Source organism: Ferrovibrio sp., from assembly GCF_046297895.1.
GTDB lineage: Bacteria > Pseudomonadota > Alphaproteobacteria > Ferrovibrionales > Ferrovibrionaceae > Ferrovibrio.
In genome coordinates this window covers 223,078-277,950 of sequence record NZ_JBKBHC010000005.1, presented here as the reverse complement: position 1 = coordinate 277,950, position 54,873 = coordinate 223,078, and the positions used below count along the sequence as shown (strand labels likewise).

At 65.0% G+C, this 54,873-nt stretch carries 58 protein-coding genes, 3 tRNA genes and 1 riboswitch (2 of these 62 cut by a window edge); of the genes, 39 read left to right on the top strand and 22 right to left on the bottom strand.

Going from position 1 to position 54,873, the window contains the following annotated elements:
• From ACK4FK_RS10545 to ACK4FK_RS10530, 4 genes are all read left to right on the top strand, one after another.
• Positions 1–2,583, top strand: partial view of a valine--tRNA ligase gene (locus tag ACK4FK_RS10545; protein ID WP_409744872.1) — the 3' portion only. 63 nt of this gene lie to the left of the window's left edge; the window shows 2,583 of its 2,646 coding nt (coding positions 64–2,646); the start codon falls outside the window, past its left edge; its stop codon occupies positions 2,581–2,583.
• A gap of 2 nt (positions 2,584–2,585) precedes the next feature.
• A complete protein-coding gene (locus tag ACK4FK_RS10540; protein WP_409744870.1) occupies positions 2,586–3,020 on the top strand; it encodes a cytidine deaminase in 435 nt (144 codons plus the stop codon).
• A gap of 86 nt (positions 3,021–3,106) precedes the next feature.
• The gene (locus ACK4FK_RS10535; protein WP_409744868.1) at positions 3,107–3,490 is read left to right on the top strand and encodes a nuclear transport factor 2 family protein; all 384 of its coding nucleotides are present in this window, start codon (positions 3,107–3,109) and stop codon (positions 3,488–3,490) included.
• A 17-nt stretch (positions 3,491–3,507) separates the two neighbouring features.
• Complete coding sequence (locus ACK4FK_RS10530; protein ID WP_409744867.1) at positions 3,508–3,642, top strand: hypothetical protein; 135 nt, start codon at positions 3,508–3,510, stop codon at positions 3,640–3,642.
• A 135-nt stretch (positions 3,643–3,777) separates the two neighbouring features.
• On the opposite strand, the gene ACK4FK_RS10525 is transcribed toward ACK4FK_RS10530, so the two are convergent.
• Positions 3,778–5,016: an MFS transporter gene (locus ACK4FK_RS10525; protein WP_409744865.1), complete on the bottom strand. Its 1,239-nt coding sequence runs from the start codon at positions 5,014–5,016 to the stop codon at positions 3,778–3,780.
• A gap of 185 nt (positions 5,017–5,201) precedes the next feature.
• On the opposite strand from ACK4FK_RS10525, the gene ACK4FK_RS10520 reads away from it, so the two are divergent.
• Positions 5,202–5,936, top strand: coding sequence for a hypothetical protein (locus ACK4FK_RS10520; RefSeq protein WP_409744863.1), 735 nt, complete (start codon positions 5,202–5,204; stop codon positions 5,934–5,936).
• Here the strand turns inward: ACK4FK_RS10520 and ruvX are convergent.
• Positions 5,933–6,400, bottom strand: coding sequence for a Holliday junction resolvase RuvX (gene ruvX / locus ACK4FK_RS10515; protein ID WP_409744861.1), 468 nt, complete (start codon positions 6,398–6,400; stop codon positions 5,933–5,935). The genes ACK4FK_RS10520 and ruvX overlap by 4 nt on opposite strands.
• A gap of 108 nt (positions 6,401–6,508) precedes the next feature.
• On the opposite strand from ruvX, the gene gatC reads away from it, so the two are divergent.
• The 8 genes from gatC (at position 6,509) to ACK4FK_RS10475 (ending at position 15,176) form a co-directional block, all read left to right on the top strand.
• Positions 6,509–6,796 carry an Asp-tRNA(Asn)/Glu-tRNA(Gln) amidotransferase subunit GatC gene (gene gatC / locus ACK4FK_RS10510; RefSeq protein ID WP_409744860.1) on the top strand — a complete coding sequence of 96 codons (288 nt, stop codon included), beginning with the start codon at positions 6,509–6,511 and terminating at the stop codon, positions 6,794–6,796.
• Positions 6,796–8,274: an Asp-tRNA(Asn)/Glu-tRNA(Gln) amidotransferase subunit GatA gene (gatA, locus tag ACK4FK_RS10505; RefSeq protein ID WP_409744858.1), complete on the top strand. Its 1,479-nt coding sequence runs from the start codon at positions 6,796–6,798 to the stop codon at positions 8,272–8,274. The genes gatC and gatA overlap by 1 nt, the downstream gene beginning before the upstream one ends.
• A gap of 1 nt (position 8,275) precedes the next feature.
• A complete protein-coding gene (gene gatB, locus ACK4FK_RS10500; protein WP_409744855.1) occupies positions 8,276–9,736 on the top strand; it encodes an Asp-tRNA(Asn)/Glu-tRNA(Gln) amidotransferase subunit GatB in 1,461 nt (486 codons plus the stop codon).
• A 101-nt stretch (positions 9,737–9,837) separates the two neighbouring features.
• Positions 9,838–10,443 carry a DUF6655 family protein gene (locus ACK4FK_RS10495; RefSeq protein ID WP_409744853.1) on the top strand — a complete coding sequence of 202 codons (606 nt, stop codon included), beginning with the start codon at positions 9,838–9,840 and terminating at the stop codon, positions 10,441–10,443.
• Positions 10,444–10,573: 130 nt separating this feature from the next.
• Positions 10,574–12,040 (top strand): hypothetical protein, encoded by a 1,467-nt coding sequence (locus tag ACK4FK_RS10490; protein WP_409744851.1) that lies wholly within the window; start codon positions 10,574–10,576, stop codon positions 12,038–12,040.
• Positions 12,041–12,208: 168 nt separating this feature from the next.
• On the top strand, positions 12,209–13,663 hold the full coding sequence (locus ACK4FK_RS10485; protein WP_409744849.1) for a hypothetical protein: 1,455 nt from the start codon (positions 12,209–12,211) through the stop codon (positions 13,661–13,663).
• Positions 13,664–13,728: 65 nt separating this feature from the next.
• The gene (locus ACK4FK_RS10480; protein WP_409744847.1) at positions 13,729–14,709 is read left to right on the top strand and encodes an NADPH:quinone reductase; all 981 of its coding nucleotides are present in this window, start codon (positions 13,729–13,731) and stop codon (positions 14,707–14,709) included.
• Positions 14,710–14,795: 86 nt separating this feature from the next.
• On the top strand, positions 14,796–15,176 hold the full coding sequence (locus ACK4FK_RS10475) for a nuclear transport factor 2 family protein (RefSeq protein ID WP_409744845.1): 381 nt from the start codon (positions 14,796–14,798) through the stop codon (positions 15,174–15,176).
• A gap of 6 nt (positions 15,177–15,182) precedes the next feature.
• Here ACK4FK_RS10475 and ACK4FK_RS10470 read toward each other — a convergent pair whose 3' ends face one another.
• The 7 genes from ACK4FK_RS10470 to ACK4FK_RS10440 all read right to left on the bottom strand — a co-directional run bounded on the left by ACK4FK_RS10470 (position 15,183) and on the right by ACK4FK_RS10440 (position 19,857).
• Positions 15,183–15,566, bottom strand: coding sequence for a c-type cytochrome (locus ACK4FK_RS10470; protein WP_409744843.1), 384 nt, complete (start codon positions 15,564–15,566; stop codon positions 15,183–15,185).
• A gap of 1 nt (position 15,567) precedes the next feature.
• Positions 15,568–15,870, bottom strand: coding sequence for a copper-binding protein (locus ACK4FK_RS10465; protein ID WP_409744841.1), 303 nt, complete (start codon positions 15,868–15,870; stop codon positions 15,568–15,570).
• Between the two features lie 11 nt (positions 15,871–15,881).
• Positions 15,882–16,376: a plastocyanin/azurin family copper-binding protein gene (locus ACK4FK_RS10460; RefSeq protein ID WP_409744839.1), complete on the bottom strand. Its 495-nt coding sequence runs from the start codon at positions 16,374–16,376 to the stop codon at positions 15,882–15,884.
• Between the two features lie 4 nt (positions 16,377–16,380).
• Positions 16,381–17,658 carry a multicopper oxidase family protein gene (locus ACK4FK_RS10455; protein WP_409744837.1) on the bottom strand — a complete coding sequence of 426 codons (1,278 nt, stop codon included), beginning with the start codon at positions 17,656–17,658 and terminating at the stop codon, positions 16,381–16,383.
• A gap of 5 nt (positions 17,659–17,663) precedes the next feature.
• Positions 17,664–19,013 (bottom strand): TolC family protein, encoded by a 1,350-nt coding sequence (locus tag ACK4FK_RS10450; protein ID WP_409744836.1) that lies wholly within the window; start codon positions 19,011–19,013, stop codon positions 17,664–17,666.
• Between the two features lie 8 nt (positions 19,014–19,021).
• The gene (locus ACK4FK_RS10445; protein ID WP_409744834.1) at positions 19,022–19,324 is read right to left on the bottom strand and encodes a hypothetical protein; all 303 of its coding nucleotides are present in this window, start codon (positions 19,322–19,324) and stop codon (positions 19,022–19,024) included.
• Positions 19,325–19,401: 77 nt separating this feature from the next.
• Positions 19,402–19,857 (bottom strand): hypothetical protein, encoded by a 456-nt coding sequence (locus ACK4FK_RS10440; RefSeq protein ID WP_409744832.1) that lies wholly within the window; start codon positions 19,855–19,857, stop codon positions 19,402–19,404.
• A gap of 89 nt (positions 19,858–19,946) precedes the next feature.
• Between ACK4FK_RS10440 and ACK4FK_RS10435 the strand changes: the two genes are divergently transcribed.
• Entirely contained in the window at positions 19,947–20,321 is a 375-nt protein-coding gene (locus ACK4FK_RS10435; RefSeq protein ID WP_409744830.1) for a hypothetical protein, read from the top strand.
• Between the two features lie 14 nt (positions 20,322–20,335).
• On the opposite strand, the gene ACK4FK_RS10430 is transcribed toward ACK4FK_RS10435, so the two are convergent.
• Positions 20,336–21,649 carry a flagellar hook protein FlgE gene (locus ACK4FK_RS10430; protein WP_409744828.1) on the bottom strand — a complete coding sequence of 438 codons (1,314 nt, stop codon included), beginning with the start codon at positions 21,647–21,649 and terminating at the stop codon, positions 20,336–20,338.
• 199 nt (positions 21,650–21,848) lie between these two features.
• Between ACK4FK_RS10430 and ACK4FK_RS10425 the strand changes: the two genes are divergently transcribed.
• Genes ACK4FK_RS10425 through ACK4FK_RS10410 form a run of 4 tightly spaced genes read left to right on the top strand, consistent with a single transcriptional unit; the run spans position 21,849 to position 27,406 of the window.
• Positions 21,849–24,104: an ATP-binding protein gene (locus ACK4FK_RS10425; RefSeq protein ID WP_409744826.1), complete on the top strand. Its 2,256-nt coding sequence runs from the start codon at positions 21,849–21,851 to the stop codon at positions 24,102–24,104.
• 27 nt (positions 24,105–24,131) lie between these two features.
• Entirely contained in the window at positions 24,132–25,001 is an 870-nt protein-coding gene (locus ACK4FK_RS10420) for a sulfite oxidase heme-binding subunit YedZ (RefSeq protein ID WP_409744824.1), read from the top strand.
• A gap of 45 nt (positions 25,002–25,046) precedes the next feature.
• Positions 25,047–25,955, top strand: coding sequence for an NAD(P)-dependent oxidoreductase (locus tag ACK4FK_RS10415; protein ID WP_409744822.1), 909 nt, complete (start codon positions 25,047–25,049; stop codon positions 25,953–25,955).
• Positions 25,952–27,406 (top strand): N-acyl-D-amino-acid deacylase family protein, encoded by a 1,455-nt coding sequence (locus ACK4FK_RS10410; protein ID WP_409744820.1) that lies wholly within the window; start codon positions 25,952–25,954, stop codon positions 27,404–27,406. The genes ACK4FK_RS10415 and ACK4FK_RS10410 overlap by 4 nt, the downstream gene beginning before the upstream one ends.
• A 1-nt stretch (position 27,407) precedes the next feature.
• On the opposite strand, the gene ACK4FK_RS10405 is transcribed toward ACK4FK_RS10410, so the two are convergent.
• Positions 27,408–29,738, bottom strand: coding sequence for a tetratricopeptide repeat protein (locus ACK4FK_RS10405; protein WP_409744818.1), 2,331 nt, complete (start codon positions 29,736–29,738; stop codon positions 27,408–27,410).
• A gap of 43 nt (positions 29,739–29,781) precedes the next feature.
• A complete protein-coding gene (locus ACK4FK_RS10400) occupies positions 29,782–30,468 on the bottom strand; it encodes a glutathione S-transferase family protein (RefSeq protein WP_409744817.1) in 687 nt (228 codons plus the stop codon).
• Positions 30,469–30,670: 202 nt separating this feature from the next.
• Between ACK4FK_RS10400 and ACK4FK_RS10395 the strand changes: the two genes are divergently transcribed.
• The 12 genes from ACK4FK_RS10395 to ACK4FK_RS10340 all read left to right on the top strand — a co-directional run bounded on the left by ACK4FK_RS10395 (position 30,671) and on the right by ACK4FK_RS10340 (position 39,944).
• Positions 30,671–31,375: a glutathione binding-like protein gene (locus ACK4FK_RS10395; RefSeq protein ID WP_409744815.1), complete on the top strand. Its 705-nt coding sequence runs from the start codon at positions 30,671–30,673 to the stop codon at positions 31,373–31,375.
• Positions 31,376–31,381: 6 nt separating this feature from the next.
• Positions 31,382–31,819 carry a GNAT family N-acetyltransferase gene (locus ACK4FK_RS10390; protein WP_409744813.1) on the top strand — a complete coding sequence of 146 codons (438 nt, stop codon included), beginning with the start codon at positions 31,382–31,384 and terminating at the stop codon, positions 31,817–31,819.
• A 10-nt stretch (positions 31,820–31,829) separates the two neighbouring features.
• On the top strand, positions 31,830–32,456 hold the full coding sequence (locus tag ACK4FK_RS10385; RefSeq protein ID WP_409744811.1) for a glutathione binding-like protein: 627 nt from the start codon (positions 31,830–31,832) through the stop codon (positions 32,454–32,456).
• Positions 32,453–32,959, top strand: a complete 507-nt coding sequence (locus ACK4FK_RS10380; RefSeq protein ID WP_409744809.1) for a YbaK/EbsC family protein — start codon at positions 32,453–32,455, stop codon at positions 32,957–32,959. Before ACK4FK_RS10385 ends, ACK4FK_RS10380 begins: the two co-directional genes overlap by 4 nt.
• Positions 32,960–33,031: 72 nt before the next feature.
• Positions 33,032–33,124, top strand: a tRNA-Ser gene (locus ACK4FK_RS10375).
• Positions 33,125–33,185: 61 nt separating this feature from the next.
• Positions 33,186–34,613 carry a multicopper oxidase family protein gene (locus tag ACK4FK_RS10370; protein ID WP_409744807.1) on the top strand — a complete coding sequence of 476 codons (1,428 nt, stop codon included), beginning with the start codon at positions 33,186–33,188 and terminating at the stop codon, positions 34,611–34,613.
• Positions 34,614–34,712: 99 nt separating this feature from the next.
• The gene (locus ACK4FK_RS10365) at positions 34,713–36,188 is read left to right on the top strand and encodes a DegQ family serine endoprotease (RefSeq protein ID WP_409744806.1); all 1,476 of its coding nucleotides are present in this window, start codon (positions 34,713–34,715) and stop codon (positions 36,186–36,188) included.
• A gap of 5 nt (positions 36,189–36,193) precedes the next feature.
• A complete protein-coding gene (locus tag ACK4FK_RS10360) occupies positions 36,194–36,874 on the top strand; it encodes a response regulator transcription factor (protein WP_409744804.1) in 681 nt (226 codons plus the stop codon).
• A gap of 1 nt (position 36,875) precedes the next feature.
• Positions 36,876–38,252, top strand: coding sequence for a sensor histidine kinase (locus tag ACK4FK_RS10355; protein ID WP_409744802.1), 1,377 nt, complete (start codon positions 36,876–36,878; stop codon positions 38,250–38,252).
• Positions 38,253–38,261: 9 nt separating this feature from the next.
• Positions 38,262–38,909, top strand: a complete 648-nt coding sequence (nthA, locus tag ACK4FK_RS10350) for a nitrile hydratase subunit alpha (protein WP_409744800.1) — start codon at positions 38,262–38,264, stop codon at positions 38,907–38,909.
• 25 nt (positions 38,910–38,934) lie between these two features.
• The gene (gene nthB, locus ACK4FK_RS10345; protein WP_409744798.1) at positions 38,935–39,594 is read left to right on the top strand and encodes a nitrile hydratase subunit beta; all 660 of its coding nucleotides are present in this window, start codon (positions 38,935–38,937) and stop codon (positions 39,592–39,594) included.
• Positions 39,591–39,944 (top strand): nitrile hydratase accessory protein, encoded by a 354-nt coding sequence (locus ACK4FK_RS10340; protein ID WP_409744796.1) that lies wholly within the window; start codon positions 39,591–39,593, stop codon positions 39,942–39,944. Before nthB ends, ACK4FK_RS10340 begins: the two co-directional genes overlap by 4 nt.
• Here the strand turns inward: ACK4FK_RS10340 and ACK4FK_RS10335 are convergent.
• The gene (locus ACK4FK_RS10335; RefSeq protein WP_409744794.1) at positions 39,928–40,554 is read right to left on the bottom strand and encodes a TetR/AcrR family transcriptional regulator; all 627 of its coding nucleotides are present in this window, start codon (positions 40,552–40,554) and stop codon (positions 39,928–39,930) included. The two genes, ACK4FK_RS10340 and ACK4FK_RS10335, sit on opposite strands and share 17 nt — an antisense overlap.
• Before the next feature lie 59 nt (positions 40,555–40,613).
• On the opposite strand from ACK4FK_RS10335, the gene ACK4FK_RS10330 reads away from it, so the two are divergent.
• Together ACK4FK_RS10330 and ACK4FK_RS10325 are read left to right on the top strand one after the other, a co-directional pair.
• The gene (locus ACK4FK_RS10330; RefSeq protein ID WP_409744792.1) at positions 40,614–41,444 is read left to right on the top strand and encodes an NAD(P)-dependent oxidoreductase; all 831 of its coding nucleotides are present in this window, start codon (positions 40,614–40,616) and stop codon (positions 41,442–41,444) included.
• A 29-nt stretch (positions 41,445–41,473) separates the two neighbouring features.
• A complete protein-coding gene (locus ACK4FK_RS10325) occupies positions 41,474–42,361 on the top strand; it encodes a c-type cytochrome (protein ID WP_409744790.1) in 888 nt (295 codons plus the stop codon).
• 58 nt (positions 42,362–42,419) lie between these two features.
• On the opposite strand, the gene ACK4FK_RS10320 is transcribed toward ACK4FK_RS10325, so the two are convergent.
• The 4 genes from ACK4FK_RS10320 to ACK4FK_RS10305 form a co-directional block, all read right to left on the bottom strand.
• Entirely contained in the window at positions 42,420–43,217 is a 798-nt protein-coding gene (locus tag ACK4FK_RS10320; protein ID WP_409744788.1) for an FAD binding domain-containing protein, read from the bottom strand.
• Between the two features lie 19 nt (positions 43,218–43,236).
• A complete protein-coding gene (locus ACK4FK_RS10315) occupies positions 43,237–45,609 on the bottom strand; it encodes a xanthine dehydrogenase family protein molybdopterin-binding subunit (protein WP_409744786.1) in 2,373 nt (790 codons plus the stop codon).
• Between the two features lie 5 nt (positions 45,610–45,614).
• A complete protein-coding gene (locus tag ACK4FK_RS10310; RefSeq protein ID WP_409744784.1) occupies positions 45,615–46,085 on the bottom strand; it encodes a (2Fe-2S)-binding protein in 471 nt (156 codons plus the stop codon).
• A 126-nt stretch (positions 46,086–46,211) separates the two neighbouring features.
• Positions 46,212–46,853 carry an SRPBCC family protein gene (locus tag ACK4FK_RS10305; protein WP_409744782.1) on the bottom strand — a complete coding sequence of 214 codons (642 nt, stop codon included), beginning with the start codon at positions 46,851–46,853 and terminating at the stop codon, positions 46,212–46,214.
• Positions 46,854–46,982: 129 nt separating this feature from the next.
• Between ACK4FK_RS10305 and ACK4FK_RS10300 the strand changes: the two genes are divergently transcribed.
• Positions 46,983–47,741 carry a hypothetical protein gene (locus ACK4FK_RS10300; protein WP_409744780.1) on the top strand — a complete coding sequence of 253 codons (759 nt, stop codon included), beginning with the start codon at positions 46,983–46,985 and terminating at the stop codon, positions 47,739–47,741.
• Between the two features lie 109 nt (positions 47,742–47,850).
• Positions 47,851–48,516 (top strand): cold-shock protein, encoded by a 666-nt coding sequence (locus ACK4FK_RS10295; protein ID WP_409744778.1) that lies wholly within the window; start codon positions 47,851–47,853, stop codon positions 48,514–48,516.
• A 40-nt stretch (positions 48,517–48,556) separates the two neighbouring features.
• On the opposite strand, the gene ACK4FK_RS10290 is transcribed toward ACK4FK_RS10295, so the two are convergent.
• The 4 genes from ACK4FK_RS10290 to ACK4FK_RS10275 all read right to left on the bottom strand — a co-directional run bounded on the left by ACK4FK_RS10290 (position 48,557) and on the right by ACK4FK_RS10275 (position 51,648).
• Entirely contained in the window at positions 48,557–49,093 is a 537-nt protein-coding gene (locus ACK4FK_RS10290; protein ID WP_409744776.1) for a PAS domain-containing protein, read from the bottom strand.
• A 103-nt stretch (positions 49,094–49,196) separates the two neighbouring features.
• Entirely contained in the window at positions 49,197–50,147 is a 951-nt protein-coding gene (locus tag ACK4FK_RS10285) for an ABC transporter substrate-binding protein (protein ID WP_409744774.1), read from the bottom strand.
• An 11-nt stretch (positions 50,148–50,158) separates the two neighbouring features.
• The gene (locus ACK4FK_RS10280) at positions 50,159–50,917 is read right to left on the bottom strand and encodes an ABC transporter permease (protein ID WP_409744772.1); all 759 of its coding nucleotides are present in this window, start codon (positions 50,915–50,917) and stop codon (positions 50,159–50,161) included.
• Positions 50,914–51,648 (bottom strand): ABC transporter ATP-binding protein, encoded by a 735-nt coding sequence (locus ACK4FK_RS10275; protein WP_409744770.1) that lies wholly within the window; start codon positions 51,646–51,648, stop codon positions 50,914–50,916. Before ACK4FK_RS10275 ends, ACK4FK_RS10280 begins: the two co-directional genes overlap by 4 nt.
• Positions 51,640–51,747, bottom strand: a riboswitch (TPP riboswitch). It overlaps the preceding gene by 9 nt.
• Positions 51,748–51,859: 112 nt before the next feature.
• Between ACK4FK_RS10275 and ACK4FK_RS10270 the strand changes: the two genes are divergently transcribed.
• From ACK4FK_RS10270 to ACK4FK_RS10250, 5 genes are all read left to right on the top strand, one after another.
• Positions 51,860–52,975, top strand: a complete 1,116-nt coding sequence (locus ACK4FK_RS10270) for an acetoin utilization protein AcuC (RefSeq protein WP_409744768.1) — start codon at positions 51,860–51,862, stop codon at positions 52,973–52,975.
• A complete protein-coding gene (locus tag ACK4FK_RS10265; protein ID WP_409744767.1) occupies positions 52,972–53,445 on the top strand; it encodes a DUF192 domain-containing protein in 474 nt (157 codons plus the stop codon). The genes ACK4FK_RS10270 and ACK4FK_RS10265 overlap by 4 nt, the downstream gene beginning before the upstream one ends.
• Before the next feature lie 115 nt (positions 53,446–53,560).
• A tRNA-Pro gene (locus ACK4FK_RS10260) sits at positions 53,561–53,637 on the top strand.
• Between the two features lie 45 nt (positions 53,638–53,682).
• The gene (locus ACK4FK_RS10255; RefSeq protein WP_409744765.1) at positions 53,683–53,979 is read left to right on the top strand and encodes an ETC complex I subunit; all 297 of its coding nucleotides are present in this window, start codon (positions 53,683–53,685) and stop codon (positions 53,977–53,979) included.
• Between the two features lie 65 nt (positions 53,980–54,044).
• Positions 54,045–54,121: transfer RNA gene (locus ACK4FK_RS10250), tRNA-Arg, on the top strand.
• Positions 54,122–54,153: 32 nt separating this feature from the next.
• Here the strand turns inward: ACK4FK_RS10250 and pcl are convergent.
• Positions 54,154–54,873, bottom strand: the 3' portion of a protein-coding gene (gene pcl, locus ACK4FK_RS10245) for a 4-coumarate--CoA ligase (RefSeq protein WP_409745020.1). The gene runs 477 nt beyond the window's last position; only the last 720 of its 1,197 coding nucleotides appear in the window; its start codon lies off the right edge, out of view; its stop codon occupies positions 54,154–54,156.

Below are 54,873 nucleotides of genomic sequence, written 5' to 3'. Positions count from 1 at the left end.
AGCGGTGCGTTCAAGCATGGCGTGAAGTCGGGCAAGCCCTACACGATTGCCCTGCCGCCGCCGAACGTGACCGGCAGCCTGCATATGGGCCATGCGCTGAACCACACCCTGCAGGACGTGCTGATCCGCTGGCAGCGCATGCGCGGCCGCGACGCGCTGTGGCAGCCGGGCACCGACCATGCCGGCATCGCCACCCAGATGGTGGTGGAGCGCCAGCTGGCCGAAAAGCAGATGAACCGTCACCAGATGGGGCGCGACGCCTTCGTGCGGCGCGTCTGGGACTGGAAGGCGGAATCCGGCGGCATGATCACCGGCCAGCAGCGTCGCCTGGGCGAAAGCTGCGACTGGAGCCGCGAACGCTTCACCATGGACGACGGTCTGTCGGCCGCCGTGCGCAAGGTGTTCGTCGAACTCTACCGCGAAGGCCTGATCTACAAGGACCAGCGCCTGGTGAACTGGGACCCCAAGCTGCTGACCGCGATCTCGGACCTTGAGGTCGAGCAGCATGAGGTGAAGTCGCATCTGTGGTATTTCCGCTATTCCATCGAGGGCATGGCCGACACCTTCATCACGGTGGCGACCACGCGGCCCGAGACGATGCTGGGCGATACCGGCATCGCGGTGCATCCAGAAGACGAGCGCTACAAGAACCTGGTCGGCAAGTTCGCGATCCTGCCGCTGGTCGGCCGCCGCATTCCCATCGTGGCGGACGAATATTCCGATCCCGAAAAGGGCTCGGGCGCGGTGAAGATCACGCCGGCGCATGACTTCAACGACTTCGAGGTGGGCAAACGCCATAACCTCGAAATGATCAACATCTTCGACAAGCACGCCCATCTGAACGAGAACGTGCCGGAGAAGTACCGCGGGCTGGAGCGGTTCAAGGCGCGCAAGCAGATCGTCGCCGAGCTCGAGGAACTGGGTCTGGTCGAGAAGATCGAACCCAATACCCACATGGTGCCGCATGGCGACCGTTCGCAGGTGGTGATCGAGCCGTGGCTGACCGAACAGTGGTATGTCAACGCCGCCGTGCTGGCGAAACCGGCCATCGAAGCAGTGGAGAAGGGCGACATCCAGTTCGTGCCGAAGAACTGGGAAAAGACCTATTTCGAATGGATGCGCAACATCCAGCCCTGGTGCATCTCGCGCCAGCTCTGGTGGGGGCATCAGATTCCGGCCTGGTACGGGCCGGATGGCAAGGTCTTCGTCGCCCATGACGAGGCCGAGGCGCAGGCCGAGGCCGACAGGCATTACGGCAAGGCGGTGACGCTGACGCGCGACGAGGACGTGCTCGACACCTGGTTCTCGTCGGCGCTGTGGCCGTTCTCCACGCTGGGCTGGCCCGAGCAGACGCCGGTGCTGAAGTCGCATTACCCGACCGACGTGCTGGTCACCGGCTTCGACATCATCTTCTTCTGGGTCGCCCGCATGATCATGATGGGGCTGCACTTCACAAAGAAAGCGCCGTTCCACACGGTCTACATCCATGCCCTGGTCCGCGACGAGAAGGGCCAGAAGATGTCGAAGTCGAAGGGCAACGTGATGGACCCGCTCGACATCATCGACAAATACGGCGCCGATGCCCTCCGCTTCACGCTTTCCATCTTCGCCGCCCAGGGCCGCGACGTGAAGATGTCGGAACAGCGCGTCGAGGGCTACCGCAACTTCGCCACCAAGCTGTGGAACGCAGCCCGCTTTGCCGAGATGAACGGCTGTGCGCTGCCCGACAATTTCGATCCGAAAGCGGCGCAGGGCACGGTCAACAAGTGGATTCTCGGCCGGCTGGGCCAGGTGGTGCGCGACGTGGACGCCGCGCTGGAGGCCTACAAGTTCAACGAGGCCGCAGGTGCGCTGTATCACTTCACCTGGGGCACCTTCTGCGACTGGTATCTTGAGCTGATCAAGCCGGCGCTGACCGGCGAGGACGATGCCCTCAAGGCCGAGACGCAGGCCACCTGCGCCTATGTTCTGCGCCAGCTCATTCATCTTCTGCACCCCTTCATGCCCTTCGTGACGGAAGAGCTCTGGGAGAAGCTGTACGGCGCACCCGGTGGCTTCCTGATGCTGCGCGACTGGCCGACCGACGGCGCCCGCGCGGAAGACAAGGCGGCCTCGGTCGAGATCGACTGGCTGATCCGTCTGATCGAAGCGGTGCGCGGCGCACGTTCGGCGCTGAACGTACCGGCCGGTGCCAAGATCGCCATGCAGGGCGTGGGCGACGATCCCGAGCTGATCCGCCGCCTGCTGCGACACAGCGACCCGATCAAGCGTCTGGCCCGCATCGAAACCATCACCATGGAGCAGGCGGCTCCCGTGGGTGGCGGCTGCGCGCGCATCGTGGTGGACGGCACCACCTTCGTGCTGCCGCTGGCCGATGTGATCGACATCGCCAAGGAAAAAGCGCGGCTCGCCAAGGAGCGCGACAAGGCCCTGGCCGAGATCGCCAAGATCGACGCCAAGCTGGGCGATGCCGCCTTTGTGGCGCGTGCACCGGAAGCCGTGGTCGAGGAACAGCGCGAGCGCCGCGCCGGCCATGGCGCCATGGCCGAAAAGCTGGCCGAAGCGCTGGCCCAGCTCGGCTGACCATGACGGCCGCGATCGCATCCGAAGACCAGGCCCTGATCGACGCCGCCACGGCGCTGATCAAGCGGCGTTATGCGGTCGGCCGGCATCACATCGCGGCGGCTTTGCGCACGCGCTCGGGCAAAATCGTCACCGGCCTGCATCTGGATACCTATGTCGGCCGCGCTTCGGTCTGTGCCGAGGCCGTGGCGGTGGGGCAGGCCATGGCCGACGGGGCAGGAGCCGGCGATCCGATCACTGCCATCGTATCGGTGCGTCATCCGCGTCCGACCGAACAGAACCAGGCGATCCAGATCGTGGCGCCCTGCGGTATCTGCCGCGAGATGCTGCGCGATTTCGCGCCCGAGGCCCGCGTGCTGCTGGCCGATCCGGAACAGGGCCTGCGTGCCTATCACCCCTCCGACCTGCTGCCGCTGAAATACCACCGGCTGCCTTGACCTCGCGGGCCATTGTCGGGGTGCATTGCCGTACTTGACCGCACGGGACGGCGCTGCTTTCCTCGCGCATAGACAGGGAGGCATTCATGAACAATCCGCAGGTCAATGACATCCTGGCCACCGTGCAGACCTATCTTGACGGCCTGCACGAGGGCGATACGGCCAAGATCCGGCAGGCCTTCCATCCGGCCTCAAGCCTGTTCGCCGCCATCGACGGCAAGCTGGTGAACGTGCCGCGCGAGGAATGGTGCAAGCTGATCGAAAGCCGGCCTTCGCCCAAGGCCAAGGGGCAGACCCGCGAGCATGACCGCGTGCTGTCGGTCGACATCACCGGGCCGGATACGGCGATGGTGAAGGTGAACTGCGCCATCCTTCCCCGCTTCTTCACCGACTATCTGAGTCTGGTTCGACTTGACGGCCGCTGGCAGGTGATCAACAAGACTTACACGTTCGAGACGCTGCCGGGGTGACTTTTTCGGGTGATGCCATGCGCGCGCTGACGATTTTCTCGCTGCTGTTCATGCTATCCGCCTGTGCCGACCCGGCGACCATGTTTGCCGGCGGTCTGCGCGGCTGGTGCAAGACATCATCCGAGAACTGTACCGTTCACGATGCAAACTGAGCGTCATGCCTGATCTCCGGCAGGGCGTGATCGTTTCCGCGATCTCACCATCCGTGCCTTCGAGCGGAGCAGCCATGCTCCATTCCTGGAAGAAGCGGCAGTGTTCGATGCCGAACTGCTCTGCTGGCTGAACCGCTAGGCGGTTTCGGGTTTTCGCGCCGAGGTCTGCCTGATCGCCACGGCGGTCAGTGTGGTCAGACCCAGCATCGCGGCCACGAACCACAGCACGCGGTCGGCCTGGCCGTGATCCAGCAGCAGGCCGATGGCTAGCGGCGCCAGGGCCGATCCGGCATCCAGACCGGAATAGACGAAGCCGAACACCCGGCCGGAGGCCCCCTTGGGGGCGGCACCGCGTACGATCAGGTCGCGCGAGGGCGTAGTCATGCCCTGCAGGAATCCGGCGACGGTGATCGCGGCCACCAGCATGATCTCGGGCAGGTCGATATTGGCCACCAGCAGGATCAGCGCGGCCGCGCCCAGCAGGCCGGTGATCACGATAGCCTCCAGGCGCACACCGCGGTCGGCAATCCAGCCGCCCACCATCACCCCGGCCGAGGCACCCAGCAGAAAGCCGGTGAGTGCGGTGGTGGCCAGCGTAAGGGGCGTGCCATAGAGCGCCGCCAGGGTGGCGGGCAGGAAATTCTGCGTGCCGATCAGCGCAAACGACAGCAGCAGGAAATAGCCGAAGCACATGACCACCGGCAGGCTGAGCAGCGGACCGAGTGGCGCGGCTTTTTCACCCGCCTTTGCGGCCGCGCGGCGGGCGGCGCCGGCATCTTCCTTCAGCAGATCGCGGTTCATCAGCAGGGCGGCCAGGATCGCATACCCGATCAGGGCGGCGATGATCGGCGCCGCCCGCCAGCCCAGCAGGGCCGCACCGCCGGCCATCAATACCGGTGCCAGTCCCCAGCCCAGGTTGCCGCCCAGAGTATGCGTGCCATAGGCGCGGCCAAGACGTTTCTGGTCCACCGACGCGTTCAGGATCGAGAAATCGGCCGGATGGAACACGCTGTTGCCGATGCCGGCCAGGATCGCCACCGGCACCAGCATCCAGAAACTGGGCACCAGGCCATAAAGCAGAATGCCGGTGCAGAAGATTGCCAGGCCGCCGATCAGCACATTGCGCGCCCCCACGCGGTCGACCAGGAAGCCGGCCGGCGTCTGCAGCACGCCGGAGGTGACGTAGAACAGCGTCATCACCAGGCCCAGCTCGGTGTAGCTGACGCTGAATTCGGTTTTCAGGAACGGGAACAGGGGCGGCAGCACAAGTTGGAAGAAATGGCTGCAGCCATGGGCGATGCCGATCAGGGCCATCACCTTGAGGTCGCGGTTGGCCGTGGGCTGGCGGCCGGCGGGAAGGGCAAGGTCGGTCATGATGCCTGCGGGACGGGACTGTGGCGTTTCTCCGGCTGTACCGCCGGTTGGTTTGAGACTAACAGATATTCCCCTGCCGCCCAGTGGAAACTCCCGGCCCGGACGATCTTTCCCGCCGCGTCGGCGGCCGTTACAGTATCCATGCGGAAACTGCCGCGCGGCGGCACATGGCATGCGAGGGACAAATGGGGTTCGTCTTTGCCGGCCTGACGGCCGTTCTGGCCGTGATGATCTATGTGGCCGTGCAGCGCCTGGGCGCAAAGGGCTGGATGGCCGAGTTCAAGGCGGTCTCGCCGGTCACGCTCACGCCGCTCTCCGTGCTCAACGGCTTCCTGCTTGCCTTCATCGCCGCGAATGTCTGGAGCAACTGGGATCGCGCCAGCGGCTTCGTCGCCCACGAGGCCGCGGCCCTGCGCCATGCCGAGGTGTTGGCCGCCACCATCTCGCCCGAGGTGGCGCAGGACATCAAGACGATCATCCGCGCCCATATCGACCGCGCCGTGAGCGAGGAATGGCCCGCCATGGCGAAAGGCGAACTGCATATGGGCCTGCGCCAGCCGGCATTGCTCGATGCCGTGCAGCGCCTTCTGGCGGTGCAGCCGCAGGGCTTTGGCCAGCAGCAGGCCGTGCAGCACAGCCTGGCGGCGATTGAATCCGCGATGTCGGCGCGGCGCGAGCGCATCATGCTGAGCGAGGCCGGCCGCGTCGATCTGGCGAAATGGCTGGCGCTGTTTGCGCTGGCCGCCGGCCTGCAGGCAACGATCGCCATGGTGCATGTCGATCGCCCGCGCGCCAAGCAGGTTGCGCTGGCGATTTTCACGGCTGCGGCGATGCTGTGCTTCGTGGTGATCGGGCTCTACGACCGGCCGTTCCACAACGGCGTGCCGCCCACCGCACTGCTGGAAATCCGGCCCGGCTAGGCCGGCTGCTGCGCCAGCCAGTCCAGGTAGGATTGCAGGATGTAGCCAGCCGCCAGCTTGTCGACCAGTTCGGCGCGGCGGGCGCGGCTCAAATCCGCTTCCTCGGTCATCATGCGCTGCACGGCCACGGTGCTCAGGCGCTCGTCCCACAGTGCGACGGGCAGGGGGATGAGCTGAGCAAGGTTGCGGGCAAAGGCGCGCGTGGCCTGGCAGCGCGGGCCTTCCGTGCCGTCCATGTTCACCGGCAGGCCCAGCACCAGGGCGCCGACAGCTTCCTTCGTCACGATCTTCTGCAGTTCGGCCGCATCCTGGCTGAATTTCCGGCGCGGCAGGGTCTGGTAGGGGCTGGCGATCCGGTGTCCGGCATCGGAGAGCGCGAGTCCGATGGTTTTGCTGCCCAGATCGAAGCCCAGATAGCGCCGGCCGACATCGAGCCGGATCGGGCCTTCTGCTGGACGGAACAAGGACTTAACGGGCTGGGGAGCGGGGTTGCCGGGGCCGGTCACGAGTGATACTTTCCGCCGCAATTTCAAAGGGATTCTCCCCAGTTTTTACCACGGAACGGACAGCGCATGTCACTGGATAGAACGGCGGTGGCGAAAATCGCCAAGCTGGCCCGGCTGAAGATGGAGCCGGAGCGGCTGGACGCCATGACCGCGGAACTGAACAGCATCCTCACCTTCGTCGAGGAACTGCAGGCGGTGAATACCGACAATATCCCGCCGATGACCTCGGTGACGCCGATGAAGCTGCGCCAGCGCGAGGACGAAGTGACCGACGGCGGCAAGCCGGAGGCCGTGCTGAAGAACGCTCCCCAGCGCCAGGGCGATTTCTACACCGTGCCGAAGGTGGTGGAATAATGGCCATCGACCCGAGCACGCTCACCATCGCCGGCGCCCTGGAGGGGCTGGCGAAGAAGGACTTCACCTCAGTCGAGCTGACCCAGGCCAGCATCGCGGCCATGCAGGCGGCCAGGCCGCTGAACGCCATGATCACCGAGACGCCGGAGAAGGCGCTGGAGATGGCGAAGGCGTCCGATGCCCGCCGTGCCGCCGGCAAGGCCGGCCTGCTGGAAGGCATTCCGCTCGCCATCAAGGACCTGTTCTGCACTGAAGGTGTTCTGACCACGGCCGCCAGTCACATCCTCGACGGCTTCCACCCGACGTATGAAAGTACGGCCACCGCCAATCTGTGGCAGGCCGGCGCGGTGATGCTGGGCAAGCTGAACCTCGACGAATTCGCCATGGGCTCGTCGAACGAGACCAGCTATTACGGCCCCGCCATCAATCCCTGGCGCGCGCCGGACGGCACAAGGCTGGTGCCCGGCGGTTCGTCGGGCGGTTCGGCCGCCGCCGTCGCCGCCGGCTTTGCCCTGGGCGCCACCGGCACCGATACCGGCGGCTCGATCCGCCAGCCGGCCTCGCTCTGCGGCATCACCGGCATCAAGCCCACCTATGGGCGCGTGTCGCGCTGGGGCATCGTAGCGTTTGCTTCCTCGCTCGACCAGGCCGGACCGATGACCCGCACCGTGCGCGATTCCGCGCTGATGCTGCAGGCCATGGCCGGCTTCGATCCGAAGGACAGCACCTCGGTCGATACCCCGGTGCCCGATTACACCGCCAATCTGGAAGCGGGCGTGAAGGGCCTGCGCATCGGCATTCCGCGCGAATACCGCATGGATGGCATGAACCCTGAGATCCTGGCGCTATGGGAGCAGGGCAAGGCCTGGCTGAAGGATGCTGGCGCCGAGATCGTCGATATCCACCTGCCGCACACCCATTACGCGCTGGCGGCCTACTACATCGTGGCGCCGGCCGAGGCGTCCTCGAACCTGGCCCGCTACGATGGCGTGCGCTACGGCCTGCGTGTGCCGGGTAAGGACCTGATCGAGATGTACGAGAATACCCGCGGCGAAGGCTTTGGCCGCGAGGTGCAGCGTCGCATCATGATCGGCACGTATGTGCTGTCGGCCGGTTATTACGATGCCTATTACACCAAGGCACAGCGCGTGCGCACGCTGATCAAGAAGGACTTCGAGCAGGCCTTCCAGCGCGTCGACGCCATCCTGACTCCGACCGCGCCGAACACGGCCTTCCCGCTGGGTGCCAAGACCGACGACCCGATCACCATGTATCTGAACGACGTGTTCACGGTGCCGGTGAATCTGGCTGGCCTGCCCGGCATGTCGGTACCCGCCGGCCTGAGCGCCGACGGCCTGCCCTGGGGCCTGCAGCTGATCGGCCGCCCGTTCGATGAGGCGACCCTGCTGCGCGTCGGCCGCACGGTCGAGAAGGCCGCGAATTTCACCGCCAAACCCACCGCCTGGTGGAGGTCGTAACATGGCTGAGAAAGATTACATCCAGGGCGCCACGGGTCCGTGGGAAGTCGTCATCGGCATGGAGGTCCATGCCCAGGTGCTGTCGAAGGCCAAGCTGTTCTCCGGCGCGGCCACGGCCTTCGGCGCAGAGCCGAACCACCAGGTCAGCCTGGTCGATGCCGCCATGCCCGGCATGCTGCCAGTGATCAACCGCTATTGCATCGAGCAGGCGGTGCGCACGGGGCTGGGCCTCAAGGCGCAGATCAATCTGCATTCGGTGTTCGATCGCAAGAACTACTTCTACGCCGACCTGCCGCAGGGGTATCAGATCAGCCAGTACAAGCAGCCCATCGTGGGTGAAGGCAGGCTGCTGCTCGACATGCCCGATGGCAGCACCCGCGAGATCGGCATCACACGCCTGCATCTGGAGCAGGATGCGGGCAAGAGCCTGCATGACCAGAGCCCACGCGAAAGCTTCATCGACCTCAACCGTTCCGGCGTGGCGCTGATGGAGATCGTCTCCGAGCCCGACATGCGGAACTCGGAAGAGGCGGGGCTGTACCTGAAGAAGCTGCGTACCATCCTGCGCTATCTCGGCACCTGCGATGGCAACATGGACGAAGGCTCCATGCGCGCCGACGTCAACGTGTCGGTGCGTCGGCCGGGCGAGGGCCTGGGCACGCGCTGCGAGATCAAGAACGTCAATTCCGTGCGCTTCGTGCAGCAGGCCATCGAATACGAAGCCCGCCGCCAGATCGAGATTCTGGAAGACGGCGGCCAGATCGACCAGGAAACCCGCCTGTTCGACACGGCCAAGGGCGTGACGCGCAGCATGCGCTCGAAGGAAGAGGCGCATGACTACCGCTACTTCCCCGATCCCGACCTTCTGCCGCTGGAACTCGACGGCGAGTGGGTGAACGAAATCGCCCGCAGCCTGCCGGAACTGCCCGACGAGAAGAAGGCGCGCTTCATCGAGAAGCTGGGCCTCAGCCCCTATGACGCCTCCGTGCTGGTGGCCGAGAAGGAGTCGGCCGATTTCTACGAGAAGGTGGCCAAGGGCCGCGACGGCAAGCTGGCCGCCAACTGGGTGATCACCGAGTATTTCGGCGTGCTGAACAAGTCCGGCCAGTCGATGGAAGAGTTCACCATCACGGCCGAGAAGCTGGGCGGCCTGATCGACCTGATCAGCGACAACACGATCTCCAACCGCCTGGCCAAGGATGTCTTCGCCCTGATGGTGGAAACCGGCAAGGATGCCGCCACCATTGTGGAAGAAAAGGGCATGAAGCAGGTCACCGATACCGGCGCGATCGAGAAAGTGATCGACGAGGTGATGGCGGCCAATGCCGACAAGGTGGCCGAGTATCGCTCGGGCAAGGACAAGCTGTTCGGCTTCTTCGTCGGCCAGACGATGAAGGCCTCGGGCGGCAAGGCCAATCCGGCGGCGGTGAATGAGCTGCTGAAGAAAAAGCTGTCGGGCTGAACGCCGCGACATGCGCATGATGAAGGCCGGGGCCGAAATCCCGGCCTTTTTTCTGCCGTTTTTCTGCGGCAGACAGGAACATCCCAGATCAAGGATGTCCGATGCTCCGCAGCCTCTTCCTGCCTGCCGCTCTTTGCATTTTGCTTGCTGCCTGCTCCACGCAACGCACCACCGAGCCGGGCCGCACCGCCACCGAGCAGCTGCTGTTCTCCACCGCTGCCGAACGCGCGGCCGACAGGCTGGCCTTCAGCCTGCCGGCAGGCCGCAAGGTGTTTGTTGATCCGGCCTATGCCGAAGGCACCGACAGCAAATACCTGCTGGGCACCATCCGCGACCGTATCCTGCGCCAGGGCAGTGATCTGGTCGACGACAAGGGCAAGGCCGACATCGTGATCGAACCGCGCATCGGCGCCATCTCGGTCGACCGCGACAAGACGCTGTTCGGCATTCCCGATTTCGGCGTGCCGATCCCGCTGGCCGGGCAGGTGCAGATGCCCGAGATCGCGCTGTTCAAACGCGATACCCAGCAGGGTGTGATCAAGGTGGCGGCCACGGCCTATGACGCCAAGTCAGGCCTGCTGATCCAGTCGCTCGACCCGGTCTATGGCTTCGCGCACAAGAAGGAATGGGCTGCGCTGATCTTCTTCTCGTGGGACACCAACGACCTGGTGCCAGAGCCGGCGCGGGAAGAATGGGTGGGGCGATAGCCGCCGCTACAATCTCTCGTTACAGCGCTGTAATGCAAGGCGTCTTCCGACAGCGGTAACGTTATTGACTTTAAAGGTGCTGATTGATTTCGGCTATGCGAATGCAGGGGTGTGCAATCAGGACATCCCCATGCGTGATCAGGACAGCTATTGCCTTTCTGAAGCAGATCTCTTCTCAAACGGTGCACGGGATCTGATCTTCCGGTTTGCCCGTCCCTACCTTGAGCAGGAGGGCGTCACTGCGACCGAGCTCTGCTTCAGTCGCGTTCGGCAACGCAGTCTGGCCGACGATGGTAATCGCCTGGCCGACATGATCGAGCGTGTCTCGGCCATGCAGGTACAGCAAACCCGTCAACCGGTGCTGGATCGTCGCCGCGAGCTCACGGGTATGGTCAATCAGGCCATGCGCCTGGTGGACAGCCTGACGCGGCAGACGCCGTCTGATTTCGTACTCACCGGTGCCGCGCTCAGCCAGCTGGCGGCGGAGAGTCCACGCCATGGTGAAATTCGGGTCGGGATCATCATCGCGGCCCAGCTTTCCGAGACAACGGACTGGACTGGCCGTGCCATGCTGTGCCTCGATCTGATTGAAAGCGGCGCCGAGGCCGGCGTTCGAGCCTTGCTGGAGCAAACCCTGGCTGAGATGCTGCGGCTGGATACGGCAGGCCCGGCTTTTGGCTTTGGCGAGACATCCTGCCATGTCATCGATGGCTGTCTGGTCATGATTGATCCAGATGCATCGGCAGAACGGCCATTGCAAAAGCGTGTGAAGGCTCTGCTGACCAGCGGCGATACACCGATCCTGACCGAGGCGGTATCCGACCGGATCGCGACTGCATTGAACCAGATTGGGCCGCTTTCCGATGCGCCCGGTTTTTCGGAATGGGCCTATCTGCAGCATCTGAAACAGCGCCTGCAGACGAACGCGGCCCTGTCGGCCGATCCGCTCCTGCAGCAGGCGCTGGGGAACAGGTTCTTCCGCTTGGCACAGGCCGAGCCCCTGCGTCTGGCCCTCAACAACATCCCGGCTTTTTGCAACAAGGCACTTTACCTGGCCCGTCTCTATCCAGAAGTTCTGGATGGCACGGCGCGGCGCGATCTGCTCGCGGCTCTGACCTTTTATCTTGAGCATCGTGATTTCCACAGCCATTTCGCTGAGCCGGGAACCTCGCTGGATGCCATGGTGGAAATGGCGCAGACCCTGGACGAGGCCCTGCAGAATCCGGCTTTGCCCGACCATCGCCGCGACCGTTTCCGCAACAGCATTCTGAAGCAGTACATGCATATCAAGAGTCTGGCGGAGCGGCGGCGCGATCCGCGTGTTATGGGCGGTCCGAACGATGCCGTGCTGATCAACGGCCGCCGGGCGCCGCTACGCAACTGGAGCGCCTTGGGCGTGCTGTTCGGCCCGGTGGAGGATACGATCAGGATCGGCGATTCGGTGGATATCAATGTCGACGTGCACAATCACGCCATCGATATCAGATTCGATGCCTCGGCTGACGTGGTGAGGGTGGCCGACGGTCTGGTGGCGGCGCGGTATTATTGTAAGGATTCCGACGTCTCCGAGCGCATTCAGCAGTATTTTGCGAAATGATTTCGTCCGCCCTGACCGCTGCTGCGGCAGGCATTCAATAGTTTTTGATCGCACATAAAACGCCCGCTGATAGTATATTAGCAGACCCTGGTCTCCCGGGTTGCACAACTACCGGCTATGCCGCTATGTCAGCCGGCCTTTCCTTGAATTCCGCCAAAAGAGCGGGCGATGTTCTGCGAAACAGAAGCTGAGACCTTTGCCGATCCGGCGCGTGAATTGATCTTCCAGATTGCTCGCGGCTATCTGGAGCGCCGGGGTGTGACCGCCACCGAGCTGGTCTTTGATCCGGTCCAGCACCGCGCACTGCTCAATGATGGCCCGCGCTTCCAGGAAATCCTGCAGCGCGTTGCGCTGTTGCAGGGCCAACACACCAAGCGGCCGGTTTCCGAACGCATGAAGGAGCTCACCGCGCTGGCCGAGGCAGCCATGCGGCGCGTCGAGGTGCAGGCGGCGAAGCTGACTCCGCTCTCCGGCATGGCCGGCGCCCTACAGCAGGGCCTGCTGCGCGGCGCGGCGCTGGATGAATGGGTCCGCGACGGCGTCGTCGTCGCCCGGCTGGTGGCGGCCTGCGACGGATGGGAGGCAAAGGCGCAGCTCTGTCTCGATCTGGCAGAGGCCGGACTGGGGGCGGAAAGCCATGGACTTGCCGATCGGACACTGGCTGAAATACTGCTGCTCAAGCCGGCAGCGCCCGCGCTGTTTGGTGAGGCTTCCCGCCGCCGCGTGATCGACATCTGCCTTGGTCTGGCGGGTGAAGAGCTGCCGCCGGAAACCCCGGCGGTCCTGCTGCGGCTGCGCCATGCCCTGAATGCGGTTGCCCTGATGCATGCCGGTGCGGCCGTGGGCGAGAAGATGGCGGAAGCGCTGGATGGCAGCTTGCCGCTCTTCGGCGACGATGCCCACCAGGAATGGGAGGGCCTTCAGGCCCTGCGCCAGCGGATCGAAGGGCTGCCGCTGCTGGAGGGTGTTCCGGCGATCCAGGCCAACCTTGCGCGCCGTTTTGCCCGCTTCGCAACGCCCGAGTTGCTGAACCCGATCCTGGGCCGCGAACCCGACATTGCGCGCAAGCTGCTGTTCCTGCTGCGGCTGTATCGCGAGGTCGAGGAGCCGAACGCACGTTTCGAGTTGCAGGGCATCCTGTCGCATTACATGGATCACCGCGATTTCAGGACGCAGTTCCTGGGGCCGCAGGCCACGCGCGAGGAATTCGCCACGCTGGCCGCCGCGATTTCGGAAGCCCTGGTAAAGGCCGATATCCCCGATCCGCGCAAGACCAGGCTGCTCGACCAGTTCCGCCACCAGCTTGCCGGCGTGGTCAAGCCCAACGGTCAGCGCAATCTGCAGCGTGGCCAGGGTGGACCAAACGACGTAGTGATCGTGCAGGGCATGCGTATTCCTCTGCGCAACTGGAGCCCGGTCGGCCTGCTTTTCGGTCCCTGTCCGTCGGGCATGGCGGTTGGCGACAGGCTGCCAATAACGGTCGAGATCCGCAATGCAGCGCTCAGTCTCGATTTCAGGGCCGAGGCCGAGGTGCTTCGTGTCACCGACGATGTCGTGGCCGCGCGCTATGCCTGCGACGACCCCGCCATCGTGCAGCGCATCAAGTCTTATTTTGCCGGCTGAGCCCGAGGTTGTATGGGTTTTGCGTCTCGCCTAGTCTGCAGGAAAGCAGGGCGAGGGAGACGGCAATGCGGGCAGCATGGTATGGCAGGAACGGCGCGGCACGCGAGGTTCTGGAGGTTGGCGATATACCGACGCCGCAACCCGGCGCCGGCGAGGTGCGGGTGCGGCTGCATGCTTCGGGCGTCAACCCCTCGGATGTGAAAAGCCGGCGTGCCAGGCCCCTGATCGCCGACAGGATTATACCGCACAGCGACGGCGCCGGGGTGATCGATGCCATAGGACTGGATGTGCCGGCTTCTCGCGTCGGCGAACGTGTCTGGACATGGAACGCCCAATGGCAGCGCCCCTTCGGCACGGCAGCCGAGTATATCGTCCTGCCGGCGCGTCAGGCTGTGGCTCTGCCGGCCGATGTGGATTTCGCTGCGGGGGCCTGCTTCGGCATCCCGGCGCTGACCGCGATCCATGCGGTGAACCTGCTGGGGGACGTCGCGGGCCGCAGTCTCGTGGTGATCGGCGCGGCGACATCGGTTGGACATTACGTGGCCCAGGTGGCGGTGCGGCGCGGCGCACGGGTGATCGGCACGGTCGGCTCGGCCGAGAAGGCCGCACATGCCGCGGCCGCCGGCGTGACCGCGGTAATTGACTACAAACGGGAAGACGTGCCCCAGCGGGTGAAAGACCTCACGGATGGTGTCGGAGCCGATGCGGTGGTCGACATGGATTTCTCCACGACCGCGGCCATGCTGGCCCAGGGCATACTGCGTCCGCATGGTGAACTGGTCAGCTATGGCTCGAACAGTATGGACCAAGTGCCAGTGCCGTTCCGCGACCTGCTGTTCCGCAGCATCACCCTGCGTTTCTTCGTGGTGTATGAACTGACGGCCGACGAACGCGCCAGGGCCATCGCCGACCTGAATGCATTCTTGGGTGCAAAGGCGCTCCAGCATACCGTGGCGGCCCATTTCCCGCTGCATGAGATCGCCACGGCGCACGAAGCCGTGGAGCAGGGACGTTATACGGGTAATGTCGTGCTTGATATCGGCTGATCCGGCCGGGGCGGTTACAGATCGGTACCTGCTTTACCTTGTATCCCTTGCGACTATCTGATGCGATGAACCGGCAGGAGACGTGCATGACGACGGCGGCAGCGGATATTTCCCGGGTTTTGGGCATCTATTTCGATGGCCTGTATCACAGCGATACCCAACGCCTGCGGCAGGCGTTCCATCCGAAGGCGGTCTATGCCTGTGCCACGGACGGATCTTTGCTGCATCTGACCATGGACGAATATTTTCCGGTCGTCGATAAACGGCCGTCGCCGGCCAGCCGCAACGAGCCGCGACGTGACCGCATCGTTTCCATCGAATTTGCCGGTCCGGTCACCGCGATTGCCCGGGTCGAATGTGCCATCGGCCCGAAATTCTTCACCGACCTTCTCACGTTCATCTGCCTGGATGGTCGCTGGCAGATTATCTCCAAGGTTTTCCACTACGATCTGCAGGACGCGGCTTGAGCCGGATCAGTCGATCCCGTTGGCCTTCTGCACCTCGCGCACGAAGGTGATGATGGCGAGGGCATCCTCGCGTCCGACCGTCGGTTGCGGCGGCATGTTGCCAAAGCGCCAGTGATGCTGGCGCGTGCCCTGGGCCATGGCGATCAGGAAGGCCATGTCGCCATGATGCGAGGATTCGTAGATCTTGTGGATCAGCGGCGGCCCCTGTCTGGCGTTACCCTGGCCCCAGTCGCCATGGCATTGTGCGCAGGTCTTGCCAAAGGCGATGCGGCCCTGTTCCGCCAGCGGGCTGAGCTGCGCCGGCTTTTGCACCGTGACCATCCCGTCCTGTGCGCCGGCAGGGGCGGCGGCCACAATGCCGGCCAGGACAACAAGCGCATAACGCGACATCCTACTTCTCCGGTTCTGCCGAGAGGATCCAGTAGCCGCCCTCATCCTTGCTGATGACGAACCTGCCCTTGTCGCCGGGTTTCAGTCGGTCCAGCAGCGTGGGGTCCTTTGTCTGGAATACCATGCTCATGGCCGGCATTTCGAGCGCTCCGGCAATGGGGCCGTGGCGCAGGGTGATCTTGCCGGTCAATTTATCGACACGCCGCACCTCGCCATCGGTTGTGCCGGTTTGCGCCTGTAGCGTTCCGCCAAACAGCAGAATGCTGCCGGCGAGGATTGCTGCGACTATCTTGCTCATGATCATGCTCGCGGATTTCAGCGGACAATGATCCGGCCCTTCATGCCTGCCGGCATGTGGCCTGGTATCAGGCAGCCATAGTCGAAACTGCCGGCCTTGGTGAATTTCCACAGGATGGTCCTGGTCTGGCCGGGTTCGACGGTCACCGCATTCGGATCGTCGTGCTCCATATCCGGATGCTGTTCCATCACCTTGGCGTGCTCAACCAGTTCCTCCATGGTGCCGAGCGTCATTTCATGCCTGAGCTGGCCCGCATTCTTCACCACAAAGCGGATGGTCTCGCCGCGCTTGATGGTAATGGTCTCTGGCGTGAAGCGCATTTCATCGGTCATGACGACATTGATGGTGCGGGCCTTCGCTTTCGGATCCCCCGGTTCGCCCAGGGCGGCGGCATGGCCGTCGTAGCTGCCGCCATGGCTGTGGCCGCCGCTATGGCCCCCGCTGTGGCCAGGCGCGGCGAAAGCCGGCGATGCCAGCAGGAATACGGCAAGAGAAACGGTTTGGATCTTCATTGGTTCAGCCTTTCCATTTGTATGCGACGGTGCCGGGCGGATTCCTGTACCAGCCCGGGTCTCGGAAATCGTTGCGCGCCAGTCCTTCGCGCACCTTCACCACGGTGAACATGCCGCCCATCTCGATGGGGCCGAAGGGGCCGCGCCCGGTCATCATCGGCAGGGTGTTGTCCGGCAGCGGCATTTCCATTTCGCCCATGTCGGCCATGCCACGCTCGCCCATCACCATGTAGTCGGGGATCAGATTCACCATTCGACGTGCAACATGCTTGTGATCGACGCCGATCATGGTCGGCACGTCATGACCCATGGGGTTCATGGTGTGGTGCGACTTGTGGCAGTGGAACGCCCAGTCACCGGGATAGATCGCATCGAACTCGAAGGCCCGCATGGCCCCCACCGGCACATCGATCGTAACCTCGGGCCAGCGCGCCGAAGGCGGCACCCAGCCGCCATCGGTGCAGGTGACGGAAAAATCATAGCCATGCAGGTGGATCGGGTGGTTGGTCATGGTCAGATTGCCCATGCGGATGCGCACGCGATCGCCCTGCCGCACCACCAGCGGGTCGATGCCGGGAAACACCCGGCTGTTCCAGCTCCACAGGTTGAACTCGGTCATGGTGGCGATCTTGGGCGTCGCCGCACCGGGTTCGATGTCATAGGCGTTGATCAGGAACACGAAATCGCGGTCGACGCGGTACTGGTTCGGGTCGCGGGGATGGACCACGAAGAACCCCATCATGCCCATCGCCATCTGCACCATCTCGTCGGCATGGGGGTGATACATGAAGGTGCCCGATTTCTTCAGCTCGAACTCGTACACATAGGTTTCTCCGGGCTTGATCTGCGGCTGGTTCAGGCCGCCCACGCCATCCATGCCGCAGGGCAGAAGCTGGCCGTGCCAGTGGATGGTGGTGTGTTCGGGCAGCTTGTTGGTGACGAACAGGCGCACACGGTCGCCTTCCACCGCCTCGATGGTCGGGCCGGGCGACTGGCCATTATAGCCCCAGAGATTGGCCTTCATGCCGGGAGCCATCTCGCGCACCACCGGTTCGGCCACCAGATGGAACTCCTTCCAGCCATTGTTCATGCGCCATGGCGCCGACCAGCCGTTCAGCGTGACGACAGGATAAAAAGGCCGCCCGGTGGATGGTTGCGGCGGCGGCGCCGTGCCAGGCCCAGCGGCGTAGGCGGGCTCGGGCAGGGCGGCAAGGGCGGAGCGGGCCACGGCTGCGGCGGCGATGCCGCCGGTGGCGGCGAGCAGGTTGCGGCGGGTAAGCATGATTGTCAGCTCCCGGATCTGGTGGCGGCAAGGGTTACGAAGGTGAGGTCGGTATCGGCGATCCAGAAGTCGCGCTGCGCTTCAAGTGCGGCCGTCACTTCGGAGATCTGTTCGCGCGCATCGGCCAGCAGGTCGAAAACGCTGACCAGCATGCCGTTGTAGCGCAGCACCATTTCTTCCCCGATTTTCTGTCGCAGGGGCAGTATCTCGTTCTGGTAATGCTGGGCGAGATCGTAGGCCGTGCGGTAGGCTAGCCAGGCTTCGCGCGCCGATGAGCGGGCGTCGACCGCCGTGTCGGTCAGCCGGTTCACGGCCTGTCGCCAAACCTGCTCCGCCTTGGTCGCCTTGGCATCGCCGAAATCGAAGATCGGGACCTCCAGCCTGATTTCATAGCCTACGCGGTCGGAGCGGCCTTCCTCGCTTTTGCGCACAAAGCCCGTTTCCAGCACGTTCACAAAGCGCAGGGCGCTGGTCAGGCCATGGGCTTTGCGCACGGCTTCCAGTTCCGCCTGCGCTAGCTTGATGTCGAGGCGCCTGCCAATGGCATCGGCCTCGATGTTTCCGGCATCGCGCGGTGTGCCCGGCAATACGGGCAGACGCTCGGGCAGCGTGAAGCGCAGGTCGTCGCCCCACAGGCCCATCAGGCGGGCCAGTTTTTCGCGGGCCGCCGTGGCGCTCAGGCGGCTGCGCGCAAGCCGCGCCGTGGCATCGGCATAAAATAACTGCTCGCGCGCGTAGTCCAGCATGCTCCAGTTGCCAGCCTGATACATGCGCCGGGCCAATTCGGCCTGAACGGACGCGCTTTCGCGCATTGTCTGGATATAGCGTGCCGTCTGTTCGGCGGCGACCGCTTCATACCAGGCGCGTTTGGTCTGCGCGGCCAGGCCGAGAATCTCGCCGGCGGTCTGCAGCTTGGTGCGTTCGAACTGCCGGGCTTCGATGCCGGCCCGCAGCGGCAGGGCGAGCAGGCTGAGTGCATCGATGCTGAAACTGCGTTCGATCTCCACCTCGCCGCTGCGTTGCGTGCGGCTGAAGCCGATCCCCGGGTTCGGCGGGCGCCACGATGCCGTCAGGTCGGCAGCGCCGATGCCAAGTTCGGCCAGCCCGGCCTGCAGACGGCGATTGTTCAGCAGGGCGATCTGCACCGCATCGTCGGCACTGAGCGGTTTTGCCAACAGCCGGTCCAGCGTCGCCCGTGCCGCCTGTTCATCGGCCTCGCTTCGGATCCAGACGGGGCGCTGGCCGATCTGCTGTTCGGTCTGGGCGGCAATATCCTGAAAGGCCTGATTGGCGACGGGTGCTGCACAGGCTCCGAGCGTAAGGAGCAGGGGCAGGGCTAAAACGATCCGCTGCATGGCGCGCCTCAGTGTTTGTGGCCGGCATGGCCGGTTGATGCCGGCGCCGGTTCGGGATTCTTGACGTCATCCTTCAGCGCTCCGGCATGGCCCCCGGTCCGCGCGACCGCATCGTTGGCAGCACGCCAGTCCTGCGCCGCCAGGTCTTCCATCGGCCGGTATTCGCTGAAGGCAGAACGGTAGACCGGCGTGCTGGTCTGCGCGCCGGGATCAATGGCCGACGGCTGTTGCTGTTCCGATGCCGACGTGGCAGCCGGTAAGCAGATCAGAACCAGGCCCATCAGGGCCGGTCGAATGGAGTGGGACGGCATTATGCTCTCTCCGCGGTAGAAAACTTGCTTCGCGTACTGCCCTGGATTGCATGGCAGTGCGCATGAATGGCAAGGTTTCAGACTCGGGGAGGCTCGGCAGGGGGAGGAAGGGCAATGCCAGGCGGCAGGCTGGTTTCAGCCCCCCGCATGCCGGCAGGCGGGTACTCGCTCGCCATGGCGATCGCCGTCACCGGCATTCCCATGGCGCAGAGCATGCAGTCGCTGCACAGACCGCAGCCGGCGAAATCCGGCATATCGGCCGGCGCGGCGTGTCCGCGGCTTTCGTGGCCCTCATGGTCATGGGCGGCAGGGCCGCGGGCATGCTCATGCCCGGCGTGCTCATCTGTTATCTGGAATGCGGCAGGGGCGGGCTGGCCCGCAGCCGGCAGCGCGGCATGCGCCATAGGCATCAGCACCGAGCCGGCCAGCAGCCCTATGGCGGCGGCCCAGGCAATAAGGCTCCTGGCGATCAGGCTCCTGGCGATCAGGCGGGGGCCGGTCCGCCCCTTATGGATGCCGCGTGGTTCGGTCATTCGGGCAACATATTGGCTTCCCATATGGGAGGGTCAAGGCAGTCGGGCGGACAATCTATGTTAAAATGCGGCAGAATCGAGAGACCCGCATGAACCTGATGGAAGCCACCATCTTTGCCATCGTGATCAGCACGCCGCCGGCCGAACTGCCGAGTTTCGGCTGCCGACTGACCGACGACCCCAGGCAGGCGCTTTGCACCAATGATCTGGTGATCCGTGAATTTGACGACGGCACCCTAGAATACAGCAACAAGGTGCGGGTGTCGAAAAACCGGCGGCGCGACCTGCTGTTCTCCAACGGCATCCAGGCGTATTTCGACAGTTTCGGCTGGCTGCAGTTTTCCAATCAGTATGCCGTGCGCCGCATCGAAGGCGACATTTTCCGTGTCGCGCAGCCCAGGGGCCGGGATCTGACCTGTCGCTATTCGCTGCCAGGCAAGCAGACGCGCTGTACGCCGGGCTGAACCGGCATCCGGCGTTACCGCTTCATATCGATGGCGCGAGACAGCATGCTGTCGGCTGCGCTGATCACCTGGCCATTCATCGAATAGGCTTGCTGGGCAACGATCAGCCGGCTCATCTGCTCAGCGACATCGACTGTCGACTGTTCCAGCGCGCCGGCTCGTATCACACCGATACCAGCCTCGTTGTCGCTATCGCCCGGATTGCCGAGCACGACTTCTCCCGATCGTGAGCTTTGCAGGAAAACCGTGCCGTCCACCCTATCCAGGCGGTCAGGTTCGGGGAAATTGGCCAGTAGAAGCTGGCTGCCAACCTGGCTGCGGCCGTTTTCGTAATTATAGATGATGGAGCCGTCCTCGCCGAAGGTGACATATGTGAATTCACCGCCCTTGAGACCGTTCTGATCGATATTCACATTGGTCAGAGCGCTGACATTGCCGCCATACTGCGTCAGGCCGGTGGTGGAGCCGGAATCGAAGGTACCGTTGAATTCGCCAAGGTTCAGCGCAATGGCCTGTGCGCCGCTGCCGAAATCGGTCGACAGGGAAACGGTGGCATCGCCTGTCGTTGTCACAGTCAGGTTGGGATCGGTTGTCGTCATGGTGTTCAACAGGCCGTTGTTGAACGTCACGTTGATCGGGCCAAAGCTGTCGGGCGTACCCCCAGAGGTATTGATCGTCAGTTCCCAGGCATTGTTGCCGGTTTTTTCCCAGACGAGCTGGAAATTGCGGTCGTTGCTTTCGGAATCGATGACGGCGATGCCATTGGAGAAGGTGCTGCCGGTGCTGGCATTGGCCGGCAGATTGACGCGATAGTCCACAGTCGTGGTCGCCACGGCGGCTATGGCCTCGTCGTCCAGTTCGAACGGCGATATCGTGGTGCCGCCCACTTCCGCCGACATCAGATAGTATCCGGCCGAGTTGACCAGCCGGTTGCTGTTATCGAGGCGGAAATCGCCCAGCCGGGTATAATAGACGGTGTCCTCGAAGCCTGTCGGCTCGCCGGTCTCCCGGTCGAAACCGGTCGGCTTGGCAACCGGAATGAAGCCGTTGCCATCCACCGCGATAGACGTGAAGCTGTTGTGGCTGATGATCTGGCCCTGCTGACGGTTTGCGAAGTCGGCGGATGCCGTAACACCCATGTTGCGGTTATTGTCGAGCACCGCGCTGGCGCCCAGCACCTTGTTGGTGACGAGATCGGCGAAGCTGGTTTTCACCTGCTTGTAGCCATTGGTGGTCGCATTGGCCACGTTATCGGAGATATGGCCAATGGCGATCGCCTGGGCGGAAATGCCTTGCACCGCCGTGCCGAGGGCACCGTAATAGGACATGGTTCGACTCCCGAGTCCGCAGAATGTCTCTTGGCAGAAGCCAGCAAGGACCGTGCCGACCCGGGAAATCTTTATAACTATATGATATAAAATAAAAATGATCCCGGAACAAACCTGCCTCGCTAGGCAATATTTGCCGTCTTGCTTTGTCCAGGGGGCCAGGCGGTCATAATATGCCGGCCCGGGATCCCGCATAGCCATGCTGCAATCGCCATTTTCATCCCTGCTGTCGCCGCCGCCTGCGGCAGACGAATCCCGGCTGCTCGCCTGGAGCGGGGAGTTCCGCGACCGTCGCGTCGAACGGATGTACCGGCAGAGCCGGCTAGATCCCGCGCGCCGCATGCTGCAGAGCTGCGGTCTGGCGGCCACCACGGCATTCTGCCTGCTGCTGATCCGCGACTATCTGGTTCATGGCCATGGCCAGGTGTTTCTGTTCTTCGTTCTGGTCCGTGGCCTCGGATTATTCGCCGGCCTCCTGTTCCAGTATCTCGTGCGCCGCCTGAATGATGTTCAGATGCTGGATATCGTTGCCGGCCTGGGCATGGCCACGCTGACCACGCTGACCTTCATGACCTGGATGATCAGCGCCCCACCGGCCCTGAGTGCCGGTTCATTGGTTTTTGCCTATTTGCTCGTCTTCTACCTGCTGGTGCCGTGCTCGGCCAATCTGACCCTTGCGAATGCAGCCTATGTCACCCTTGGCATGTCTCTGCTGACGGCCACATGGCTGTCCTTCGGATCGGAAAATCTGGTCGGCTTGGCGCTGTTTGCCATCATCGGGAACGGCCTTGGTTTTTTTGGCATGCGCCAGATCAAGCTGGAGCGTCGCCGCAATTATATGGCGAACGAGGAGGCCCGGCGGGTAACCGAGGCTCTGACCCTGGCCCGTCAGGAAGGCAGGCGCCGCAACGAATACCAGGCCTGGGCGCTGGACGCGCTGCCGGTCGGCGTCATGCTTTTCCACCCGGATGGAACGATTCATACGATCAACCGGCGTGCGGCAGAGCTGCTGGCCCTGCCATCGGGCACCCTGAATCCCGGCGACAGCCACGAAGCCCTGCTGCGCTTCGTGATTCAGCGGCGCGACTTCGGCGATATCGAGATCAGCGACATGCGCTATCATATCGACCGGCTTATGCGCGGCACATCGGGAACCACGGCGGCACGCCATGTGCCGACCGGAAAGATTCTGGAATTCACCATCGGACGACTGCCAGATCGCTCGGTGGCGGTGACAATTTTCGACGCCAGCGAGCGCTATGCGCTCAATCGCCGCCTGCGGCATGCCGTTGAGGTGGCTGGCGATGGGTTCGTGATCTATGACGCTCATGATCGCATCGCGATCTGCTCCAGCCGGTTTGCCGCATTGTATGGCCTGACCTCGGATCAGGCGGTAGGCATGAGCTTCGAGGAGCTGGTGCAGCGCGGCTATGATCGCGGAGTTTTCAGCCGCGATCCGAAAGACCAGGGTGCGGCTGCGGCGGCGTCGCTGTCCCGGCGGCGTATCCCCGAGCGCATGGTGGAGATACGCACCAATGCCGGGGAATGGTTTCTGGTGCACGAGCGGGTGACGCCGTCGGGCGACCTGGTCGTCGTGCGAACCAATATCACGGCCCGTCGGCGCATGGAGGACGAACTGCGTCGCGCCAAGGAAGAGGCCGAGCGCGCTCTGGTCGATCTGCGCGGCGCCCAGGCCAGCCTGATCCTGGCCGAGAAGATGGCATCGCTTGGCTCGCTGGTAGCCGGCATGAGCCACGAAATCTCCACGCCGCTCGGCATCGGCGTATCGGCAGCCTCGCATCTGGCGGAAGAGATCGATCAACTGACGGTCCGCTTCAAGGACGATCAATTGCGGCGCAGCGACCTACAAGGGTTCATCGAGACCGCAACCGAGGCGACGCGGATCATGCAGGCCAACCTGACCCGTGCCGCCCGCCTGATCCAGGCCTTCAAGCAGGTGGCCGCCGATCAGAGCACCGACGATCTGCGGTTGTTCGACATCGGCGCCTATATGCACGAAATCATGCTCAGCCTGGCGCCGGCCCTGCGCCGTTCGCTTCATGAGGTGCAGATCGACTGTCCGGCCGACCTGATGGTCCGCAGCCGGCCCGGCGCCCTGGGGCAGATCGTGACCAACTTGGTGATGAATGCGCTTCAGCATGCCTTCGAGGATGGCGGGCGGCCAGGCCGGATATGGATCAGTGTGACGCAGCCGCGTGAGGGGCGCATCGCCATCGAATTCCGCGACAACGGGCGTGGCATCGCCACGGCCGACCTGCCGCGCGTGTTTGATCCCTTTTTTACCACCAAGCGCGGCACCGGTGGCACAGGCCTGGGCCTGCATATCGTCTATAATCTGGTCAGCCAGGTTCTGGGCGGCACCATCGCAGTATCCAGCCGCGAGGGCGAGGGCACCCGGTTCACGATAAATTTCCCTCAGGACGCCTCGGCTTAGGGGCTGCGTCAGGTTATATCGGCGGGCATGACCTCTGCCGCACCCTATCGACGTTCGCCGTTTCCGGCGCCCTGGCGCGATGCCGGCGGCAGATTCGTGCCGCTCAAGGCCGTTGTGTTCGGCCTGCTGCTGCTGCCAGCCCTGTGGCTGCTATGGCGCACGGCTCAGCATGACCTTGGCCCGCGGCCGCTGACCGAACTGATCCACCAGACCGGGCTGTGGGCCTTCCGCTTCCTGCTTCTGTCGCTGGCCGTCACGCCGCTACGGCAGATGCTGCGTTATGGCCGGCTGGCACTGGTGCGGCGCATGATCGGGGTGGCGTCGGCGCTATACGCCGCGGCGCATCTGATACTCTATTTCGCCAATCATGCCTTCAATATGGAAAAGGCGCTGCGCGAGATCGTCTCCTCGAACTACCTGCTGATCGGCCTGACCGCCCTGATCGGTTTGCTGGTGCTGGCCGCCACTTCCACCGACGGCATGGTGCGGCGGCTGGGCGGCCGGCGGTGGCAGGCGCTGCACCGCGTCGTCTACCTGCTGGCACCGCTGGCGCTGTGGCACTTCTTCCTGCAGGCCAAGGCCGATGTGGGTGAGCCGACCCTGATGGCCGGATTGCTGCTCTGGCTGCTGGGCTATCGTCTGCTGCGCCGGATTTTTCCTGCCGGAACCACGCTGCCCTGGCCGGGGCTGGTTGCTCTGGCGCTGGGCAGCGCTGCATGCACCATGGGGGGCGAGGCACTTTATTTCTGGTTGCGCAGCGGCGCGCCATGGCTGCTTGTGCTTGAAACCAACCTCACCGTGGATATGGGCCTGCGGCCCGGCATGGCCGTTTTGCTGGTCGCAACAGGGGTGACACTCGCCGCGCTGACCGTCAGTATACGACTCGCCCGCCGTTGAAGGGCGAGGAATCAAGCTGCCGTATCTCATCGGGGGAGTCCTGCCTTGCGTGCCGTTTTCGTCGATGCCAATCCCACTCTCGGCGACCTGGCCGAGCGCCTGCGCAAACCCTCCGACCCGCCGGTCGGCGTCAATCGCCAGCCGGATGTGAAGCCCGAGGAGTTGCCCCGTGTCCTGGATGGCGCGCCGGTGGCCTGGATCGATCATACCTATCTGCCCACCGCCATCGCCGCCCAATGCAAGGGCCTGAAGCATGTCGTGTTCCTCGGCACCGGCGCGCGCAGCTACATGCATATCGAGGAGCTCGCTGGCCTGGGGATCGAGGTGCATCTGATCAAGGGCTATGGCGATACCGCCGTAGCCGAATGCGCCTTCGCGCTGATGTGGGCCGCCGCCAAGGGCTTTGCCCGCATGGACCGCGAGATGCGGACCGGCAACTGGCTGCGGCTGGATGGCGTGGAACTCACCGGCAAGACGGTCGGGCTGATCGGCTATGGCGGCATCGGCGCCGAGATGGCGCGGCTGTGTCGCGGCGCGGGAATGAATGTGCTGGCCTGGAACCGCAGCGCCAAGAGCGCCGAAGGCGTGCGTTTCGTGCCGATCGACGAATTGCTGGCGCAGAGCGACGTGGTCTCGATGCATCTGCTGCTCAACGACGAGACGCGCGGTTTCCTGTCGGCCCCGCGCATCGCGCAGATGAAGCGTGGCGCCATCCTCGTCAATACCGCGCGCGGCGCGGTGGTGGACGAGGCGGCGATGATCGCGGCGCTGAAATCCGGCCAGCTCGGCCATGCGGGCCTCGATGTCTATGATGTCGAGCCGCTGCCCAGGGACCATCCGCTCACGAAACTCGATAACGTCACGCTGTCGGCCCATTCGGCCTTCCGCACGCCGGAAGCCAGCATGAACCTGATCGAGGCGGCGCTCAACCATACCCGAAGGATCGCCGGATGACCCGCCGCTACGATCTGGCCATCCGCAACGCCCGCATATTCGATGGCAGCGGCGCGGAGTCCTTCATGGGGGACGTGGCGATCAGCGGCGACCGCATCGCCGCCATCGGCGACCTGGGCGCAGCCTCGGCCGACCGCGAAGTGGACGCGAAGGGCCAGGCGCTGGCGCCGGGCTTCATCGACGCCCACACGCATGACGACGGCGCGGTGCTGCACGGGCCTGACTGCATGCATTGCAAGCTCAGCCAGGGCGTCACCAGCGTGGTGGTCGGCAATTGCGGCATCAGTCTGGCACCGGCCACGATGACGCGACGCCCGCCGCCGCCGCTCGACCTGGTCGGCGGCCCGGAAGCCTGGCAGTTCCCAAGCTTCGCCGATTATGCCGAACGCCTGCGCAGGGTGCCACCACCCACCAACACCTATGCGCTGGTGGGCCATATGTCGCTGCGCGTGCAGGCGATGGATCACGACATCAACCGCGCCGCGACGGCCAGGGAAGCCGCGCAGATGAAGCAGCGCCTGGAAGAGTCGCTGGAGCAGGGCGCCTCCGGGCTGTCCTCGGGCCTGTGGTATCCGCCCAGCCGCCATGCGCCGACCGACGAAGTGATTGCGGTGGGCGAGGCCCTGCGCTCGCGCGGCGGCCTTTATGTCACGCATATGCGCGACGAAGCCGATGGCGTGATCGACAGTATCGAAGAGACGCTGAAGATCGGCCGCGATACCGGCTCGGCTGTGGTGATCAGCCACCACAAATGCACCAACCCCGAGAATTTCGGCCGTTCGGTCGAGACGCTGGCCCTGATCGACCGCGCATCGAAAACGCAGACGGTTGATTTCGACGTCTATCCCTATATCGCCAGTTCCACGGCCCTGCTGCCCGATCGCCTGCGCGACGACATGCCGGTGCAGATCGCCACCTCCGAGCCTTACCCCGAGATGAAGGGCCGCATGCTGGCCGATATCGCCAGGGAATGGGGCGTCGACCAGGTGACGGCGGCCAAGCGCCTGCTGCCGGCTGCGGCGATCTATTTCATGATGGACGAGGCGGATGTGCAACGCATCATCGCCCATCCGCGCAGCATGATCGGTTCCGACGGTCTGCCCAGCAACGACATGCCGCATCCGCGCCTTTGGGGCACGTTCCCGCGCGTGCTGGGACATTATGCCCGCGATCTGAAACTGCTGTCGCTGGAGCAGGCGGTGCACAAGATGACGGGTCTGACCGCGAAGGTCTTCGGCATGGTGGATCGCGGCACGATCCGCGAAGGCGCCTATGCCGATCTGGTGCTGTTCGATCCTGCCACGGTGATCGACACCGCCACATTCACCGCGCCAAAGACGCCGGCGAAAGGGATCCTGGAAGTCTGGGTCAATGGCGTGTCGAGCTATGTCGGCGAGACGGGCGTCACCGGTGCCAGCGCCGGGCGTCTGATTACCCGCAACGTCGCCTGAATCAGCGCCGCCGTTCCAGTTCCTCGGCCAGCACGGTTTCGAAAACCCGCACCACCTCGGCATTGCCGTCCAGTTTCGGAGCGGCGCCGCGCAGGGCCGCGCGCCGTACAGCATAGGCCGGGGCATTGCCGCGGCATTCCTGCGCCAGGGCGGTTGCGATCCCGAGATACTGTTCGGCGTCGCCAGCAATCGTTTCGGTCGTATCGATCTGGCGCAACGCGCCGGCCGCCAGGCGCTGGCGCATGAAGCCGCCTTCCAGCGTCACGATGGGCAGGCCGCGGTGCAGGGCCTGCCAGGCGGTGGTGTAGCCGGAAAAACCCGGGCAATCGAGATAGACATCCATCTCATCCAGCAGGCTGTAGAATTGCGGCATGGGCAGCCAGGGCAGGGATACGAACACGCTGTCGCCATCGACGCCGATCCTGGCGCAGGCCTGGCGCAGGCGGTCGAGCAGCCGTTCGCTCTGCACCGGTTCGTCGGCCCGCAGCATGATGAATATTCGGCAGGGGCCGGCTGCGCGGGCGATACGGGCGTAGAGGGCATCGTCGGCGGGGTCGAACTTGAAGGCATGCTGGCACAGCACGAAACGTGCGATGCGGCGGTCTGACGGCAAAAGAGCGGCAATCTCGGGCGGCAGCGGCATGGGCAGCACCGGCGGCGACAGCGTGCAGGCCCCGGTGCCGGGCAGACGCACCAGCCGCTCGCGGTAGTGCCGCGCCGCATTTGGCGGCTCCAGCAGATCGCCTGACAGGTACAGGTCGATTTCGGGCAGTCCCGTCGTTACGGGATGGCCCCAGCCGGCTGCCTGCACCGGTGCCAGCCGCAGATTGGCCAGCCGGTTGGTCAGCGCATCCATGCCGATCTCCGGGTAATACAGGATGTCGGGCTGCTCGCCACGCAGGATGTCCAGGGCGGCCCGGAAATCGCGTGGATGCGGGTACAGGCGATCGACCATGCCGCGCACGGCAGCCATGTCGGCCTCGCTGGCCGTTCCGGTATGCAGCAGCACGGTCTCGAACCGCGTGCGGTCGATCTGGCTCAGCAGCCCGTTCAGCACCACGGTCCACACCGAATGGCTGCGGATGTATTTCGTCACGACGCACAGCCTGATGCGTTGCCGCGCCGGCGGCTGCGGCGATGGCAGGGGAAAGGCATCGCGCATCAGCGCGGCGGTGGCATCGCCGAAAGCCGACAGCCGCAAGCGATGGTCGCCGGCGCGATAGGCCAGGTAGAAAGGCTGCTTGTGACCCACATGCTCGGCTGCGGCGCGCCGATTGCCTGGCTGCAGCGCATGCTGCGTCCAGTGCTGCAACTCGGCGTCGAAGGCCTGCACGCCCTGTTCTGCGGATGCGGGGCTGTCGGGCAGGGCCGGCAGGCAATGCATCAGTTTGGTCAGGCGTAGCAATGCGTCATCGGGATGTGCCAGCAGCGCGGCGTCGACCACCAGCTTTGCATCGTCGGCATCGCCGCGCTGATGCAGCAGGTCGGCAAGGTTTACGCTGATGGCGGCATGCTGCGGTTCCTGATGCAGGGCCAGCCTGAGCAGTGCGATGGCCTCCTCGGAGCGGCCGGTTTCGCCCAGCAGCAGACCCAGGTTGTTCATCGCCTCGGTGAAGCCGGGATCCCTGGCAATGGCTCGGCGATAGGCGTCTTCGGCCTCCGCAAGCCGACCCTGCTCATGCAGCAGGTTGGCAAGGTTGAATTCGGCATGCGGGTAATTCGGTTTCAGTTCGAGGGCGTGGCGATAGCCTTGCTCCGCCTCCGCCATCTTGCCCAGACCGTGATACAGCGATGCCAGGTTGTTCGCGGCTTTGGCGTAGGGGCTGCGCGCCAGGGCCGCCCTGTAGGCAGCCTCCGCCTCGTCATGGCGCTGCTGTGCGGTCAGAACGCTGGCGTAATCATTCAGCGCCTGCGACGCAAAGACCGGGTCGGGGGCCAGCTTTACGCTGCGGCGATAGGCATACTCGGCCTTGCCGAGATGTCCCATGCGTTCCTGCACGCTGCCCAGCGCATGATGAAGATGGGGATCATTGGGCATCAAATCGATGGCGCGACGATAGACCGCGGCTGCCTTTTCCGGCGAGTAACGCTGCTGCAGCAGGGTGGCGAGCCGGATCCAGGCAGCCGGGTTTTGCGGCGCGACCTGCACCCCGCGGCGGCGATAGTCTTCGGCCTTGGCGAGGTCGCCCAGGGCTTCCGCACAGCCTGCGGCAAGGTCGAGCAGGGCCGGATCGTCCGGCCGTTGCGCCAGCACGGCCTCGGCCTGGGCCAGGGCGGCGGCCAGGTCGGCAGCCAGGTCGGCGGACGGGGCGGCGGGCGAATCCTCGGTCATGGCCGCAAGCCTCGCTTGGCTGCGGCCATCTGGCAACCGGGGGCTAGACCAGGGCCTGCAGAAAGGCGGGCAGGGGACGGCCCTGGCTCAGCAGCCAGCGGCCCATGGCGCCGGCCACCTGCCGGACGCTGTGCCGTTCGCCCATCCACGCCCGCCAGGCGACCAGCCGCGTGGCGTCGGCGGGGATCGGCGCGCCCATGCGGTCGCCGAAAATCTGCGCCATGTAGAAGGCGATGTCGGTATAGCTGAAGCCATCCCCGCACAGCCAGGGCCGTCCGTCATCCAGCAGGCTGTCCATGCGGGCATAGAACTGCGCCGCGCCGGCGCGCGCAGCCACGGCGGCCGCGTCGGTGGGCGCGGCCTGCAGGCCCATGAGGCGGATGATATGCGGGAAATAGACCTCGTCCGACTGCAGTTCCAGCAGTCGGGCCCGCGCACGGCCGGCAATGTCGCGCGGCCATAGCGGCGGCTCGGGGCAGAGGTCTTCCAGGTATTCGAATATCTGCGTGGAGTCGAAAATCTCCACCGCGCCATGCACCAGCACCGGCACCTGTCGTTTCGGGTTGATGCGCAGCACTTCCCCGTGCTTGGGCTCGTACAGCGCCTTCATGTCAAAAGGCACCATCACGACCTCGGCCTCCAGGCCCTTTTCCAGCACGGCGATCTGGGCCTTGGCCCCGAACATGCTCAAGGGGCCGGAATAGAGCCGGATCGGGCGGTGCTGCGTCATGGGAGTCTCCATCTTCCGATGGAGCAGGTTGGCACGGCGCGATCCCTATTCTGGCAGCAGTCTGGCAGGGGCCGGGCCGGGGCCTGATTGCCCACGGGGAAAGGCTTGTTCGGCTTCGCTTGCGCGCTAACTGGACCCGGCCTGCGCCTTGCCGCGCGGTTGATCCTGTTCCATCCTTTGCCTGTCTAGCCCGGAGACGCCCATGATTGACCTGTATTACTGGCCGACGCCCAACGGCCACAAGATCACCCTGTTCCTGGAAGAGACCGGCACGCCCTACACGATCAAGCCGGTGAACATTTCCAAGGGCGAGCAGTTCGAGTCCGATTTCCTGAAGATTGCGCCGAACAACCGCATGCCGGCGATCGTCGACCACAAGCCGGCGGATGGCGGCGCGCCGGTCAGCGTGTTCGAGAGCGGCGCCATCCTGCTCTATCTCGCCGACAAGTACAAAAAACACATCCCGCAGGACCTGCGTGGCCGCGTCGCCTGCACCGAATGGCTGATGTGGCAGATGGGCGGCCTCGGCCCCATGTGCGGCCAGAATCATCATTTCAGCCAGTATGCGCCCGAGAAAATCCCCTACGCGATCAACCGCTATGTGAACGAGACCAACCGGCTCTATGGCGTGCTGAACAAGCGCCTGGACGGCCGCGCCTTCATCTGCGGCGACGAATACACCATTGCCGACATGGCCAGCTATCCCTGGATCGTGCCGCATGAGCGCCAGGGCCAGAAGCTGGAGGATTTCCCAAACCTCAAGCGCTGGTTCGACAGCATCTGGGCCCGGCCCGCCACCAAGGTCGCCTACGAGAAGGGCAAGGCGATCAACCAGGGCGTTCCGGTGATGACCGAAGAGGCCAAGAAGGTGCTGTTCGGTCAGACTGCCAGCGTGGTGAAGGGGTAGGCCGTCATGCAGAACGCCAAGGTCGAAATCGCCGATACCGACGCGAAGATCGCCGCCTGTTTCCCGGTGATGCACGAATTGCGGCCGCATCTGAAGGATGCCGCCGAGCTGGTGGCGCGGGTGAAGCGCCAGCACAAGGAAGGTTTTATGCTGGCCTATGCCGCCGACGGCAACGGTGTGCCTGCGGCCTGCATCGGCTTTCGCCGGCAGGAGCGGCTGGTGCATGGTCCGCTGATCTATGTCGACGATCTGGTCACTACGGCCACCGGCCGCTCGCGTGGTTATGGCGCGCTGCTGCTCGACTGGGTGGAGGGCATCGCCAGGCACGAGGGCCGCAAGGTGGTGGACCTCGATTCCGGCACGCATCGCGCGGAAGCGCACCGCTTCTATTTCCGCCAGCGCTACAGCATCTCCAGCTTCCATTTCCTCAAGCACATCAAGTAAGGATTTCGCCGTGATCGACTTATACACCTGGGGCACGCCGAACGGTCGCAAGGTCTCCGTGATGCTGGAGGAAAGCGGCCTGAAGTATCAGGCCTTCCCGATCAACATCACCAAGGACGAGCAGTTCGATCCGGATTTCCTGAAAGTGAATCCGAACAACAAGATCCCCGCCATCGTCGACCATGAACCGCCGGCCGCCTACGGCACCAAGCCCTATGCCGTGTTCGAGTCCGGCGCGATCCTGATCTATCTGGCCGAAAAAAGCGGCCAGTTCCTGCCCAAGGATGCCGCCGCGCGCATGCAGGCGATCCAGTGGCTGATGTGGCAGATGGGCGGCTTCGGCCCCATGCTGGGCCAGACGCATCATTTCGTGCGTTTCGCCAAGGAGAAGGTGCCCTACGCCATCGACCGCTTCACCACCGAGACGCAGCGGCTCTACAAGGTGCTGGACGGCCATCTGGCGAAAAACGAATTCCTCGCCGGCAGGGAATACTCCATTGCCGACATGGCGACCCTGCCCTGGGCGGCACGCCATGAATGGCACCTGATCGACCTGGCGACCTATCCGAACGTGAAGCGCTGGTACGATGCGCTGATGGCCCGGCCGGGCGTGCAGCGCGGCTTCGAGGTGCCATGAGCGAGACGGCCGAAACCGCGGCCGTTCTGGCCAGCGCCTCGGTGCAGCGCGTGCAGGCCGCCCTGGCCGAACGCGGCGCGCATGGCCGCATCATCGTGCTGGACGGCGCGGCGCGCACGGCGGCCGAAGCGGCGGCCGGGCTGGGCTGCGAAGTGGGCGCCATCGTGAAGTCGCTGGTGTTTGCTGCCGAAGGCAACCCAGTGATGGCCCTGGTCGCCGGCGACCGGCAATGCGACGTGGCGGCCCTGGGCCGCGCGCTGGGGCTGAATGCACCGCCCGGGCGTGCCGATGCAGCCCTGGTGCGTCGGGCCACCGGTTTTGCCATTGGCGGCGTGGCGCCGCTGGGTCATGTGGAGGCCCTGCCGGTCGTGATCGACGACAGTCTCCAGCGTTTCCCGCTGCTGCATGCCGCCGCTGGCCACCCGCATGCGGTTTTCCCGTTGTCCTACAGCGAGTTGGTGGCCTGGACCGGCGGCAAACCGGCCGCCATTTCAGCGGCTTAGGATCGTTGACAGGCCAGCCCCTGAGCCTTAGAAGAGGCCCCGCATACACTGTGTTAATACCCACTCGCGTGCGGAGGGGTGGCCGAGTGGCTGAAGGCAGTGGTTTGCTAAATCACCGTACGATGTCAAGTCGTACCGCGGGTTCGAATCCCGCCCCCTCCGCCACTTACTTTTCTGTTTGTCTGCGCCAGCCGTCGCCAGCGCTCTCCCGTCCCGGAGGCCGCTCATGTCCGCTGTTCTGACCCGCCGCCATCTGCTGCAAGCGGGTCTGGGCGCGGTGGCCGTCGCCCTGCTGCCGCGCGGCGCGGCGGCTCTGCCGGTCAGCTACCAGCTCACGGCCAGGCGCGTGCCCAGGACCCTGCCGGGCTGCGTCGGTCCATCCGATCTCTGGCTCTATGACGACGACCGCAACGAGACCCTGCCCATCGTGCTGCGTGCCACGCGCGGCGAGGGCTTCACCGCCACGCTGAAGAACGAGCTGGCCGAGCATACCGCCATCCACTGGCATGGCGTGCGTGTGCCCTTTGCCATGGATGGCGTGCCCTACATCACCCAGCCGCCGGTGCGGCCGGGCGAGAGCTTCGAATACAGCTTCGCGCCGCCCGATCCCGGCACCTTCTTTTTCCATCCCCATTGCAACACGGTGGAGGCGCTGGGGCGCGGGCTGGCCGGTGTGCTGATCGTGGACGATCCGCGCGACCAGGGCCTGTTCGACGTGGAGCATGTGATCGCGCTGAAAGACTGGCGCGTGCAGCATGACGGCCGCTTCGAGGATTTCCTCACCGATGCCGGCGCGGCGAAGGCCGGCAGTTTCGGCAGCCTGCGCACCGCCAACGGCATGGTGGCGCCAACGATCAGCGTGCCGCCGGGTGCCCGCGTGCGTCTGCGGATCCTCAATCTGGATTCCACCCGCATCCCGCAACTCGATCTGCCCGGCGCGAAGGCCGTGGTGATCGCCACCGATGGCAATGCCTGCACACCCTTTGCCCTGCAGGGCTGGCGGCTTGGGCCGGCCATGCGTGCCGATGTGGCCTTCGTCGCGCCCGAGAAAGCCGGTGTCGAAATCGCGCTGCAGGATATCTTCAGCACGAAGCCGCGCGTGCTGGCCAGGATCGCCACGGCCGGCGCGGCGATGCGCAGTACAAAGGCGACCCTGCGCCTGCCCGAGGCGGAACTGCCGCAGCCCGACTTGAAAACGGCGCAGAAGCTTGAATTCAGCCTTCTGGCCGGCAATCCCGATCCGGCCCTGCAGGCCTGGGCGAAGCAGATGAGTGTCAGCCCCGATGAAATCTGCCTGACGCAGAAGGTGTTCTGGTCGATCAACCGTCAGGTCTGGCCGGGTATGGGCCCAGGAGCAGAGCAGGGGGCGTTGCCGCCGCCGTTGGCCGAACTCAAATCGGGCCGCAGCTACATCGTCGAGCTGTTCAACGGCACGCCGCACCAGCATCCCATGCACCTGCACGGCCATACCTTCCGCGTGCTGGGCTCGTCGGAGCGCGACCTGCCGCCGCACTGGGCCGACACCGTGCTGGTGCGGCCCAAGGAGCGCGTGCGCATCGCCTTCGTCGCCGGCCAGCCGGGCGACTGGATGTTTCACTGCCATATCATCGAACACCAGGAAACCGGCATGATGGGCTACCTGCGGGTGGCCTGAGGCCGAAGATTAAATTTAATTAATCCGCCGTTCAGGCACCGGGAAACCGGGCGTTCCTATCTTGGCGTCATGGATGTTCACCTGCACAGGAGCAGACCCATGAAAGCCGAACGTTCTTCCTTTAGGCGCATTCTAGTCGCCGTCCTGCTGGCCAGCACGATCCTATCGGGCGGCGGCGGGTACCTCGCCGCCCGCGCCCTGGCGGCCAACGACGCCGCGCTCCCGGCCGCGCCGGTCGAGCAGCTTGCCGTCAAACCCTCCTTCGCCGATCTGGTCGAAAAGGTGAAGCCCGCCGTGGTGAACATCGCCACCACCGAGAAGGCGACGCGCCAGGCCCAGCGCCTGCCGCAATCGCCGTTTCCCCCCGGCTCGCCGTTTGAGGAATTCTTCCGCCAGTTCGGCGACCAGCAGCAGCGCCGCAGCGGGCCGCAGCATGCCCTGGGCTCGGGCTTCATCATCGACCCCGCCGGCTACGTCGTGACCAACAACCATGTGGTCGATGGCGCCGACAAGATCGTGGTGACGCTGGACGATGGCCGCGAATTTCCCGCCACGGTGAAGGGTCGCGATGCCAAGACGGATCTCGCCCTGCTTAAGATCGAGAGCAAGACGCCGCTGCCCTATGTGGCCTTCGGCGATTCCGACCGCGCCCGCATCGGCGACTGGGTGGTGGCGGTGGGCAACCCGTTTGGCCTCGGCGGCAGCGTTTCGGCCGGCATCGTCTCGGCGCGTGGCCGCAACCTGAACAGTGGCCCCTACGACAATTTCCTGCAGATCGACGCGCCGATCAATCCGGGCAATTCCGGTGGCCCGCTGTTTGATCAGTCGGGCAAGGTGATCGGCATCGCCACGGCGATCTACACGCCCAATGGCGGCAATGTCGGCATCGGTTTTGCCGTGCCGTCCAATCTGGCCGGCAGCGTGATCGCGCAGCTTAAAGACAGCGGCATGGTGGCGCGTGGCTGGCTCGGCGTCACCATGCAGCCGATGACCGAGGCCCTGGCCAAGGCGGTTGGCCGCAAGAATGCCGAAGGCGTGCTGGTGAACGATGTGCAGGCCGATGGCCCGGCCGCGAAAGCCGGGCTGAAGCAGGGCGACGTGGTGATCGCACTGAATGGCAATACGATCCGCGATCCGCGTGATCTGGCGACCCAGGTGGCCGGGCTGAAGGCGGGCGACAGGGCGAAGCTCGATGTCTGGCGCGAGGGCAGGGAGAAGACGCTGACCATCACGGTCGGCAGCCAGCCGGCCGAACGGAGCGCGGCGCTGGACGAGGCGGGCAGGGAGGAGCGCGTCGGCCTGGCGCTGGCGCCGGTGACGCCGGAACTGCGCGCCCGCCTGGGCCTCGATGAGGCCAAGGGGGCGGTCGTCACCGAAGTGACGCCCGACAGCAGGGCCGAGGAAAGCGGCGTGCGGCCGGGCGACGTGATCCTGGGCGTTGCCGGCCATGCGGTGGCGAATCCGGCCGAAGCGGCCGAGCAGATCGAGACGGCGCGCCAGCAGCACAGGGAAGCCGTCACCCTGCTGGTCAGGCGCGAGGGCACCACCTATTATCTGGCCCTGCAACTGGCCTGAAGACGATGAAAATTCTGATCGTTGAAGACAATCCGCAGGTCGCCCAGTTCATCCGCAAGGGACTGGGCGAAGCGGGCCATACCGTCGACCATGCCGATAACGGCCGCGATGGCCTGTTCCTCGCCACCACGGAGCAATACGACGCCATCATCATGGACCGCATGCTGCCGGGCGGCGTGGATGGGCTGGGCATCGTCGATGCCCTGCGCCGCACCGGCAACACCACGCCGATCCTGATCCTCAGCGCGCTGGCGGATGTGGACGAACGCATCCGCGGCCTGCGTGCCGGGGGCGACGACTACCTGACCAAGCCTTTTGCCTACGGGGAGTTGGAGGCACGGCTGCAGGCCCTGGTGCGGCGGGGGCGCACGGCGCCGACCCAGACCATGCTAGAAGTGGGGGATCTCAGTCTCGACCTGCTGAAACGGCAGGCCATGCGCGGCGGCAAGGTCATCGCCCTGAAACCGCGCGAATACAAGCTGCTGGAATACCTGATGCGCCATGCCGGCCAGGTGGTGACCCGCACCATGCTGCTGGAGAATGTGTGGGAATACCATTTCGATCCGCAGACCAACGTGATCGACGTGCATATCAGCAACCTGCGCCAGAAGATCGATGCCGGCACTGAGAAGCCCCTGCTGAAGACCGTGCGCGGCGCGGGCTACATGATGGCGGCCGAGGCCTGAGATGCTGCATTCGACCTCGCTGCGACTGGCGCTGGGCTATGCAGCCCTGTTCATCGCCTCGTCGCTGCTGCTGGTCGGGCTTTTGTGGTGGAACACCACCGGGTATCTGGACCGCGAGACCGACGCGGTGATCGCGGCCGATACGCGGGCCATCGGCGACCGGCTCAGCGATTTCGGCCTGGCCGGCGCGATCCAGACGATGAACGAACGTGTCGAGGCCGAGTCCGCCGATGGCAAGGCGATCTATCTGCTGACCGATCCGCGCTTAAGGCCGCTGGGCGGCAATGTCGACGCCTGGCCGCTGAAGGTGGGCCCGGCGCCGGGCTGGTATGAAGTGGACCTGGTGTATCGTGGCAAGCTGCATGCCACGCGGCTGCTGCATGTGGTGCTGCCGGGCAACTATCAGCTTCTGGTTGGCCGGGACGTGCAGGAGCGCGTGGCGATCCGCAACCTGTTCCTGCGCAGTCTGGTCTGGGTCGGCGCCATCGTCGTGGCGCTCGCGCTGCTGGGCGGCTGGCTGCTGCGGCGCGGCGTGCAGCGCCGTATCGAAAGCATCAACCGCACCGCCACCGCCATCGTGCAGGGCGATCTGGCCCGCCGCGTGCCGGCCGGGCTCGGCAACGACGAATTCGACCAGCTTGTCGTCACCATCAACCGCATGCTGGACCAGATCCAGCAACTGATCGAAGGCGTGCGCAACGTCTCGAATGCCATCGCCCACGATCTGCGCACGCCGCTGGCCGAGGTGCGGGCTAGGCTGGAAAGCCTGCTGCGCCGCGCGGAGGGGCCGGAGGCGACGCTGGACGAAGTCGCGGCGGCGATTGGCGGCATCGACCGGCTGATCGGCGTGTTTAATGCCCTGCTGCGCCTGGCCGAGATCGACAGCGGCCTGCGCCGCGCCGGCTTCGGCAAGGTCGACCTCGCCGCCCTGCTGGCCGATACGGCCGAACTCTACGGTCCGGCGGCAGAGGCGCGCGGCCTCAGCTTCACGCTGGAGACCGCGCCGGGCCTCACGGCCGACGGCGATCCCTCGCTGCTGGCCCAGGCGGTCGGCAACCTGCTCGACAACGCCATCAAATACACCCCGGCCGGCGGCAATATCCGGCTCAGCCTGCTCCGGGACGGCGCAAATGGCGCCGCCATCGCCGTGGCCGATACCGGACCGGGCCTGACCGACGAGGAGCGGACCCGCGCCACCGACCGCTTCTATCGCGGCGACAGCAGCCGTTCGACCGCCGAGGGTGTCGGGCTGGGCCTCAGCCTCGTTGCTGCGATTGCGAAGCTGCATGGCGGCACTCTGCGGCTGGAAGACCACCAGCCGGACCAGACCCCGCGGGGCCTGCGCGCGGTGTTGGCTTTGCCGGCCCCGGCTTGCTAAGCTTGGGCCATGAGCCAGCACCATGACCACCACCATCATCACGACCATGACCACGATCACGGCAGCGAACTGAGCGATGTCGAACTGCGCGTGCGCGCGCTGGAAAGCATCCTGGTCGAGAAGGGCTATGTCGATCCCGCCGCGCTGGACGTGCTGATCGAAACCTATGAAACCAAGGTCGGCCCCCATAACGGCGCCCATGTGGTGGCAAAAGCCTGGAGCGATCCGGCCTATCGCGACTGGCTGCGCAAGGATGCCACGGCGGCCATCGTGTCGCTGGGCTATGCCGGCCGCCAGGGCGAGCATATGGTGGCGGTGGAGAACACACCCGACACCCACAACATGGTCGTCTGCACGCTCTGCTCCTGCTATCCGTGGCCGGTGCTGGGCCTGCCGCCGGTCTGGTACAAGTCGGCAGCCTATCGCTCGCGCGCGGTGATCGATCCACGCGGCGTGCTGAAAGATTTCGGCGTCACCCTGCCGGCGGCGAAGCAGATCAAGCTGTGGGACTCCACCGCCGAGCTGCGCTATCTCGTCATCCCCGAACGCCCGGCCGGTACGGATGGCTGGAGCGAGGAGCGGCTGGCAAAACTGGTGACACGCGACAGCATGATCGGCACCGGGCTGGCCCGCAATCCCGCCGAGGTGCCGGCATGAACGGTGCAAGAAGAGGATATGCGCCGTGAACGGCGCGGCCGACATGGGCGGCATGATGGGCTTCGGCCCAGTAAAGCCCGAACCCGAACATATCCGCTTCCATGCCGAATGGGAAAAGCGCGTGCTGGCCATGACGCTGGCCATGGGTGCGACCGGGCAGTGGAACATCGACCAGTCGCGCTCGGCGCGCGAAAGCCTGCCGCCGCCGCAATATCTGGCCAAGAGCTATTACGAGATCTGGCTCGCTGGCCTGGAGAAGCTGATGGCCGAGCGTGGGCTGGTCAGCGCCGAGGAGGTCGAGGCCGGCCGCGTGCTCGCGCCGCCAAAACAGCTTGCCCGCATCCTGAAGGCCGAGGCCGTGCCGGCGGTGCTGGCGAAAGGCGGCCCGACCGAACGCGAGGCCACCCAGCCGGCACGCTTCAAGGCTGGCGACCGCGTGCGGGCGAAGAACATGCACCCCACCGGCCATACCCGCCTGCCGCGTTACGTGCGCGGCCATGTCGGCACTGTCGAGCTGCTGCATGGCATGCATGTCTTCCCCGATGCCAGCGCGCAGGGCCGGGGCGAGATGCCGCAATGGCTTTACACCGTGCGCTTCGAGGGCCGCGAGCTCTGGGGCGAAGGCGCCGATCCGACTGTGTCGGTGTCGGTCGATGCCTGGGACAGCTACCTGGAGCCGGCATGAGCGAGCTGAAATCGCTGCTGCCCGATCTGCCCTGCGACGAGACGGCGGCCCCGGTTTTCCGTGCGCCGTGGGAGGCGCAGGCTTTCGCCATGGCCGTGGCCCTGCACCAGAAGGGCCTGTTCACCTGGCCGGAATGGGCCGAGAGCTTAAGCGCCGAGATCAGGCGCGCCCAGGCCGCCGGCGACCCCGATACCGGCGAGACCTATTACCGCCACTGGCTCAATGCGCTGGAAAAGCTCGTTGTCGCCAAGGGCGCGACCTCGGATGCCGCGCTGCAGGCACGCGCCGAGGCCTGGGATCGCGCCGCCAGGGCCACCCCGCACGGCCAGCCGATCATTCTCCAGCGATAGGCGGCATTGGTGGCAGGGGCCGGCGGGCGATGTCGTCGGCGTCCTTCGGCGTCATGCCCAGACCACGCAGGATCGTCGCCGAAAGAGTTGCGACATGGCTCTTGCCGGCCCGGCCAGCGAGGATGCTGTTGATGCCGGCGTAGTTGGTGCCGGTGATCATGTCCATGGCGGCCGGCACGCTGGCGACATGGAAGCGCTTCTGCCTGATGCCCAACATCAGGTCGGCGCGGATGAAGGGCTCGACCTGTGCCGCCCAGACCGGTGAGAAGATCGCCACCGACATCGCGAACCGCGCCAGTTCGGGCTGTTCCAGGGCCATGAGCATGTAGCGTCGGCCGCCGATCGACATGCGTTCGGCACCGTCTGGGATATGGGCGGCGCTGGCAGCGATCCGCTTGCAGTAATCCACCCCGACCGCGACGGCGGCGGCCTCCATGATCTCTTCCTTGGTCTGGAAGTAGTTGTAGAAGGTGCCGTTGGCGACGCCGGCGACGGTGGCGATTTCCTGGATGGTGCCGGCCTCGACGCCGTGCGCGGCAAAAACTTTCACTGCCGCATCAAGCAGTTGGCGGCGGGTGCGGTCACGTTTTGAGGATGCCGATTTTGTCATTGACAAACTGAGAAACCTCTCATAAATGACGTTTGTCTCAAAAATGAGGATATCCTCATTTGTTTAAAGATACGCTAATCGTGAAAAATTCCAAGGCAGTTATGGCAGAGGCAATCCAGCGCAAAAAGGTCGTCGTGATCGGCGCCGCCGGCAATCTCGGGCGCAGGCTGGTTGCGCGTGGGTTGGCCCATGGACATGAGGTCACCGCATTCGTACGCAACGCCAGCCGTTTTGCCGAGCATTGGCCCGGCATTCTGCCGGAGCATGTCAGAGTCGTGGAGGGCGATGTCTTCGACGAACAGGCCATGGCCTCGGCGGTCATGGGCTGCGATGCTCTTGTCAATGCAGCCGGCCATGTTGCGGACGGGGCGATGTTCGTCTCGCTTTTCGAGAATGTCGTCGCTGCCGCGGAGCAGCATATGGGGCCTTCAAGCCGCATATGGCTGCTCGCAGGGGCGGCGGTGCTGACCGTGCCGCATACCGACCGGATTGGAGTCAGCCTGCCTGGCGTTCCGGGCATGTATAAAACGCACGAAACCAACTGGCGGCGCCTGCAGGCGTCAAGCTGTGACTGGTCTCTGATGTGTCCCGGACCGATGGTCGCCGCCGCCGGTGGCCTGCCGCGAAGCGATCTGCGGATCAGTGTCGAGATGCTGCCGTACCGGGTCGGTTCCTGGGCGCGCTGGGCCCCACCTGTGGCCCTCTCGCTGATGATGAAATCCAAGCTCTCGGAACTGATCGTAAGCTACGAGGACGTGGCCGAGATCATCATGACCAACCTTGTGCCGAATGCTCGCTTCAGTCGCCGTCGCGTGGGCGTTGCACTGCCCGTAAACGAGCGCGGTCGCAAAGAGAACTGGACGCTTGGCGAGAAGGGGCCGACCGGCTGAAGCCGGCCTCGTATCCAACGGAGAGGGAAATGCGTAGACTCTGGAAGGTCGCGGCCGGCGTGGCCGGGGCGATAGCACTCGTCATCGGTGGCGCCGCGGGGTTCGCAGAACTGGCGAGCGAACGCAAAATGCATCGCAAGGTCGCGGTCGACCCAGCGCCGGTGGAGATTCCGTCCGGGACCGACGCCCTGCAGCGCGGCCGTTACCTGTTTGAATCGCGCGGCTGCATCGACTGCCATGGCCGCGACGGTGCAGGCAAGACCTTCATCGATGATCCCAATGGCCTGTATGTCAAAGGGCCGAACCTGACGCTTGGTGCCGGCAGCCCGACCGCTGCTTACACCTCCGAGGACTGGGTGCGCGCGATCCGCCATGGCCTGAACCGCAGCGGTCAGCCGCTGCTGATCATGCCCAGCGAAGACTATAACCGCATGACCGATGCGGATCTGGGCGCCATGGTGGCCTATATCCATACGTTGTCGCCGGTGGAGGGCGACCGGCGCGATCTGCGCCTGCCGCTGCCGGTGCGCTTTGTCTATGCGGCCGGCATCCTGAAGGATGCCGCCGAGAAGATCGACCACAGCCTGCCGCCGGCCCAGCCGGTGCCGGCCGATGATGTGATCGCACAGGGCGCCTATGCGGCGAATATGTGCCTGGGCTGTCATGGCGAGGGGTTCCGCGGCGGCAAGATTCCGGGCGCGCCGCCGGATTGGCCCGCCGCTGCCGACCTGCGCCCGGGGCCCGTGATGGCGCGGTATCCAACGCCGGAAGCCTTCGCGGCCATGCTGCGCAACGGCAAGCGGCCGGATGGCAGCGTGATCCAGGTGATGCCCTTCGACTCCCTGAAGGAAATGTCGGATGCCGAAATCGCCGCCCTGCTGGCCTATCTGAAGACGTTGCCGGGAAAAGCGGGCTAGAAATGCAGAACGCCGGGCTTGTGGCCCGGCGTTCGCATCTTCGCAGGATGCCTGCGGGTCAGCCCAGTGCGGCCAACACGGCGCGTTTGGCGATCACGCCCACCAGATGGGCGCGGTATTCCGAGCTGGCATGGATGTCGTTGTTCATGCTGCCCGGATCGGTCTTGATGCCCTTCAGCGCATCGGGCGAGAAGGATTTCGCCAGCGCGGCTTCCATCTCCTTGTGGCGGAACACGCAGGGGCCGGCACCGTTGATGGCTACCCGCACGCCGTTCGCCGTTTCGGCCACGAAGGCGCCGACCATAACGTAGCGCGAGGCCGGGTTGGGGAATTTCACATAACCGGCGCGCTTCGGCACCGGGAATTCCACCTTGGTGATGATCTCGCCTTCCTCCAGCGCGGTCTCGAACATGCCGGTGAAGAAATCGTCGGCCGCGATCTTGCGCTTGGAGGTGTGGATGGTGGCACCCAGGCCGAGCACGGCGCCGGGATAATCCGCCGCCGGGTCGTTGTTGGCCAGCGAGCCGCCGATGGTGCCCATATTGCGCACCTGCGGATCGCCGATGCCGCCGGCCAGCTTTGCCAGGGCCGGGATCGCCTTTTTCACCTCGGCCGAGGCGGCGACGGCGGCATGGCGCGTGGTGGCGCCGATGGTGACGCTGCTGCCCGATACGGTGATGCCGTTCAGTTCGGCGATGCCGTTCAGGTCGACAAGGTCGGACGGCGAGGCCAGCCGCTGCTTCAGGGTCGGCAGCAGGGTCTGGCCGCCGGCCAGGAACTTGCCGTCGGTGGCGCTGCCCAGCAGCTTGGCCGCATCCGCCAGCGAGGCCGGGCGATGATAGTTGAACGCATACATGGGGCTTCTCCTCTGAACTCTATTCGGCGGCCGCGGCCAGATGACGGCTCTGGATCACTTTCCAGACCTTCAGCGGCGTCGCCGGCATGGTGATGTCTTCGGTGCCGAGCGCATCGGTGATGGCGTTCATCAGCGCGGCCGGCGCAGCAATCGCGCCGGCTTCGCCGCAGCCCTTCACGCCCAGCGGATTATGCGGGCAGGGCGTCTCGATCATGCCGACCTTGTAGCTCGGCAGGTTGTCGGCGCGCGGCATGCAGTAATCCAGGAACGAGGCGGTCAGCAGCTGGCCGCTTTCGGGATCATAGACCACGCCTTCCAGCAGGGCCTGGCCGATGCCCTGGGCGATGCCGCCATGCACCTGGCCCTCGACGATCATCGGATTGATCACCTTGCCGAAATCGTCCACCGCCACCCAGTTCGCCACGGTGGTGACGCCGGTGTCGCTGTCGATCTCCACCTCGGCGATATGCACGCCGGCGGGGAAGGTGAAGTTGGCCGGATCGTAGAAGGCGCTGGCCTCCAGGCCCGGCTCCAGGTCGGCCGGGTAGTTGTGCGGCACGTAGGCCGTGAAGGCGACCTGCGCCATCGGCACCTGCTTGTCGGTGCCCTTCACCGAGAAGGTGCCCTTGTCGAACACCACGTCGTCCACCGAGGCTTCCATCAGATGGGCGGCGATCTTCTTGCCCTTCTCGATGATCTTATCGGCGGCGCGCATCAGCGCCGAGCCGCCCACGGCCAGCGAGCGCGAGCCGTAGGTGCCCATGCCCATCGGCACCTGGGCCGTGTCGCCATGTACCACCTCGATATTCTCGATCGGCACGCCCAGCTTGTCGGAGACGATCTGGGCGAAGGTGGTCTCATGGCCCTGGCCATGGCTGTGCGAGCCGGTATAGACGAACACCGTGCCGGTGGCGTTGAAGCGGATCTGGCCCGACTCCCACAGGCCGACGCCGGCGCCGAGCGAACCCACCACGCTGGATGGCGCGATGCCGCAGGCTTCGATATAGGCGCAGAAACCGATGCCGCGCAGCTTGCCCTTCTTGGCGGACTCGGCCTTGCGCTTGGCGAAGCCGGCGTAATCGGCTGCCTTGCAGGCTTCGTCCAGCGCCTTGGCATACTGGCCGCTGTCATACACGCAGGCCACCGGCGTCTGGTACGGGAAGGCATCGGGCGGCACGAAGTTGCGCTTGCGCAGCTCCACCGGGTCCATCTTCAGTTCGCGCGCCGCGGCTTCCACGATGCGCTCCACCACATAGGTGGCTTCCGGCCGGCCGGCGCCGCGATAGGCATCCACCGGCGTCGTGTTGGTGAACACTGCCTTCACCTCGGCATAGACGGCCGGCGTGGTGTATTGCCCGGCCAGCAGCAGGGCATAGAGATAGGTCGGCACGGCGGAAGCGAAGGTGGACAGATACGCGCCCATATTCGCCTTGGTATCCACGCGCAGGGCCAGGAATTTGCCGTCCTTGTCCAGCGCAAGCTCGGCGTGGGTGACATGGTCGCGGCCATGGGCGTCGGTGAGGAAGGCCTCGGTGCGGTCCGAGGTCCATTTCACCGGCTTCTTCAGCTTGCGCGCTGCCCAGACGCAGACGGTCTCTTCGGGATAGTTGAAGATCTTCGAACCGAATCCGCCGCCCACATCGGGCGCGATCACGCGCACCTTGTGCTCGGGCAGGCCGAAGACGAAGGCGCAGAGGATCAGCCGCAGCACATGCGGATTCTGCGACGTGGTGTAGACGGTAGTGGTGTCGGTGCCCGGATCGTATTCGCCGATGGCGCTGCGCGGCTCCATCGGGTTGGGCGACAGGCGGTTGTTCAGCAGGTCGATCTTGGTGACATGGGCAGCCTTGGCGAAAGCGGCCTCAGTGGCGGCCTTGTCGCCGAATTCCCAGTCGTAGCAGAGATTGCCGGGCGCATCGGGGTGCACCTGCGGCGCGCCGGGCTTCAGCGCGCTCACCACATCCACCACAGGCGTCAGCACGTCGTAATCAACCTCGATGGCTTCGACGGCGTCCTTGGCCTGGGCCAGGCTTTCGGCGATCACCACCGCCACCTGGTCGCCCACATGGCGCACATGGTCGATGGCGATGATGTCGTGTTTCGGCGCCTTGTGCGGCTCGCCCTTCTTGTCCTTGACGGTCCAGCCGCAGATCAGGCCGCCGACCTTGTCGGCGGCCACGTCCTGGCCGGTGAAGACGGCCACCACGCCGGGCATCTTCTTCGCCGCATCGGCGCGGATCGCGCGGATCTTGGCGAAGGCATGCGGCGAGCGCAGGAAAGCGGCATAGAGCTGACCAGGGCGGTTGATATCGTCGGTGTAATGGCCCTGACCGGTAATGAAGCGGAAATCTTCTTTACGTCGAACGGATTGACCGATGCCCTGGTTTGTCATGACGCTTACCCCCGCATTGCCTGTGCCCCGGCCATCACGGCCTTGACGATGTTGTGATAGCCGGTGCAGCGGCAGAGATTGCCTTCCAGCTCGTGGCGAACGGTTTCTTCGCTCGGGTTGGGATTGCGCTGCACCAGGTCGATGGCGCTCATGATCATGCCCGGCGTGCAGAAGCCGCATTGCAGGGCGTGATGTTCGCGGAAGGCTTCTTGCATCGGATGCAGCTTGCCGTCCTTGGCCAGGCCCTCGATTGTGGTGACCTTGGCGCCCTGGGCCTGTGCGGCCAGGATCGTGCAGGATTTCACGCTGTTGCCGTTCACATGCACGACGCAGGCGCCGCACTGGCTGGTATCGCAGCCGACATGCGTGCCGGTCATGTTCAGATGGTCACGCAGGAACTGAACGAGCAGGGTGCGCGGTTCGACATCGCGCGTCACCGACTGGCCGTTGACGGTCATCGTCACGGAAATGGTCATGCTTTCCTCCCATCAAGCGCGGAGCAGAAGATAGCGCGCGCTTTACCCAGACAAGAGAGTGGGCGAAACGCGCAAAGGGCGTCAAGTTGCAAAACGGCGAAGTCGCTCAAGGCTGTGGAAAAGATCTCAGCCGCGCAGCACAAGAACCGTTGCTGCGCATACGATCACGATCAGGCCGGCAATCCACAGCCAGCTTGGTATCCCGCCGGTGACCGACCCGACGGCGGGCGATGCCGGTTGCGCTGCAGCAGGCGGCGGAGCCTGCTCGCCGGCGGTTTGGGAGGCCGAAGCCGCAGCCTGATCCTGCGGTGCCGCGACAATCTGGTTGAACTTGGCGAAGAAGTCTTCGGCCATCTTGGCGGCGACGCCGTCGATCAGGCGGGCGCCGATCTGGGCCAGCTTGCCGCCTACCTGGGCCTGCACGCTGTAGGTCAGCGTCGTGGCGCCATCCGGGGCGCCATCCATCCGGGCATCGGCGAGCTGAACCTTGGCGTTGCCCTTGCCAAAGCCGGCGGCAACGCCGCCCTGGGCCTCGCCCTGGATGGTGCAACTGTTCGGCGGATCGAGATCGGTCAGGGTCACCTTGCCCTTGAATTTGGCCTTCACCGGGCCGACCTTGACCTGGACGGTGGCCTCGAATTCGGTGTCCGAGGTCTTGGTGACGGTTTCGCAGCCGGCAATGCACTGGCGCAGGATTTCGGGATCGTAGAGGGCGGCCCAGACCTTGGTCCGGGGGGCGGGAATAAGCTGTTCGCCGGTCAGTTCCATGGCAAATCTCCAGAAAACGCTACAAAATGCGGGCGGATTTATGGGGCAATCGATTCACGAGCTGTTAAGCTTAGCCGCCTAGGTTTGCGATAACTAGGTTCAGGTCTGGAAGAGGGAATAGCGGCGCTCATGGTCCCCGCGACGCGATCCGGTATCGATGTCAGTTTCTGGCTGCTTGAACGCGCGGCCTCCGAGCGCATTGCCATGTCGCTGCCCAAGCTGCGCTGGCTGCTCTATCTGGCCCAGGCCCATTATGCCATTGCCCGCGAGGGCGCCAAGCTGATGCCGGCCACTTTCCTGGTGGGCGAGGACGGCCCGATCGAGCCGACGCTCGATCTGGTGTTTCAGGCCGGCATCGAGAATCCCTGGTCTCCTTCCCTGAGCGAGACGGCGGAAGCCTTCCTGGACGGATTCTGGAAACGGTTCGGCGCCCTGCCGGCCGTTGCGCTGCACAAGCTGGTGGTGGGCGATCCGGCCTGGCGCAAGGCGCAGGAGAATGGTCCGGGCAGCGAGGTTCATGTCGAGACCCATCGCACGCATCCCGCCAAGGCCGCGACCCGGGCTGGCCATGCCGCTCCGGCAGGCCGCGCCAAGGTCGACCTGCCGCCTTTCGAAGAGGCCGTGCGGGCGAAAATCGCACAGCATTCCGGCGGACGCGGTGTACCCTCGGCGCATGCCCTGACCCGGGCCATGCAGGGCCAGCCGGCCAAATCGCCGAACCAGCCTGCGTCCCAGGCACCGGTGCCCGCACGGACGGCGTCTGTGCAGGAAGCGGCCGGCCATCTGCGCGCCGCCCCGCCCGACAGCCAGGAGGTGCGCTTTACTGCCGACGGCCGCTCGGTCACCCGCTGGCGCCCGAAGCGACGGGTCGAAGGGCCTACGATCTAAGTCCAAAGTCGGGGCTAACCCACCGCACGCCTTGTTAGAATCGTTTTGGCAGCGCCAAAAAATGGTGTTAGGCTAAGGGGCGTAGTGCGGCTATTGAAGGATTAAAAGAGTGGATCAAGGGGGCTTCGGCGACGCGGAAATCGTCAAGATTTCTGGCAAAGTTAAGTGGTTCAACGCAGTCAAGGGTTTTGGTTTCGTCAGTCCAGACGACAATTCCGGTGACGTGTTCCTGCATCTCTCCTGCCTGCGTCAGGCCGGATACGAAAGCATCGAAGAAGGCACAACCGTGACGCTGGAGGTTGCCCGCCGCCCCAAGGGCATGCAGGCAATCCGCGTTCTCAATGTCGATACCAGCACGGCTTCGCCCTCCCGTGGTCCGGGTGGCGGTGGCGGCATGGGCGGCGGCTTCGGTGATCGCGGTCCGCGCCCGCCTCGTCCGCCGCGCTTTGGCGGCGACCGTGGTGGCTTTGGCGGCGGCGGCGGCTTTGGCGGCGACCGTGGTGGTTTTGGCGGCGGCGGTTTCGGGGGAGACCGCGCACCGCGCTTCCCGTCGGTCGTTGCCCAGGGCGATTTCTTCGAAGCCAAGGTGAAGTGGTTCAACGCCGTGAAAGGCTACGGCTTCGTGTCGCGCGGCGATGGCCAGCAGGACATCTTCGTGCACATGGAAGTGCTGCGCCGCGAAGGCATCAACGAACTGCAGCCGGGAGATTCCGTGCGCGTTCGCATTGGCCAGGGGCCCAAGGGCCCGCAGGTCGCGGAAATTCGCAAGGACTGAGCCGGGTTTTACTCCCGATCCATCAAAACGCCGGCGCGGCTCACTGCGCCGGCGTTTTTGATTCCAGGCCGGATGAAGGCCTGGTTTCTTTCCGCTCCGGTGCGGGTTCGGTCGCCTGCACCTCCTCATGGGGGTAGTCATTGAGGATCAGCAGCATGTCGATGGTCTCGCCATCGCGCGCCAGCGGAAAATAGACGCGCTCGGTATCGATGAAGTCGCGTGCGGGATGCGGCATCGGAAAGCGGTCGTAAACCGGTTTGCGCGTAGTGACGCATTTGCGCATGTTGTTGCGGATGCGCTCCATGAATTCGGGCAGCACGGCGTCTTCCAGGTAACGGCCGCTGATCTCGCGGCCTGCTACCTCGGTCTGCAGCGTCCCGACCAGGCGGAAGCGGAAACGCAGTTCGCCGGCGTCGTATTCCACATCGACAAGGTTGATGAACGGCAGCAGCGCCTTCAGACGCGACGGGTCGATATCCTGTCGGCCCGGCAGTCGACCCGGCGGGGCGGCCTGAGCGAGATAATCCCTGAGCCAGGAAAACCGCGGATGAAGCTTGGCATAGTTTGGCCGCTGCATTGGAAAGCCTCCACGCGATACGACCTCAACTCGAATATAAACCGCCTTTCTGCGCGTTAATTCAAGCCGTTCATGATCCGTGAACGGCGCAACCGGTCCGCCGTCAGCGCAGTTCCACGGCGTAATCGCCCACCGGCAGGGCCTTCGGGATCAGGCCCTGCTTGGCCAGATAATCGGCGAAGCGGCTGTAGCGGCGGCTGTCGAGCGCGCGCGGCGACTGGGCGAAGCGCGGTATGGTGGCGCCCCAGGCGCGGCGGTTCAGTTCGTCGTCCAGGGTCTTGTTCTCCTTGATGAAGGCCTGCCAGCTCTGCTGCGGCTGGTTGTGCAGGGCGGCAACGGCTTCCTCCAGCGCGTCGAGCAGGCGGGACAGGCGCTGGTCGCCCAGCTTGTCCTTGTGCGCCACCAGGATCAGCTCGTCATAGAGCGGCACGCCGTAGTCTTCCGGATAGAAGGCGCGGCCTGGCTTGCCGGCGATGTCCATCTGGTTCAGTTCAAAATTGCGGAACGCGCCGATGGTGCCGTCCACCTTGCCGGCGAAGATCGACGGCGACAGGGCGAAGTTCACATTCACCAGGGTCACGTCCTTCAGCGTCAGGCCGTATTGTCCCAGCATGGTCTTCAGCAGCGCATCCTCGAAACCGCCGACCGAATAGCCGATGGTCTTGCCCTTCAGGTCGGCGATCGATTTCACCGGCCCGTCGCGCAGCACCACCAGCGAATTCAGCGGCGTGGCCACCAGCGTGCCGATGCGGCGCAGCGGCAGGCCCTGGGCCACCTGCACATGCAACTGCGGCTGATAGGAAATCGCCACATCGGCCCTGCCGGCGGCCACCAGCTTGGGCGGGTCGTTCGGGTCGGCCGGCGCGATCAGGTCGACCAGCAGTTCATGACGGTCGAAAATGCCGGTGTGCTTGGCCACGATCAGCGGGGCGTGGTCGGGATTCACGAACCAGTCCAGCATCACGGTCAGCTTGTCGTGCGCCTGTGCGGCGCCCGGGGCTGTCACCGGCATCAGCAGCAGCGCGGCGGCGAGGACGGTTTTTCGGAACGACATCACGAACTCCTTCATTTCGGTGAATGACTGTCCGCCTGCCAGGGCAGCAGACGGCGCGAGAGGAAATCGACAGTGCCGTAGAGCGCGACGGCACAAAGCGCGAGCGCGATCAGCGCGGCAAACATCAGGTCGGTCTGCACGCGGGCATTGGCCTGCAGCATCAGGAAGCCCAGGCCGGCGCTGGCACCGACCCATTCGCCGATCACCGCACCGATGGGAGCGACGGCGGCGGCGATCTTCAGGCCGCTGGCCAGGGCGGGCAGGGCGGCCATCAGGCGAATGCGCAACAGCACGCGGCGGCGGTGACGGGGATCGCCTGCCGTCATCACCTGCGCCAGATCAAGCCAGCCCGTTTCAGTGCGGCGCAGGCCGTCATACAGGGTCGCCGCCACCGGGAAGAAGATGATCAGCATGGCCATCACGATCTTGGACGCCATGCCATAGCCGAACCACAGCACCAGCAGCGGCGCCAGCGCAAAAACCGGTATCGCCTGGCTCGCCACGATCACTGGCAGCAGCCATCGTCGCGCCGCCGGCGATGCGAGCAGGCCGAGCGCCGCCGCAGCACCGAGCAGCGCGCCGAAAGCCAGGCCCAGCATCATCTCGGCCACCGTCACGGTCGCCTCGGCCAGCAGCACGTCGCCGCGCTCGATGAAGGCCCGCGCCACGGCATCGGGTGGTGGCAGGATATAGGGCGGCAGGGCGAACAGCGTGACGACCAGTTGCCACAGCAGCACGAGGCCGAGAAGCGTGACCACAGGGCGGATCATGGCTGCGGCTCCTGCAGTGCCGCATGGATCAGGCGCAGGGCCGGCAGCACGGCGGGCGACAGCGGATCGCGCGGCGCGGCAATGTTGAATGCGCTGACCGGGCGCAGGCGCGCCGGATGCCCGGTCAGCAGCAGCACGCGGTCGGCAATGCGGCAGGCCTCGGCCGGATCGTGGGTCACCAGCAGTACCATGCGGTCCGCCAGCATCTCGCAGGCCAGGTCCTGCATCGATGCGCGGGTGATCGCATCGAGCGCCGAGAAGGGCTCGTCCATCAGCACCAGCGGCCGGTCTTCCATCAGGGTACGGGCCAGAGCGGTGCGCTGGCGCATGCCGCCTGACAACGCGGCGGGATAAGAGTCCATCCACGCGCCGAGGCCCAGCCTGCGCAGCAGCATTTCGGCCTTGGGTATGTCTGGCGCCTCGCCGCGCAGCCGCGCCCCCAGCAGCACGTTCTCGCGGATCGTCGCCCAGGGCAGCAGCAGGTCCTGCTGCGCCATCCAGGCCACGCTTTGGGCCAAGGGCGTCTCCAGGCCGGGCAGCAGGCCGGCCACCTGTTTCAGCAGCGTGCTTTTGCCGCCGCCGCTGGGGCCCAGGATGGCGACGGTTTCGCCCGCGCGCAGATCGAGCGCAAACGGCGCCAGCACCACGCGAGAAGCATAGGCAAAGCCGCCGCCCTTCAGGCGAAGGGCCGGAGGCGGATTCGGGGACGAGGAGGAGAGTGGCAAGGTCACGCCGCTGATCCCTACGCCGGTCTTAACCGGATCAGGTTCGAGGGGTCGTCCGGACAACCCGGACCTCTCAGCCGCCCATCGGCTCCCCCTCAGAGGCAAGGCACCATTATAGGGCGGACCGCCGGCTTGTTAAGCCCCGCCACTTGTTAAGCCTGCCACTTGTTAAGACTGCCACTTGTTAAGACTGGCCCTGCCGCTAGATTCAGCGCATATGCCGGCCCCGCTGCTGATCGCCAACGACATCTATCGCCACTCCACCCTGGGCGGGAAACACCCGCTGTCCATTCCGCGCGTCTCCACCGTGCTGGATCTGGTGCAGGCTTTGGGCTGGCTGGCGCCGCAGCAATACCGCGACAGCCGCCCCGCCACGCCCGAGGAACTGGCGCGTTTCCATCGCCCCGATTACATCGCCGCGGTGCAGAAAGCCGAGCGCGACCTCAGCATCAGCACGGAAGACTCCGAGCGCTACAATCTCGGACGCGGCGGCAATCCGATCTACGCCACCATGTTCCGTCGCCCGGCCACCGGCGTCGGCGGCAGCTTGATCGCGGCGCGCCATCTGCTGGAGCAGCCGGGTATCATTTACAGTCCCGGCGGCGGCACCCATCACGGCCGCCCGGCCCAGGCCTCGGGCTTCTGCTATTTCAACGATCCGGTGCTGGCGATCCTGACCTTCCTCGATGCCGGACTGTCGCGCGTGGCCTATGTCGATCTCGATGTGCATCACGGCGACGGCGTGGCCGAGGCCTTCGCGCGCGATCCGCGCGTGCTGGCGGTTTCGGTGCACGAGGCCGGGCGCTGGCCGCATTCCGGCCGGCTGGAGGAAGAAGGCGCGGGCAACCTGTTCAACCTGCCGGTTCCGCCCGGCATGATCGACGACGAGATGGCCGCCCTGGTGCAGGACGCCATCGCGCCGCTGCTGGAAAGCTTCAGGCCAGAGGCGATGGTGATCCAGTGCGGCGCCGACGCGCTGGCCGACGATCCGCTGGCCAAGCAGGAGCTGTCGAACGGCGCGCTCTGGCAGGCGGTCGCGGCGCTGAAAGGCATCGCGCCGCGCCTGTTGGTGCTGGGCGGCGGTGGCTATAATCCATGGTCGGTGGCGCGTTGCTGGACCGGGATCTGGGGCGAACTGAACGACCTGGAAAAACCGGAAAGGCTGTCGGCACCGGCGGAGAGTCTGCTGCGCAGTTTAAGCTGGAACCGCACGGCAGGGCGCAACCCGCCGGAACACTGGTTCACCACGCTGCGGGATGCGCCGCGTTTTGGCCCCGTGCGGCAGGAAACCCGCGATCTGGTGCGGCGGGTGAGGGAAAGGATGAGGGCGTGAGGAGTCTGTTTGCCGTTCTGCTGTCGCTTTTTTTGTTCGGCGCGCATCCGGGCCTGGCCCAGCCGCAGCCGACCCTGCCGCAGAGCGAGCTGGTGATCGTCACCAGCGGCAAGGGCCCGCAGCGTTTCACCGTGGAACTGGCCGATACCGACCAGAGTCGGGCGCGCGGCATGATGTTCCGCACCAGCATGGCGCCCGATGCCGGCATGCTGTTCGATTTCAAGCAGGAGCAGATGGCCTCCTTCTGGATGCGCAATACCCTGATCCCGCTGGACATGATCTTCATCAGGGCCGATGGCACGATTCTCAACATCCACCAGCGTGCCATTCCCGGCGACGAGACCGGCATCAACTCGGCCGGGCCGGTGCGGGCGGTGCTGGAGATCAATGGCGGCACGGCCAGCCGGCTGGGCATCCGGCCCGGCGACCGGGTCCAGCATGCCATTTTTGGCAATCCGCCCCGGAAATAAGCTCAGGAAAGAGCCTTTTAACCTGGCGTTTCCGACTTCTGCGGCAGGGTGTCCGGACACTGGCCCGGACCGGGCCGTCTGTGGTAAAAGGCCCTCGCTTTTCCGCCATTTAGGGCGGGGTGTAGCTCAGTCTGGTAGAGCGCCTGCTTTGGGAGCAGGAAGTCGCTGGTTCGAATCCAGTCACCCCGACCAGAATGACGGCCAGATCAGGTTCAGACCGGCTTTCGAGGTTGTCCCATGACCAAGGCGCGTATCTATCAACCGGCCAAGACGGCGATGCAGTCGGGCAGGGCGAAGACCCGGCAGTGGCTGCTGGAATACGACGCCGCCGATGCCCGTTTCGTCGAGCCACTGATGGGCTGGACGGGGGCGAACGGCACGCTGAGCCAGTTGACGCTGAAATTCGACACGCTGGACGAAGCCAAGGCCTATGCCGACAAGCGCGGCATCGACTACGAGGTCGAGCTGCCGCAGGAACGCCGGCTGGCGCGTCGCGCCTATGCCGATAACTTCGCGTATACCAGAATCCGCTAAACCGGTTTCCGGCGGGGCGCCCAGGATGGCCGGCTCCGCCGGCCGTTGATGTCTGTTGACCCGGGGTGCCCTTAGCTCAGTTGGATAGAGCAGCCGCCTTCTAAGCGGCAGGTCGGTGGTTCGAATCCACCAGGGCACGCCAATTTTCACCAATCAGACAAGCGGCCGACTGGTTCATGGTCTGCCGGCACCTGCATCGGCCACCTGCCAGTCCGCCGCTTTGCCATATGCCCCCACGGGCAGGCTTGCACCGAAGGTCAGGTTTCGGGGCCGCTCCGGGGCAGACAACCGGTCGGCGATCCAGGTCTCGATGGCCTGACGCAGCTCGGACTCGGATTTGCCCGTTTCGGCAGGCACGATGAAGGCCTTCAGGCGCAGACCATCGCCGACCGGCATGGGGCGAATGACGGCTTTCGAGACATCGGGATGTGATTCAAGCACAGCCTGAACGTGGCTCGGCGACACATTGACGCCACCAACCTGGATGACGCCATCCAGGCGGCCCTCGACTGAGAAATGACGCGGGCCGTGCCATGCCAGCCTGTCCTGCAGGGCGGCGGGGATGCCCGACTTTCGATGCAGGATAGTCCCGTCCAGGCAGTCGAAATGCGGAAATAGCTGGTAATCGGGATTGCCGCCGTCGCGCCAGCCGATGCCGCCGGTCTCGCTGGAGCCGTAGACCTCGATGAAGCGGGCGAGCCCGGAGGCGCGTAATCCCGCCGCTACCTCGGGTGGGCATGGGCCCGTCGATACCACGCCGATCACATCATCGGGCCAGGGTTGACGATGGCGCAGTTGCATGGCCCAGAATTCGGGGTAGCCGACGATCAGGTCGCCCGGTTGCGGGCTCAGCCTCAGTTTGTGTCGCGTATCGAGAACCTCGGCACCCAGCTT

Coding starts and splice junctions, on each gene's coding strand:
- ACK4FK_RS10535 (WP_409744868.1), top strand. CDS start 3,107: ATGAACAATCCGCAGGTCAATGACATCCTGGCCACCGTGCAGACCTAT.
- ACK4FK_RS10405 (WP_409744818.1), bottom strand. CDS start 29,738: ATGACCGAGGATTCGCCCGCCGCCCCGTCCGCCGACCTGGCTGCCGAC.
- ACK4FK_RS10400 (WP_409744817.1), bottom strand. CDS start 30,468: ATGACGCAGCACCGCCCGATCCGGCTCTATTCCGGCCCCTTGAGCATG.
- ACK4FK_RS10435 (WP_409744830.1), top strand. CDS start 19,947: ATGAACCTGATGGAAGCCACCATCTTTGCCATCGTGATCAGCACGCCG.
- ACK4FK_RS10320 (WP_409744788.1), bottom strand. CDS start 43,217: ATGTATGCGTTCAACTATCATCGCCCGGCCTCGCTGGCGGATGCGGCC.
- ACK4FK_RS10480 (WP_409744847.1), top strand. CDS start 13,729: ATGCGGGCAGCATGGTATGGCAGGAACGGCGCGGCACGCGAGGTTCTG.
- ACK4FK_RS10485 (WP_409744849.1), top strand. CDS start 12,209: ATGTTCTGCGAAACAGAAGCTGAGACCTTTGCCGATCCGGCGCGTGAA.
- nthA (WP_409744800.1), top strand. CDS start 38,262: ATGAGCCAGCACCATGACCACCACCATCATCACGACCATGACCACGAT.
- ACK4FK_RS10475 (WP_409744845.1), top strand. CDS start 14,796: ATGACGACGGCGGCAGCGGATATTTCCCGGGTTTTGGGCATCTATTTC.
- ACK4FK_RS10355 (WP_409744802.1), top strand. CDS start 36,876: ATGCTGCATTCGACCTCGCTGCGACTGGCGCTGGGCTATGCAGCCCTG.
- ACK4FK_RS10270 (WP_409744768.1), top strand. CDS start 51,860: ATGCCGGCCCCGCTGCTGATCGCCAACGACATCTATCGCCACTCCACC.
- ACK4FK_RS10390 (WP_409744813.1), top strand. CDS start 31,382: ATGCAGAACGCCAAGGTCGAAATCGCCGATACCGACGCGAAGATCGCC.
- ACK4FK_RS10300 (WP_409744780.1), top strand. CDS start 46,983: ATGGTCCCCGCGACGCGATCCGGTATCGATGTCAGTTTCTGGCTGCTT.
- ACK4FK_RS10380 (WP_409744809.1), top strand. CDS start 32,453: ATGAGCGAGACGGCCGAAACCGCGGCCGTTCTGGCCAGCGCCTCGGTG.
- ACK4FK_RS10395 (WP_409744815.1), top strand. CDS start 30,671: ATGATTGACCTGTATTACTGGCCGACGCCCAACGGCCACAAGATCACC.
- ACK4FK_RS10525 (WP_409744865.1), bottom strand. CDS start 5,016: ATGACCGACCTTGCCCTTCCCGCCGGCCGCCAGCCCACGGCCAACCGC.
- gatA (WP_409744858.1), top strand. CDS start 6,796: ATGGCCATCGACCCGAGCACGCTCACCATCGCCGGCGCCCTGGAGGGG.
- ACK4FK_RS10445 (WP_409744834.1), bottom strand. CDS start 19,324: ATGCCGTCCCACTCCATTCGACCGGCCCTGATGGGCCTGGTTCTGATC.
- ACK4FK_RS10335 (WP_409744794.1), bottom strand. CDS start 40,554: ATGACAAAATCGGCATCCTCAAAACGTGACCGCACCCGCCGCCAACTG.
- ACK4FK_RS10360 (WP_409744804.1), top strand. CDS start 36,194: ATGAAAATTCTGATCGTTGAAGACAATCCGCAGGTCGCCCAGTTCATC.
- ACK4FK_RS10430 (WP_409744828.1), bottom strand. CDS start 21,649: ATGTCCTATTACGGTGCCCTCGGCACGGCGGTGCAAGGCATTTCCGCC.
- ACK4FK_RS10285 (WP_409744774.1), bottom strand. CDS start 50,147: ATGTCGTTCCGAAAAACCGTCCTCGCCGCCGCGCTGCTGCTGATGCCG.
- ACK4FK_RS10540 (WP_409744870.1), top strand. CDS start 2,586: ATGACGGCCGCGATCGCATCCGAAGACCAGGCCCTGATCGACGCCGCC.
- ACK4FK_RS10495 (WP_409744853.1), top strand. CDS start 9,838: ATGCTCCGCAGCCTCTTCCTGCCTGCCGCTCTTTGCATTTTGCTTGCT.
- ACK4FK_RS10370 (WP_409744807.1), top strand. CDS start 33,186: ATGTCCGCTGTTCTGACCCGCCGCCATCTGCTGCAAGCGGGTCTGGGC.
- ACK4FK_RS10520 (WP_409744863.1), top strand. CDS start 5,202: ATGGGGTTCGTCTTTGCCGGCCTGACGGCCGTTCTGGCCGTGATGATC.
- ACK4FK_RS10425 (WP_409744826.1), top strand. CDS start 21,849: ATGCTGCAATCGCCATTTTCATCCCTGCTGTCGCCGCCGCCTGCGGCA.
- ACK4FK_RS10280 (WP_409744772.1), bottom strand. CDS start 50,917: ATGATCCGCCCTGTGGTCACGCTTCTCGGCCTCGTGCTGCTGTGGCAA.
- gatB (WP_409744855.1), top strand. CDS start 8,276: ATGGCTGAGAAAGATTACATCCAGGGCGCCACGGGTCCGTGGGAAGTC.
- ACK4FK_RS10310 (WP_409744784.1), bottom strand. CDS start 46,085: ATGACCATTTCCGTGACGATGACCGTCAACGGCCAGTCGGTGACGCGC.
- ACK4FK_RS10440 (WP_409744832.1), bottom strand. CDS start 19,857: ATGACCGAACCACGCGGCATCCATAAGGGGCGGACCGGCCCCCGCCTG.
- gatC (WP_409744860.1), top strand. CDS start 6,509: ATGTCACTGGATAGAACGGCGGTGGCGAAAATCGCCAAGCTGGCCCGG.
- ACK4FK_RS10290 (WP_409744776.1), bottom strand. CDS start 49,093: ATGCAGCGGCCAAACTATGCCAAGCTTCATCCGCGGTTTTCCTGGCTC.
- ACK4FK_RS10455 (WP_409744837.1), bottom strand. CDS start 17,658: ATGCTTACCCGCCGCAACCTGCTCGCCGCCACCGGCGGCATCGCCGCC.
- ACK4FK_RS10255 (WP_409744765.1), top strand. CDS start 53,683: ATGACCAAGGCGCGTATCTATCAACCGGCCAAGACGGCGATGCAGTCG.
- ACK4FK_RS10365 (WP_409744806.1), top strand. CDS start 34,713: ATGAAAGCCGAACGTTCTTCCTTTAGGCGCATTCTAGTCGCCGTCCTG.
- ACK4FK_RS10490 (WP_409744851.1), top strand. CDS start 10,574: ATGCGTGATCAGGACAGCTATTGCCTTTCTGAAGCAGATCTCTTCTCA.
- ACK4FK_RS10530 (WP_409744867.1), top strand. CDS start 3,508: ATGCGCGCGCTGACGATTTTCTCGCTGCTGTTCATGCTATCCGCCTGT.
- ACK4FK_RS10420 (WP_409744824.1), top strand. CDS start 24,132: ATGACCTCTGCCGCACCCTATCGACGTTCGCCGTTTCCGGCGCCCTGG.
- ACK4FK_RS10460 (WP_409744839.1), bottom strand. CDS start 16,376: ATGAAGATCCAAACCGTTTCTCTTGCCGTATTCCTGCTGGCATCGCCG.
- ACK4FK_RS10450 (WP_409744836.1), bottom strand. CDS start 19,013: ATGCAGCGGATCGTTTTAGCCCTGCCCCTGCTCCTTACGCTCGGAGCC.
- ACK4FK_RS10315 (WP_409744786.1), bottom strand. CDS start 45,609: ATGACAAACCAGGGCATCGGTCAATCCGTTCGACGTAAAGAAGATTTC.
- ACK4FK_RS10325 (WP_409744790.1), top strand. CDS start 41,474: ATGCGTAGACTCTGGAAGGTCGCGGCCGGCGTGGCCGGGGCGATAGCA.
- ACK4FK_RS10470 (WP_409744843.1), bottom strand. CDS start 15,566: ATGTCGCGTTATGCGCTTGTTGTCCTGGCCGGCATTGTGGCCGCCGCC.
- ACK4FK_RS10410 (WP_409744820.1), top strand. CDS start 25,952: ATGACCCGCCGCTACGATCTGGCCATCCGCAACGCCCGCATATTCGAT.
- ACK4FK_RS10340 (WP_409744796.1), top strand. CDS start 39,591: ATGAGCGAGCTGAAATCGCTGCTGCCCGATCTGCCCTGCGACGAGACG.
- ACK4FK_RS10305 (WP_409744782.1), bottom strand. CDS start 46,853: ATGGAACTGACCGGCGAACAGCTTATTCCCGCCCCCCGGACCAAGGTC.
- ACK4FK_RS10465 (WP_409744841.1), bottom strand. CDS start 15,870: ATGATCATGAGCAAGATAGTCGCAGCAATCCTCGCCGGCAGCATTCTG.